We start from the raw sequence: 57,671 nt of genomic DNA, 5'->3' as shown, positions 1-57,671 counted from the left end.
ACCTGATGTGTGGAGATAATGATACACCGCTCATCGGAGAGTGCCGAGGAAATAACCTTTCTGAACTGAACCTTTGAGGGAATATCAAGTCCATTGGTTGGCTCATCCATGATCAAAAGGGAGGTATTTGTCGCCAGCCCGAAAGAAATCATCATTTTTTTCTGCTGCCCAAAAGAAAGCTTGCTTAGATTCTCGCCTCTGTCTACATCAAACTCTGACAACAGCTGGTAAAAATATGCACGATCAAAGGCAGGATAAAAGTGTGCCGTCCTTGCCACAAAGGATTCCGTACTCAGCGAGGGCATGTGCACCTCTTCGGGAATAAAAAAAAGCCCCTGAAGAAAGGAAGGTTGCCGCTTTGCTGCAATTTTACCGTTGACCATACATTTCCCCTCAAAAGGAAAGGCAAGACCTGCAATATTTTTGAGCAAGGTAGATTTCCCAGCACCATTTTTCCCCAAAAGCCCGTAAATGTGCCCTTTTTCAAGTTTAAGGTTCAATTTTTTAAGTAGTATGGATTTTTTAGAATATCCAAAACTCAGGTCAATGATCTCTATCATAATGAAAATATTTTTATCGTACCACTGTATCACTTATGTAACACAGTACAAAAGTAAACTTAAATCCGGTATTTCAAAATATTTTGTTTGAAATTTATTAGTGCCGACCAAAAATGATGTAGACAAATTTCAATTACCTTATTTATTCTTCATTAAACCTACTCTTTCAGCTCACAATTAAAAACAACATTATTTTTTTTATCTACTGGTAACCAGCATGATATATTCGCTTTAAAGTGTAAAATAAAAATAATTCATAATACATTGAACTTCTATGTATATTTGAAAAAACATTTTTATGCTATCAAAGGAACTAACTGCAGCATCATCTATACCCATAATCCTTTCAACCCTTATTGAAGGCGAGAGTTATGGCTATGAGATCATCAAAAAAATAAAAGAGGCCTCAAACGGAAAGATCCTATATTCCGATGGAACCCTGTATCCAGTACTGAGAAAGCTGGAGGACAAAGAGCTCATCCAGTCAGAATGGCGGATTGCCGAAAATCAAAAGAGACGACGGTACTATAACATTACAGATAAAGGAGTAACGCAGCTGAAGGAAGAGAAACTGAGCTGGGAATTTATGAACGGACTTTTAAATACATTATGGGCACCACTTCCGCTTACATCAGTTTAAAGGTTATAGAATGGCAGTCAAATCTGGCAAGGACATCACTTACTCCCGAAGACAGAGAAGAGCTGACCAGCCATCTTGATGATGTGATCACTGAGCTCACCGAACTGGGACTGAGCGATGAAGAGGTATGGGCCGTCGCAACAAAACGTCTCGGAGCTGTTTCTGCGATTGAGTCAGAATTTGAAAAGGTCAATCCAGACATTCCGTTCAGAAAAAATGGGCTTCTTATGGTTTATGGAGCTGTCATCATGTTATTGCTGCAGTCCTTTTTCATTCTGGCTCCGGCCTTTATGTTCAAAGCCTACCACCACCCTGATACTAGCGCTGTTCCGGGGCATGAAAGCATTTGGCCGATAATTTTTAACGGCCTGATCCTAATCCTGGTCTGCACTATAATGGCACTTATCTTCAAGGGAAGGACAATAGCCAAAACAATAAGTGCCACCCTGCTTAGACTGAATATATTCTCAGCATTTATTTCTGCCGCGATAATTATTGTTTCCGGTTTTTTTATCATCCAGCTGATTGGCTTCACTGCACTGGATCCCCTTCACACCGCTGCCCCAAAATTCAAGGCCCTCACCCAGATCTTTTATTTTGGCCTGACCGGGCTGATCGGATATTTTCTTTTGATCGGAAATAACCAGCGGATAAGGACATTAATGGTCTTCAACAGGAAGTTAAACTGGAAACCCTCACTACTGCTGGGAGCGGTTGCCTGCCTGGCCATTATCTTTAGCTACACCTACCCGGTCCCTTATCTACCGCTTTTTATCGGATGCCCGTTATTTGCCACTTTGGGGTGGATGATCAGCTTTTCTGATAAAAAAAGCATCAATCTGTTTTTTGGCCAGTTGCCGCTGTCGCTGTTCTGCATTTCGGAGCTTAATGGCCGTTACGCAAGTATGTTTTGCAGTTATTATCTTGTTACAGTTTCTTTCATGCTGATCGGGGCACTATATCAAAACGGGCGAAATTATCTCAGAAAGCTGCTTGTGAAGACTTGGTAATTCCATGATGGATAAAAGGAATAAACTCTTGGGATGGCTTTCAAGCCTAAAAAACAGGGATAGCGATCATAACGGAGAAATGTCGTTTTTTGATCACCTGGATATCCTGCGCAAACATCTGATCAGGTCTGCTTTCGCAATTACACTGACTACTGCCTGGGCGTTCACATATTACGATTTTGTTTTTGACAGGATAATCCTTGGCCCTAAAAAGGCAGATTTTCTAACCTACCGCTTGATGTGCTGGATCGGCCGGCACTTTAAGCTAGGCACCGATTATTGCCTCAGGGAGATCAGCTTCAAGATCATCAATACTGAAATGGCCGGGCAGTTTAACCTTCAGCTCAATTCATCGGTAATTATCGGGATTATACTTGGCTTCCCTTACCTTTTATTCGAAATATGGCTGTTCATCCGGCCTGCCCTTAATCTGAGAGAGAGAAAAGCGGCCAGCGGATTTGTGTTTTATGCCAGTCTGCTTTTTTTATTAGGCATCCTGTTTGGCTATTATATTATTGCCCCATATTCCATCCGTTTCCTGGTTGGTTTCCATGTGAGTGAAGTTATCGAGAACCAGATCACAATCGATTCCTATCTTTCTTCGATCGTCACACTGACGCTTGGAACGGGAATTATTTTTGAAATGCCCATCATTGTTCTCCTCCTTTCCAAACTGGGTCTGCTGACCCCAAAACTGATGCGCAGCTCCAGGAGATATGCCGTGGTGGTGATGCTCATCATTGCAGCAGTAGTTACCCCTACACCGGATATACAGACCATGCTGATCGTATTCCTTCCTTTGATGATCCTTTATGAGATCAGTATAATCGTAGCGGTGCATGTAACGCACAAAATGGCATCCCCCTAACAGGCAGGTAAATCTAATCCATTATAGCGTTTTATAAATTGATAGAGTTTTGGGACTAAATCAAAAAGCACTGCTGAGCGGCTTAACTGGTCCCAGGTGATCTCCCCTGCGGCTATGCCATTATGCACGAAATCGGCGAGTCTGGCTTTATAATTCGACCACAAAGTGAAAATTACGCTAATGGTATCCACTCCACTTCTTTGCAAACTGGACATATTCCTATCATTTCAGGATACATCCTAGCATTAGGCTAAAATAATCCAAATCCTAAATATTCAACCTCACGATTTTTTGGACATGCTTTTTCTGTTTTCAGAATTTTAAACCGTGAGGAATAGTTTCAGGGTCTATTTTGGAATTCAGAAGGATTGATTCGTCCTAAAATAGCCTGTCATTAAAACTATTATAGAAAACAATTAACTCATTTTGAATTCGTAAGTTGAAATAATGTGCAAGACTTATTTCGAAATTTTCAAATCCGCAATTCGCTTCAAATCTTCGATAAAAAAGTTCGTTAACGGTCTTGCCAGGCACTTAAGGAGACAACTCATTTTTGTTGCCTCCTTTTTTTATGCATATAAAATTCTGAAGCACAAATCGTTACAACATCAATAGATTATGTTCGACTTTTGCTCAAAAATTTAATGAACCATATTTAAAATCGGTTCAAAAAATATATGTAATAGGGTTTTTATATTGATTATACAGAGTTCGAATTCACCTTAGGGTTCTTGACATTTTTCATATCAATACCGCTGGGATGGTTTTTTGCCATTAGATAAAGAAAATCAAGTATTATGTACGCTTCCTCCTTAGAGGCATTGATTCCTCCTTTAGCCAAAATCGTAACCGCATGAGCTATTGAAACTCGTCGTTCTAAAATACTGTTCATTATAGTCGTAGCATTTTTTGATTTGGAACTAATATTTTCGACAATGCATCCTGCAGCATTAATAAAAGATTTCCAGTTTTGAAATCAATACTTTTAGGTGGGATAACTTTCGCGAGATACCTTTTGTCCGCCACCTCAAAACTTGAAAAACCACCAAAAATATCAACACATGATTTTCTTTGAATCTCCCGCTGTGGATTGATATTGTTAATCTTTTCCATATTTTCATCAATCTCTTTCATATTTTAACTACATTGGATCAAATTATCCCTGACATGACGCCTCTCCACAACCACATCAACGGTAATAGCATCATTATCTACCTTGACCGCTCCATCTATTCCAGTAATGTGATCCTAAAATGCCTTTATTGGTACGGGGATAAATTTCATACAGATTTCAGAAGCTTGGACAGTACGTACTACTGCGTCACCCTTAGCGTACTGGCCGCAGAAACTGAACAGACCGATCTGGAAGCCTACCAGTTAAAATTCGAACGGGACATCATAGATTATAGTCTACGGGATACCGTAACAAAAGAAACAGCCAATATCAGAGATTTGTTGATTGCCAAGGCCTTTTCCAACGGTGAATATGATGAGGAGCCCGCCGGAGAAGTATCAGACCCTGTAGGTTTTGATGTGCATGCGATCAATCCATACCAAAACTAAGCAAATGATTGTTTCCACGCTCTCCAGACCGAACAGAAAATTCAAGGACACGGATTACTTTTCTGTAAAAACAGAAACGTATTTCCTGATGCCCTTCCGCTTCCACAGGCTCAATTCCCAGCGCGAAGTGGTTGTAAACGAAGTGGGAGATCATCTTGTTTACCCTACCGGAACAGTAGCACGTATCATCGGACGGGAAATCGACAAACAATTGGATTCAGAACTTTATGCTGATCTTATCGCCGGCATGTTCATCTCAGAAAGCCCAATCCCCGCATTGATCGATGTCCTGGCTACCAGGTATCGAACAAAAAAGTCTTTTCTGGATGATTTCACCAACCTGCATATATTTGTCATTACACTGCGCTGCGAACATACCTGCCACTATTGTCAGGTATCCAGGGTAACAACAGATAAGGATGCCTTTGATATGTCCAAAAAACATATCGACCGTGGGATCGATCTGATGATGGAGTCCCCTAATCCTTTTGTAACCATGGAATTTCAGGGAGGTGAAGCACTTTTGGCTTTTGACAACATTAAATATGCCGTTGAAAGAACAAAAAGACTTGCAGTAAGCTACAACAAAAAGGTCACCTATGTGATCTGTACCAACCTTGCAGTAATCACAATGGAAATACTGGAATACTGCAAGGAAAACGGCATACTTCTTTCCACCTCACTGGACGGGCCAGGTTTTATACACAACCAGAACCGGAGGCGACCGGGGAACAACAGCTACGAACTGACGGTGGCAGGAATAGAGATGGCAAATAATGTGATCGAAAAAGATAGCATATCGGCCTTAATGACCGCAACAAACCTCTCACTTGCCCATCCAATAGAAATCGTGGAAGAATACAGGGCAAGGGGTTTTGACAGCATTTTTCTGCGCCCGATCTCACCGTACGGCTTTGCACTGAGCAACGAGCGAAAGAACAAATATGCAATGGATGATTTCCTCAGTTTTTACAAAACTGCACTACAGCACATTATTGCATACAACCTTAAGGGAGAATTTTTTAGAGAACAGTATGCCACGATCATACTCAAGAAGATACTTACGCCTTTTCCTGTAGGTTATGTAGACCTCAATTCTCCAGCAGGTGCTATCACCAATGTTATCCTTTTCAATTATGACGGAAACGTATACGCGACCGATGAAAGCCGGATGCTGGCAGAATCAGGCGACTATACCTTCAGGCTCGGCCACCTCGACAGCTCATCATATGAAGAAATCTTTTACGGCGAACGCGCTATGGAAATTGCTGAAGTGATGACAAATGAATCTCTGCCAGGCTGCTCCGAATGTGCCTTCCAGAGCTATTGCGGATCGGATCCAGTGCACAACCATGCCACCCAAGGGGACATCTGGGGCTACCGGCCGACCAGCACCTTCTGCCGCAAGAACATGGAGATCATCCGTTACCTCATCGAACTGATGGACGGGAGCGAAGAAATAACAAAAGTTTTTGAAAGCTGGATCAGATAATAAAGATATGATATTCAGGGCAAAAGGAAAAGCAATCGGCATTGATGATTTTGTGGTTGGAAAGATCACCAGGGATCCCTATAATCAAAATAACAAGCTCATCTATATCACCAGCATAGCAGGGCTACTCCCCACAGGAACACTGGCAACCATCACAACAGATCACCAAAAAACAATCTCACAGCACATCACCCCGCAGGTATATGGCTGTAACTCCCTTGACCATCTCGAAGAAGGGGACGTAGTGATGGCAGACAGCAATGGTGTTATCCGGACACTCTATCGGGTAAACTCCTACCACAACACCATCCTTTCCACCGAGAGGTGCAATAGCAACTGCCTGATGTGTTCCCAGCCACCAAGGGACAAAGACGATATTCCTGCACTTTATGAGATATATAAACGGGCTATCCCACTGATCCCAAAAGACTGTATGGAATTGACCATATCAGGAGGAGAACCGACACTCATGGGAGAACTCTTCTTCTCTCTGTTGGAGCTGATCACTATAGAACTGCCCGATACAGAAATCCATATCCTCACCAACGGCAGGACATTTGCCTGGAACCACATGGCACAGCGGCTCGCAAAAATACAGAACCACAGGATTATGCTCGGTATCCCGCTATATTCCGACTATGCGGATAGCCACGACTACATTGTACAGGCAAAAGATGCCTTTAACCAGACCATCCTGGGGTTACATAACCTTGCCCGGTACGGTATCAGGATAGAAATCCGTGTTGTATTGCACAAAGCATCCATACCAAGGCTTGCAAAACTATCGGCATACATTTACAAGAACCTGCCCTTTAGCGAACACATCACCTTTATGGGCCTTGAATTTACAGGTTATACCCCCTTCAACATCGAAAAACTCTGGATCGACCCTGTAGACTATACCACAGAACTGACCAAAGCTGTGGAGTATCTGTCCTACCGCAACATGAACGTATCCATATATAATACCCAGTTATGTACCATTCCCGAAAAGCTGTGGGCACACTGCCGCAAGTCCATTTCCGACTGGAAAAACGAATACCTGCCCGAATGCCAGGCATGCGAAAAACTCAACGACTGCGGGGGACTTTTCACCTGGAACCTAAAAAAACACAGCCGGGCAATCGCACCGATCATCAATCAAAAGATTAACGAAACACTGCCAGAAACATGTTAAAAAAGAAATCGGGCAGGCTGGAACACCTGCGTTTATCAGGAAAGATATTTTCGGTCGCGACCGCATCACTGGCCATGCTAACCAACAAAGCAGTAGCCACTGCAATACCACAGAGTCTTGACGAAGCGGTTGGCACAGAAAACACAACAAAGGCATTTCCCCCGCACAGGCTATGGAAACCCAAGTTGACCCTAAAACTGAACCCAAGCAACATTTCCCGGAGCCTACTGGCCTACCACAGCTCCCATTCCTCACACAGTTCGCACAGCTCACATTCCTCCCACTCATCCGGGGGATATTCCAGCCGCGGCGGCGGAGGAGGTAGTAGCGGAGGCAGCGGAGCAGTCGGGGTACTCATCGCCGGCGCAGTCGGATACGGGCTCTACCAGGCCGGAAAAAACAGTAATAAAAAGAAATAAGAGCAAGAAGCATTCAACCACAATACAAAACAGCGCTCATGAAAAAACTCAACATATACAAAAAAATACTCTCGGTGATCGCAGGTGCAACAGCAGCCCTGAACCCCACCTCCAGCCAGGCCCATATAACAACAGATCTGCCGGATCATCTTGCCCCGGATAACTTCACAGTTCCAAAAGCCAACAATATAAAACCCAGACTGACCCTGAAACTGAACATGGCCAGCCCCGAAAGTGGAAGGATCTTTATGCACACCTCCCATTCATCACACTCCTCACATTCATCCCATTCTTCGCATGCCTCCCATGCCTCGCACGGATCATCCTCCCCCGTGTACAGACAGAGCACGCCCGTATATGAAGAACCTGTTATCCCCATATCAGTCCCCGCCCCAACAGTACGCAGCTTATATACAACCACACGCAGCCGCTCAACAACAACAAGGACACCCAAAAGATATACCCCATCAGCCTACAGGACACGCAAGAAAAGCATCAAACGGGCACGGTCAACATTCACAGCAATCCCGGCATATGATTTAAATAACTACAGCTTCGATCCTGCGCCACTAACCCGTCGCGTATTAAAAAGAGGCTGCAAAGGCAGCGATGTAACAAAACTCCAGAAAATGCTCAAGGCCCAGGATTATTCGGTACCGATCAGCGGAATTTTTGGTTTCAGGACCGAACAGGCCGTCAGGACCTACCAGAAACTCCACTTTCTACAGCCCGACGGCATCGCCGGACTGGCAACACTCATTTCCATCGAAAGAGAAGATCTATAATATACCAAAATGAAATTGCTGAAACGCCTCTCCCTTATTATAATATACCCTATAACGATACTTATCCCTTCATCAACAACCCTGGACAGTAGATTGAAGAAGGGTGAGGTTCCAGTTTGCAAGGGTAACAGACATGGCGCTTAACGAAATTGAAATTACTTAGCTTATTTTCACTATTGAATTTCACTTTAAAGCGGGTAATGGCTAACGATATCCTGCGTTAAGAGTGCTTAGAAGTTATGCGTTTACAATGATAAGGGGTTTATTGGATGTATTTAGCATCTGATTCGGAAAAGCAAACAGCTTTCCCTGGACTTTTTCCATCAATATTGCACCTGACGAATTTAAATTAAAAAATTTTAGAAAAAACATTAACTACGCAGATGCTCTGCGCAGTTGGCTTATATCTTTGCATCATCAGCTTAGAAGGAGCAGATATATTTCAAAACTTCAGAATATGGATAAAGCAGGGGAATTGCACGAAAATGAATATCAGGCGGCTATGGACAAAGTATGGCTGGCTTTTGATAACGGCGAATTTGACCTCGTCGAGGAAATTTGTAATAAACTCATTGTCGACTTTCCTCTCAAGTCTTCCAGTTACAATGCCCTGGGGCATGTTTATAAGCAAAGGGGGCATTACCAAAAGGCAGCCGATGAACTATTGCTTGCGCTTGAAAAGGATATTGAATGCATCAATACAGGATATATTGCTTACTGGTTAGGAAAGATTTATGATATGGACAGCTTTATTCCTGACGAAGAAACTGAATATATTTACGATAAAGATAAATCTGAGTATTATTTTTCCCTTGCGCGGAAACAGAAAAGTTTTCCAGAGGAACTGCTTTTTGACTTGCGATACTCGCTCAAAGGGCAGGAAAAAATTGAACTGTTTCAACAAGGGATAGAAAAATTCCCCAATACCGTTGATTTTTATCTTCTACTGGCTGGGCACTATCAGGATGCAGGCATGTATGATCTGCATCGTGAAACCCTGGAACTTGCTATGGATAGGGGGATGGTTTCCCCTAGCCTATTTTTTAATATTGGCTTTCTTTATTACAGGCAAAGCGCATTCGAATCCGCCCTTATCAATTTTAAAAGGGCGATGAGCTTTGCTTGGGATGCGGGAAATAACTGGTATGCGATTCTGTACATGCTGGGCCGATCAGCAGTCCAATTAGGACTGACGGATGAGGCGGCAGGTTATTTTAAGGCCGCTTATGAAGGAAAAAAAGGTGACCCAGATTATTTATTTGGCTTTTTGGGCCTTTTGAACCTGTATGTAGACATCGAAGATTATGCAAAGATCGAAGATCTGATGGCAAACGTTGAAATATCCAAGGATCTAATCGAGAATGCAGAGCGTATTATGGGGGGACCGGTGTTTCTAGCTGATCATTTTGTGGATACCATTGAGCTGGAGAATCTGGATGAGATCTACTCTAAACTTATCAAATTAAGATTCCCAAAAGATAAAAGTATTGTAAACGGAAAGCTTTTTTTGATCAAATATACTCTTGCGGTGCTTAAGGAGAAACATAACGACCAATATAAATTTATTAAAGGGGCAAAGAATTCATTGAATATATACCACTATGATTTTTTGGATGATCTCTTAAATAATGCCTTATCCGGCATACTATATAATAAAACGAATACCCCTCTTGAAATAGACCGCTATTACTCTTATCTTATCGATGACCTGGGTAGTACTTACCGTCTAGCCGGGTGGATTGCTGTGCGCTTAAAAAAGATCTTTTTGATATTTTTCGAAAAAAAACAATATGATAGGGTAATAGCTTTGGCACGATATTTTAACTTGGAGCAGCTCACCGAGAATGATTGCCTTTTTAACCTTGCTTATAGTTATTCTGAAAAAGGAGAAAATCCAAAAGCGAAAGAGTTTTATGAGCATTATTTAAAGATGTCGGGTGAGAGCACAGCGGTACTAAATAATCTTGGCGTTTTATATGCCAAAGAAGATGACCATGCTACAGCAATCGTACTGTATCGAAGAGGGCTATTGATAGAGACCGAGCATCCCAATCTAATAAGCAATCTCGCCCGCGCTGAAAGGAATCTGAAGATCCAGCAAGAAAACCAACTGGCCGTAGAACTTTTAAAGTCTGAGAATGACTATGTGCGTGAAAAATTACTAAAGTTTATCCAGGGTGCCAAAATAGATGAGGCCTGTGATAATGGTGACATACCTGTTCCATTATTCAAGTTCCAAAAACTCGCCGGGGTGGATAAGGCAAGGGCGGAATCACTTGTTGAACAGTGGTTATCCAAGGGGTATCTGATCAATACCGGGGAAAGGGATGGTTACCGTGCTATTATTTACCGAATCAATCCCCTATTGGAAAAAGAGCTTATACGTATCAAAAAATACCATATCCCCAAAGCTTGGATAGATGGCTTTACCTCCATCTCTGTTGAGGTTTTGGAAAAAAAAGGTTTTTTTGATATTCTGCAGGCTATCGACAATATCCAGTCCAAGAAATATCGAGCGCTCTTTGAACGGGATTTTAAGGAGCTTTTCCATATCTATCTTTTGGATCATCTAAAGGCAAGTGTTATTCTTTCCGGGTCGCTAGTTGAGCTGGCTTTAACCTATTTCTGTGAAAGCAGAGGCACGATGTCATTATCGGTAAGGGATCCTAATGGCAAGGCAAAAAACAAGGCTTTGTATGATTGCGTATTAAGCGAACTTATCACCCACGTACAGTCTACTAAGGCTTTCGGTGGGGATTTCGGTCATCTGAGCAATTTATCTCGGATCTATAGGAATTTTGTACATCCTGGCAAAGAGCTCAAAGATCCCTTGGATCAGTCCAAGGCTGACCTTTGTTTTATCAGTACTGTGGAAATTTTAAAAAAGATTTTGATTTAATAATTCATGATTACTATAATTAAGTAATTGGCATAAATATTTTTTTAACGTTCAGACATTAATTAGATTAGCAGCAAATAAAACTAAATTAATAAGCTCATGAATAAACAAACTCTCCCATTAGATGGCACTCTCAACGATACCATGTTGACCAGCTTAATTCAAAACACTGTATTTGGGAATGACAGGGAATTTTATAACGATTCGGTAAGAAAAACCGTTTATACGAAATTGCTTGAGGCCACTGATGATTTCTTGGCGCTGATTAACAGCCATGCATTCTCTGATAATTATGATGAGAATGATCCATATGATGATTACGCCTTCCATGTGGTTACAGCCAGGGATAAATTTATAAAAACCTTTGATGACCTTATTCAGGGAAATTTGAATCAAAAAGATCTAGTTATCCATATAGTTGCATATTGGACATCTCTACTTAATAGATTGGAGAATTCAGCAGAACTGCTTTCCGATAAAACTTTTTATAACATTGTACTTGATATGAATCTGCAGATTCTAAAAAAGGCAAATGCTGACATAGATTCTATCTAAAAACAATTTGCTCTTTTTTTACCATTTCAAGTTGACTAAAGGTATTACGTGTGTCCTCAATGGTTTTTAATTCTGGTTTACTGTGGCAAGCAATAACAGTACAATGCCAAGATTATAGTCTCCAGGGTCTGTGTGGAGCACTGTCAATGCCCGAGAGATGTTCTTCTTTTCTATCGCTCCCATGGAAATGGAAAGCTAAGCTGAAGTATCGCGGTTGGACGTGCCCTGCATACTCATCATAAATACCTCGCGGGATCTGCCCGGCATGCGGTCTATGTTCTTTTTTGGCCATTTTGATAATTTACTGAACAGTAAACTGTGCTCCGCGGTAAGTTCTTCCCTATTGTCTCCTAAATTTTATGGTTCAGTCGGAAAAAATTCACTTTTTAAAACAAATTAATTAGCAAGTTATTTCGAAATTTTCAAATCCGCAATTCGCTTCAAATCTTCGATAAAAAAGTTCGTTAAAGATCTCGTTACGAGCACTTAATGAGACAAATCAGTTTTTATGCGGTTTGTCTCGTTTTTTTAAGCTGCCATCTGGCCCGATAAACTTAAACTCAAACTCTTCCAGCACCCTTCCACCCATGGAAACAAAGGTACCCCATAGTCCCCTCCAGTCTTCGGTGTCCTGCGCTTTTTCTGTATCCCATCTCACCAGTCCGTAAAGCCCATCAGGGGCGTCCTTTAACACCAGCCCATATTCTCCACTTAGCCAAACAATAAGCCCGGCAGGAACTCCTGGTTGCGTTTCCACCAGTCAGCCCTTTTAAAAACAGACCTGCCCAGTTCAAACCCTTGCCTTCCCATCAGCCTATCCCAATCGGCGTTTGGCGCAAACCATTCCCGTACCCTTGAAAAATCAGGATTGTTTGCTCCTTCAAGCTCACCCAGTTCTTCTGTAAACCAGTCCTTAAAAGCAATAAAATCAATACGGATATCGTCTGTATGCTCCAGAACAGCCTTTACCCTGTCCAGATCATCGAAAAGTGCAAATAATTCAAATGCCTTCCAATAGTCTACTTTGGATAAAACAGGTGTAGTTTTTTTCTTACCGAAGAGCCAATTGAACATGGAGTGTTAGTAGAATGAGCAGATAAAAGATCAATAAATATACATCAATTTGCATTCCATCCAATAAATAGTGTTTTACATTATGTGGCTTAATAAGCCCTAAGATTTTATGATATTTGTTAGATCAACATTATAGCAACTGTGAAAATCGCAAAATATTACCTGGCCGCTATATTCGCTTATGCGACCTGGGGCTTTTTTAGTTTAGTTTTAAAACCTTTGAGCGGATATTCTTCGGTAGATATTTTATTTTACCGCATTTTTAGCTGTGCCATATTGATGCTATTCATTACCGCCTTATTTAAACGTGCCGAATTGGTTAAAACCTTTTCTAACTTTAAAGCCTTACCTGCTAAGCAGAGACGAAATGTGCTTTTGCTGAATGTAGGCGGAAGTATCTTTTTAAATATCAACTGGTTTTCGTTTATTTATGTGCTTAACCATGTAAGCATTAAGGCTACCTCGCTTGCCTACCTGGTTTGCCCCATTATTACCACATTGCTTGCTTACTGGCTTTTGCACGAAAAGCTCAATAAAGTACAATGGGTGGCCGTTGCGTTAAGTATACTTGGGTGCTTAATGCTATCGTATGCCAATATTATGGATATGGTTTACGGCATTGTTATTGGGTTTACTTATGCGGCTTATCTGGTAAGTCAGCGTAAAAGTGTTGGGTTTGATAAATTTATCCTGCTCACGTTTCACATTTCGCTTTCTGCGATAATGCTGCTGCCTTTTTACCCTGCATACAGCGGACCTGTACCAGCAGCAACGCAATTTTGGTTACTGATAGAGGTTATAGCAGTTGGTTTTACCGTGATTCCACTCTTTTTGAATTTATATGCCTTAAAGGGCTTGAACTCATCAACAGTGGGTATGTTGCTTAACATTAACCCAATTATTGGATTTGCTATAGCAGTTTTGGTATTTCATGAGCCCATTACCCCATTACAAATGGCGGCATACAGTATCATTTTCGTATCGGTTGTTGTTTTTAATGTGCATTCCCTTTTTAAAAAAAAGCGAAGGAATCTGCCTGGTAGGGATAATCTGGATTCTGCCACAGAACCTGGTTACTTAAAAGAGTAAAAATAATGCAGCTTTTCATTATGAGCGCATAAATAGTCAGGCAATTAAACCTCAGCATTAACGTGGTGAAACCGTTGGTTACCGTGGAATAGTTACTGTTGCTTCTATTAAATTTTTAGATCAAATCTACCTTCAGTAGCATTTATGATTTCGCAGCCCTGTTTTTCAAGAACAAACTCAAAGGAACCAGTAATTACTTTCTCAGTCAGGTCCAATTTGGTAATTTTCAGGACACCTTTTGCAACAATTTGATGGGAGCTGTAAGTGCAACTTCCTGTTTTATAAAAGCTCACAAGAACTTTGTCTTTATCAATAGAATAGGTTCCTGTTTTACTGATATTGTAACTGGCGATCGCTACGCTTTGAAACTGGTCTCCATCCAGATACCGATGTGCAGTAATATTCAGGGTTCCACCATTGAAGTTTGCATCATACGTAATATTTAGCTTATCCTGGAGCAATGCCCCTTTTGGCAGCCATACCTTTCCATTGAGTACAAAGCCAAAGGTGTTAGCGCCCTTCTGGGTTAATGCAGGCAATTCCTCCTCTTTGGTTAATGATGTTTCCTTTTTGCATTTCACGCCGCTCATAGAAAGGCAGCAGACTGAAATGATCAGTAATGTGAGTTTGTTGATTTTCACGCGTTTTAGATGTGACATAAAAATAAACCAAAAAAGTTATGGATTGGATTTTTAACGTTAAGTTTTTGTTAAATCATTCCACTAATAGATACACATTATTCGGAATACTCTGCAGCAATGCTTGAAGTCCTTTTCTTATGCTGTAAATACACGATAAAACAAGAAAGCGGGAAAAACCAAAGGCTCTTCCCGCTCATCTAAATTAACGCTCTCGGAATATAAACGCCATCTCAGGCAATATATTTTGTGCGATTTAAAAAAATCAAACTAATCTATTTCCATCCAAGTCCCGGTGCAACGTGCTCCAGAATGGCAGATAGCACATGAATATTGTAATCTACGCCCAAGGTATTTGGAATGGTCAATAATACCGTATCCGCTTCCTGTATTGCCTCGTCGGCAGCCAATTCCTTTATCAGCTGATCTGGTTCTGCGGCATATCCCCGACCGAAAACCGCCCTTTGGGTTGGCTCGATATAGCCAAAACTATCCGCCCCTTTCCCCTGCTGCCCGAAATAATACCTGTCCTGATCGTTCATCAGCGCAAATATTGAACGGCTGACAGAAACCCTTGGCTCGCGATCATGTCCCGCTTTTCTCCAGGCTTCCTTGTACAGCCTGATCTGCTCGGCTTGCTGGATATGGAACGGCTTACCGTTTTCATCAAACTTCAAGGTAGAACTTTGTAGGTACATCCCGTTCTCTGCCGCCCAAACAGCAGTCGCATTGGAAGCGGCTCCCCACCAGATACGCTCACGCAGTCCCTCCGAATACGGTTCGAGCCTCAAAAGTCCAGGAGGATTAGGAAACATGGGATTGGGATTAGGCTGTGCAAATCCTTCGCCTTTCAATCTTTCCAAAAACTCCAAAGCCTTTTGCCTTCCCATATCAGTATCGTTCTCCCCATCCTTTGGTGCAAAACCGAAATACCGCCAGCCTTCGATCACCTGCTCGGGCGAACCCCTGCTGATGCCCAGTTGTAACCTGCCACCAGAGATCAGGTCGGCCGCGCCAGCATCCTCAACCATATATAAAGGGTTTTCATAGCGCATATCGATAACGCCCGTTCCGATTTCGATCTTAGAAGTTTTTGCGCCAATTGCCGAAAGCAGCGGAAAGGGCGATGCCAGTTGCCTTGCAAAATGGTGTACCCTGAAATACGCTCCGTCAAGGCCGATTTCTTCAGCCGCAACGGCAAGGTCGATAGATTGTAGCAAAGTATCACTAGCGGTACGCGCCAGATATGAGGGATGTTCCGACCAATGCCCGAACGATAAAAATCCGATTTTCTTCATTTCATTAATTGATAAATCCAAAGTTACCATTACTCCTATAACGCAAAGGTCATTGTGTAGTCATAACCTATACCACCCTTCAGCAAACAATAGCCTGAGCTAATTGTTCCAAAGTCAGTCATGTCAAGAAGAAAACAGATACGGTCAAAGGAGCAGTTCGCTGCTGCGCTCGAACTGGAAAGAGCGGGCGATAATGCTGCCGCACTAAAACTTTACCAGAAATCTGCAATGACAGATCCTGCTAATTCCCACGCCTGGAACAGGCAGATGGTGCTTTTGCGCAAAGCTAAATCAAAAGAAGCTGAGGTTAAGCTCATCAAACTGGCCATAGCCGAATACCAGAAATCTCAAGAAACCAAACAACAAGATTGGCTGAAAGAAAACCGGGCCAAGGCAGACAGCACCCGGGAACTGGCCCATGTACTCGGTCTTTTGGAACCAACAGGCTTTCCGAAAAGCGACGACACCATCATTGAGAAATGGCAGACCAGGCTGTACCTGCTTGAATACCGCATCAAAAATGCACGGAAGAAAAAAACCTCGTCCAAAAAGCCTGTAAACAAATCGTCAAAAAGTGCAGTTCCTGCGCCTACAAAGCTTAAGCAAAACGCCACTACTAAACCCAAGCCAGCAAAAAAGCAATAAGATTAATCCAATCTGAACAGGTTCTCATTACCCTTCACCTGTGATTGTCTGAACCTGATTTTTAGCAACTCAAATTCTCCAGGCATTGAAAGCACGCCCAGTTCGGGCAGATATTTACGCTCGCTACAAACCCTAACGTAACTGGGCAATATCCATATCTCAATCTTATAAAGGCAGCCCAAGCCTGCTTTTCCGGCAAATGCCCAGCAAATACTAATAGGTATCCCTAACGATCTGGCGCAGCATATTCAGGTTGGCATGGGCCTCTCCCATGGTGTTATTGAAGTACACGAACACCTTTTTGCCCTCCGAAAGCCACTCGGTCACATAGCTTGCATACTCATACAATACGTCGTCAGAATAGCTTCCCCTATAGTTTCCTCCCGGACCATGGAACCTGAGGTAGATAAAATCGGGATGGCTTTCTCGCACAGGAGAACTGGCAGGCGACTTATCGTGGACCACCATACCAAGCTCAAACTCTTCCAAAAGCTCATACACCTCATCTATATATAAAGAAGCATGCCGAAATTCCAAAGCGATCTTCCATTCGCCAAAAGGATCATTATCCCTAAGCACCGACATCAGAAAGCGCAGCTGCGCAAAATGAGAAATCCTTACGCTCGGGGGGAACTGTACCAAAAGACAACCCTTTTTCTCCTCAACATGCGAAATGACCGAAAAGAACCTGGACACGACCTCTGGATCAAAGGCCAAGTCCTTGTTATGGGTAATCTCCTTGAAAAGCTTAAAGGTAAAACGAAATTCCTCAGGCACATCCGCCGCCCACTTTTTCATCGTGGAAACCTGCGGCACCTTATAAAAGGAAGAATTGATCTCGATAGAATCCATCAGCGAGGCGTAATAGCACAGCCTGCTCTTTTCCTGGAATTCTTTCGGGTAGTGCAATTTATTGGGAACCGGTAACAGTAGCCCGCTGGTACCCGAGTAATACTTTTCAAAGGGGATGTCCATATTCTCCAAACAACTTGGACAGAAAATTGTTGAGTGGGGCCAGATCAGAAGAAAACAAATCCTGTCCGAATGCTATTTATCCCTCGCCTAAGCTAATCGTTTCAGCCCTGCCAAACGGAAAGCTACTAACGGAATAAATTGTGATTTCGCTAGTTTGCATCGCTGAAATTCTACCTTAGACTAAGCAAAGACTATGAGAAAACAGCCATATGTCCGTCAGAAGTAGCAATTTAAAACGGCCTCTAGCGATCTATATTTCCATCATAAAGTGCTGTTGATGTCGGTTTTTAAAACGCTTAACATTAATCGGTAGGATTACGATAATTCTGAAAGAAAAACAGGCAGATTTCTTTGGAAAATCTGCCTGTTTTAAATTTAGTAGCCAGGGTTTTGATATGCTTTCTTTGCCTCGTCAGACATTTGCATGCCATCTATCTGCCCTTGTGGAATTGGACGGAGATAAAGATTTGGTGTAATCGTTCTGGTAACCGTTACTGGTGTATGGTCGCCATATCCTGTACCACAAATACTGAAAGTAGTGGATAACTCTGCCCATTTTTGCGTTCTAATGAGGTCGAATCTCCTGTATCCTTCCGCATAATATTCACGCGATCGCTCTGCTAAAATATAATTGATATCAATTGTTGCTGGGGTTGCGGCAATCATGGCTGCACTATTGTCGGCTACTTTTGCCACATTGCCATTATTATCCCAACGCCATTTTCCGGCACGGGCCCTCACCACATTGATCAGTTCGCGTGCACTTTTACCTGCTTTGGGTGTAGCACCTTTTACAGCAGCTTCGGCAGCTACGAAGTAAAGTTCAGAAAACTTTGCAATAGGGTAAGGCCGGGTACTACCTGCATTTGGTTGACCTAAGCCTGTGCCATTATCTGTACGGTAAGGACCCAGTTTCCAAAGGCCCGGATAAACGATTCTGCTTATTCCCGATGGGGAAATTACATAATCTGCCCTTCCTGGCAATGTGCCGGCGCCAACATTACTTGTTCCGGCTCCACTTGGATAACTTACGGCGCTATTATCAGCATCCAGAAAGGTTAAAACGGCATTTCCGGGAACGATAGACAAGCCATTGGCATTAAGCAAAGAGGCAGGGGCAGATTCAGGAGGGTTATATCCTTTAGGCCAATTCCCACGATATACCGTTGTAAAGGTGCCATCATAACGTGAATCCAATGTTTTATCGGCAAAAGTATTTTTAAACACTTCAATAGGTGGAGCCATCCGGTTCCATGGCCTGCCAAGGTGTTGCTCTGCTTCACGCTGAACCGAACTAATTCCTCCGCTTCTGATATTGGTGTAATTCCAGGTCATCATCCAACCTGCAAAATTATCAGGCGCCCCACCGCTACCGAAAGTTAAACTACCGCCATTAAAACGTTCGCTCGTTTGGGTATGATCAGCATATAGCAGCATTTCTTTGTTACGGTCATTTGATCCTAAATTCACATCGTAATAGGTATCTACCAAACCGTAAGATCCAGGACTTTCGATAGCTGCAGTTGAAACATCATAAGCTTGCTGAAAATACCAGTTTGCGTCATGTCCGTCAGGATCAGTTCGGTTTGCTGCAGGATAGGTTGGGATATTGTTAGGGTTTTGCAACCACCACCCATAAGTTAGGTAAGCTTTTGCCAAATACAATCGTGCCAAAGTTTTTGTTACCCCTCCTGTAACGCGGGCAGCAACTGGTAAATCGACAACGGCAGTCAATAAATCAGGAAACACTGCCTTTGTATATACCTCGGGCACTGTATTGCGAACTGATGTTCTTACGGGACTGGTATTGAATTTAAGTGGTCCGGCACCCAAATCGAGTGGCACCCCACCAAAGGTTTGTACCAGCAAAAAATAATCAAAGGCGCGGAAGAATCTTGCTTCAGCAACCAATGAAGGGGCAATACCTGCAGCACTGGCATTCTCAATTACACCACTTGCTGTATTAATGTTCGGAAAGGCTTCTCCCCATAATACGCTACTGGGATAACTTGTAGAAAGGATTGACCCAACACCTGAGCAATCCATATCCTTAAAATTACCATCAGCATCTTTGCCCCAGGTAGCCTCATCGGTACCGGTAATGAGCGAATTATAATAATAGGCCTGCCCATACATGTTGCGGAGGTGACCGTACATTGCTGTAAGACCACCATTTACCCCTGTTACTGTTTTAAAGTAATCTGGTGTAAAGATACTGCGGGGCTCTTCTTCAAGAATTTTTTTACAGCCTGAGAAAACGACCATCCCAAGCCAAACGCTCAATGTTATATTTAAATGTATACGTTTCATATCGGTATATTAAAATGTTAAATTAAGACCAGCTACATAGTTACGGGTAGACGGTGTATTGGTACCAATCGTTAAAATTCTCCGCGGATAAACCGATGCTACCGCAGCGTTTTCATCGCCATATGAATTTGTTTCCGGATCCATGCCCGACTCGCGATGATATGGAGAGAACATCACAAAAGGATTTTGAACGGTTAAGTACATCCGGAGCTTTAATCTGGAATCTTTTAACAAACCTCGATTGAAATCATATCCTAAAGAGATGGTCCGGATTTTTAAGAAAGAAGCATCAAAATAACCTAATGTACTTCCATACTTAGGGTTATCACCACTTGCGATACCGCCAGGTTTTGGATACTTTGCGCCTGTATTTTCAGGTGTCCAATAATCAACTTTAACGTTATTTCTTCTACCAGATAAGAGATTCAGGTATCCGGAAGAACCATATAATGTACTAAGCAAAATCCCGCCGTCTTTAAATAATCCTACCACATTGAGGTCAAATCCTTTATAAGCAACTCTTGTATTGAATCCTCCTGATAATTTAGGATCCACATCCATGATCTGTCTATCTGCTGCGCCGATAGGTCGTGTTGGTTTGCCGGTCGCATCAAAATCGCCCGTGTATTTTACTTTAATCATCCCCACATTCCCGCCTGGCTCTAAAACATTCAGATATGGATCTCCGGCCTGCCATAAACCTACTTTTTCATAATCAAAAATGGCATTGATGTTATGGCCTACGAACCAAGCATTCCCTTCGTCTCTGGTTTGGCCTGATGCAAGGGCAACGAGTTTGTTTCGGTTTGCATAAAGATTAAATCCCACATCCCATGACCAGCCTCCCTTATCATTAAAAATATTACCGTTAACACTCAGTTCCCACCCTTTATTCTGTGTTTGTCCGATGTTTGCAGTATAACTGCCCACACCTGCGGTAGAGGGCAATGCAACGCCTAACAATATATCTTTGGTATTGGTTACATAATATTCAAATGTTCCTGTCAACCTGCTTTTTAGTAAGGAGAAATCAAGGCCATAGTTCCAGGTCTGTGAATATTCCCAGCCTAAACCCGGACTTGGCAACTGAGAAACATAATATCCAGTGGCATAGTTGTTATCGCCAAAATTGTAAGGGCGCGAATTTAGTAAACCAAGGGTTTGATATGGATTTACCGCCTGGTTTGATGTTTGACCGTAACCCACTCTAATCTTCAACCTGTCGATAGCGGTTATCCCTTTCATGAAATTCTCATTCATCAGGTTCCAACCCACAGAAACAGCCGGGTAAGTATTCCATTTATGCCCTGGCGCCAAGCGTGATGATGCATCAGATCTGATGGTTGCACTGATTAAATAGCGATTATCATAGGCATACATCACTCTTCCCATGTAAGACATCAATCCACTTAAGCTGTAGTTCCCGTTACCGATCGTTAATTCTCCATTGGCCTGGCCAAGATTGTAAAACTGAAAAGCATCAGACGGAATATCACGTGCTGACATGGATGAGGAATTGAACTTATTCTGTTCAGCAGAATATAAGGCCACTACATTGATATTGTGCTTTTCTGAGAAGGTTCTGTCATAAGTCAATAAATTCTCAAGTGTCCAATGGTAGGTTTGCGAATTGCTAACCCCGGCAGTAGAAACCGTAGTAGCGGTAGCACTTCCAATGCCAACACCTGTATAGTTACCATTGTTGCTCTGGATAAAATCAAGGCCGAGATTGGTACGGTATTTTAGTCCTTTTACCCATGGAATGTTAACCTCGCCATAAAATGAATTATAGGTAGCAAAGCCACGCGTTTCATTAAGCCATTTATCACTGAGATTCTTAGTGAGTTCGCGCGTGTAAATCCACGATTCATCCTGAGGCATTCTGATTGTTCTTTTTAGGCTGCCATCTGCATTGTAAGGATTTGCGATAGGCGAATTGCTCAGGATTCCATAAACGCCGAGCTGGTTGCCTTCACTTAAGTTGTAATTGTTATTGGTGGTAAATCCAATCCTTAAGAAACTGGCAATCTGTTGATCCATGGATGCTTTCATTGAATAGCGGGTGTACTGTTGGGTTGGGATCAGACTTTGATTCTGATAATAGCCACCCCCAAAACTGTAGCTGCCTGTAGTAGATCCACCAGATACACCAACATCATGACTGGTTACAACTGCCGATTTATTATAGAATAAATCTTGCCAATCGGTGTTTACGTCGTTTGCTTCATCTGGGCCATTGGTTGTAAATAATCCAGCTGCCTTGCGCAGGGCAACGAATTCTGGTCCATCCATCATTGGATATTTGGCAAAAAGGGTTTGTAAACCAGTATATGAATTATAGGATACTTTGGCAGGAGCTCCTTGTTGACCACGGTTAGTGGTGATCAATATCACTCCATTCGCTCCCCTTGAACCATAAATCGCTGTAGCAGAAGCATCTTTCAAAATATCTAAACTTTTAATGTCGTTGGGATTGATATCACCAATAGAGCCCGGAAATGGGATCCCATCAAGCACCACCAACGGATCATTACTGGCTGAAAGTGAACGCTGACCTCGGATCAGAATCTGCATGGTTGCACCAGGTTTGGTAGAAGTTTGTGAAATGTTTACTCCTGCTATTCGACCTTGGATAGCCTGTGCCACATTCGGTGCGGGTATTTCACGAACTTTATCGCCCGATATGTTTGCCACAGAACCAGTTACCGATTCTTTGCGCTGGGTTCCATAGCCCACCACTACAACTTGTTCAAGTTCAGCAGCGCTCGGGAGTAATGTCACATTGATTTCGGTTTGATTTCTGACCGGAACCTCGCGACTTGTAAATCCGATGTAAGAAAACACCAGAACCGAATTGCTTGTTGGAACCGCAATACTGAAGTTTCCTGTTCCCAGGGTTGTTGTACTGGTTGAGGTTCCCTTGATCAGAATACTTACCCCTGGAAGAGCATTTCCCTGATCATCCACAACACGCCCTTTTACCTGGGTTTGTGCATGTGCAGCAACCACAAAAAGTGCAAAAAAAGCAATCAGTGATAGTTTGGCTAAACATTTGGAAAGTCCTGCACCAGGCTTTACAAAAAACTGTAAAAATTCATTCCTCATAAAAATTTGGTTTATAATGGTTAAAGTTCATGCTTCACTCAGTAATGAGCCGACTGATTATCCATAAACTGGATAATGAGCATCTCTATCAAGAGTAGACGGGCATGATAGAAGTAAAGTTATTCGATGAGAAGAAAAGCATAAGTGTCAATTGTTCATAAATATGGAATAAATGTTCAAAGGAAGGAATCGACTAAAAATGATTATTAAACGAGGAAAAGATTTTCGACCACAAAATATAAAGCCATCTTATGCAATCGATTGTAAACTAACCAGATGCAATAAAAAAGCCACTTCACAATCTTTAACGACAACAAATATTGAGGGAAACCGCTTTGATTATTTATTTTTTCGAAGCTATAAAAAATTGTAGTACGACCTTTTCAAAAACTCGGAAATTACGAATGTTGTTGGTGCTATAAGTAAAGATGGCAACCCGTAGCTCAGGGGTGAATTACACTTAATTTTATATTTATAAGAATTTATTGTTGGTTAAATCATAATAGGATAACCAGGTAATACTTACCCGGGATCCAGAACAAGTTTGCGGCCCGATCTATCATTTGACAGCTGACAAGCGCTTGCCCTGAATCCGAGAAGTACGCTAAACCAAATTTAATTTCTTTTTCTCCATGCATTATTTTGACAGCAAAAAAAATGCTATTTGTGGATTATTTTCAGGTATTAGTTACTCAAAAACGGCTACGAAACCATCATTCTTTTTCAGGTCGATTTTCAATCCTCCAGAAGCTGGTATTTTTATTTCTTTAGCAACAAACCCGTTGTGGCTGTCGTTATCGTTTCCTGAAGAAATGAGTTTACCTGTTTTGTTTTTAATAAAAGTAAGATTTAACGTAAGGGATTTGTCGATTGCTTCTCCATTCAATCCTGTAACGTACCATTTGGAACCCGATTTTCTGGCTACAACATATAACTTGCCCGGGTATCCATCAATAAATTTTACATCATCCCATTGAGCAGGCAACGCTTTTAAGAAATCTTTAACCTCAACAGGCACATGGCTCATTCCATCCGGTGTTTCGGCATAGTGCTGTATGCCCGATAAAAAGGCCACTGATGTAGCCAGTTCGAATGCAGCGGTTGTTCGCCGTTCAATATTGGGGATTTTGTATAAACACATCGGTGTGAAATCCATCGGATCAAAGGCATTTCTGATCATGGCACTGTTAACCATGTGTTGAGGTGCTTTGTTGGCTGCATCTTGCCCAAATGTGATCATTTCGTATCCCAGTACGGCTTCTGCGGTCATTAAATTTGGATAAGTCCGTTGCAATCCCCTGGGCAGTGTAGCCCCATGAAAATTGACCAACAAATGGTGGGTGGCGGCATCGGTTAAAATATCATGGTAGTAAGCAATCATAGATTGTCCGTCGCCACCAAAAAAATCGATTTTGATGCCTTTAACGCCCATTTCTTCAAGCCTGCTAAACTCCTTCACCCGTTTCTCATGCGTCAGCAGCTTATCTCTCGGTGTAAATTTTACGGTATTCCAATCCCCTGCTGAGTTATACCAGAGCAACATGCCCACATTTTTTTTTCTTGCGTAGTCAACCAAAACCGCAACCGAATCATATCCAATGGTCTGATCCCAATTTGCATCGATCAAACAATACTGCCAGTTCATATCGGCAGCGTAATCAATATATTTTTTCTGGACTGGGTATATCGTTGCCTTATCCTTTTCCAACACCCAGCTCCATGCGGCTTTTCCAGGTTTTACGAACGATAAATCTTTTAATCTGGATGCAGGGGCAAGATCTGTACCGAGGGTCGATTCCATAATTGTAGCCAAATCGCCTATTGCAATGATCCGCCAGGGCGTAATCCATGGAAGCGTAGATTCGGGATAAAGGGCTCCTCCTTTTATTTTTTCAGCTTCTTGCGGAAAATTGATCCGATATTCGCCGTTCGGTGATAAACGTTGCAAAGAAGTTCCACAATAATTTCTCTCCAGTCCTGCTTCCGTAAGCATCACCCAGGTATCGCCTGTTTTAAATAAAGCCGGATATACCCACCCGTTAGCACTGGAAGATGGCGTGCCTACCGGGATAGCCATATTATAATATACCTCATAGGAAGGATTGGTATGTTCAAATCCCGTTTGTGCCTCGGCTTTGGCCTGTAACCAGGCCAAGGTACCTTCGGGAAAGTGAAAACTTGTCTGTTCTGACTGTATTTTTCTTAGCGATGGATCTTTTTCCAGAAATTCGTAACGAAAGGCGGCCCCATCATTAGAAACACGAAAAATAATATTCATTTTTTTGCCTGTTGGCGTTTTGGTCGATATCGCCAATTCATTTGCGGTATAGGTAATCGATTTCTTTTTTGCATTGCCCATTACATAGGTCTCTTTCAGTTTTCGCTCCGCAGTACCAACGACTTTTAATGACCTTGTAAAGTCTTCATCTTCCCGGATAATGCCCAGTTTGGAATTTTGTAAGACTGTTTTTTTACTCCTGGCAATGCTATAGGTTCCCTGAGCGGGATTGCAGGTGAGAACAATTTTCCCGTCAGGACTGGAAACATGATAGCTTACTGCTTCCTGCGCATAAATGCAGGTACTTACAAGGGTGAAAATGATAAATAAACGGATAAATTTCATGAGGTTCTAATTATTTGAGCAGCAGCGTATATAATCTGCCTGGTGTGGTTGATATATCGTAAACAAAAGTCTTTTTCAATGAATTAGCGGTCAAATGAGCTTCGGGCACTATAATAGGTTCCTGAGTTTCGGTAATGGAATAGAACATATTTGGATTAGTACCGACTGCATTTTTCAACTCAATAATGTCGCTTTTCATTTCATTGGGGACCCTTAACCGTAAATTTCCGCCAAGCGTTGATTTAATTACCGCTTTGATTACTTGCCCATTAGACCATTCGAGGCTGATTACCTCAAAACCTCCCCTGGCCCTTAAGCCTTTAATGAAACCTTTTTCCTTCCATACATCTGGCAAAGCGGGCAATAAATGTAATGCCTCATCGGCACTTTGCATCAGCATCTCGGTAATACCGGAGGTACAGCCAAAATTACCATCTATCTGAAAAGGTGGATGGGCATCAAAAAGATTATTGTATGTTCCACCACCGCCGGGATTAACGCCTAGTGGTGTGAGTTGGTTTTGAATCAGGCGATAAGCATGATTTCCATCCTGCATCCTTGCCCACCAATTTATTTTCCAGCCCATACTCCACCCGGTAGATACATCGCCTCTTTGAAGCAGGGTATTTTTTGCAGCGGCGTAAAGTAAGGGTGTACGGTAGGCAGAAATCTGGTTGGAGGGGAACAAACCATAAAGGTGCGAAACATGACGGTGTTTATCGTTTGGACTGTCTATATCATCCAGCCATTCCTGTAACTGGCCATGTTTGCCAATGTGCATAGGCGATAATTTATTGCGCATCTGCAATAAACTATCGGCAAAAACAGCATCAACTCCCAGTATTTTGGCAGCACGGATAGCGGTAGAAAACACATCGAAAACAATTTGATTATCCATGGTGGTGCCTGCATCAATAGAAGAGCCACCATGTGCCGCAGGTGCATTTTCAGGAGAAGTACCTGGATTAACCACCAAATACTTCAGTGTTGGGTGCGGCACCAGAAAATCTTTGTAAAAAGTTGCTGCATCTTTTAAAACAGGATAGATGCTTTTAAGGTATTTGCGGTCTCCTCCATAAAGGTAATGTTCCCAAAGATGCTGACTGGCCCAGCCACCGCCACCGTTCCAGATTCCCCAGAATGCACCATCCACTGGGCCGGTGCTTCTCCAGATATCGCTGTTGTGATGCGCCATCCAGCCCCTTGCGCCATACATGTTTTTAGCAGCGGCCTTGCCCGTTTCTGCCATTTCACCTACCATTTTAAGAAAGGGCTGGTGCAGCTCGGGCAAATTGGTCGGCTCTGCAGGCCAATAATTCATTTGAGCGTTAATATTAATGGTGTATTTACTGTCCCAGGGTGGGTAAAGCTTATCATTCCAGATGCCTTGCAAATTGGCAGGCTGACCATCGGGCTGAGAAGAACTGATTAACAGATAACGGCCAAACTGGTAATATAGATTAACAAACTGAAGATCTGTTGTATTCCTGAAATTCATGAGCCTTTTGTCTGTCGGTAAGTCCGTACCACCGCTCTCCCCTAAATCAAGCTGAACACGATTGAAGTATTTGTGATAGTTGGTGAGGTGGGTAGCCAGGATTTTATCATAAGATTTCGCCGAGGCCCGGTTCAGGTAAGCCAATGCCCGTTTAGCGGCATTGCCGCTGATGTCATTATAATGGTTAAAATTGGTAGCAATGGAGATGAAAATGGTTACCGCATTGGCATGCTCAACAACAATACTCGAATCGGTAGCTTTTAATGTGCCGCCTTCATTGCTGAATCTGCTGATTACGTTGTATTTTACAAGTCCTTTGACACCTTCATGATCGCTGGTCAAACCTTCCATTACCAGATCTTTAACAGCTGAGGTACTGATTGAAACCTTTTTATGCGGGGTGGTGTAATTTGCGGTAAAAGAAATGCTGCCGGCTTTATTGGCGGTAAGTTTCATGACCACTACGCGGTTGCCGTGCGCGGCAAAAGCAGTTCGGGTATAGGCTACATCGCCAATGTTATAGTTTGTTTTACTTATGGCATTTTCGATATCCAATTCTCTATAGTAGTTTTGATACTTTTCATGACCAGGAAAAACGAGTTGAAGATTACCTGCCGGTTGAAAGATCTGTCCGGATGATTTTTTCCCAAACATGATTTTATTGGCCAGATTTTCAGCTTCCTTGTGCTTCCCCTGAAAAATCAGTGCGCGGATTTCAGGTAAGTGGCTCAAAGTTTCGGGAACATCATTTTGATAGGGGCTACCACTCCACAGGCTATGTTCATTGAGTTTTATCACTTCTTTTGCCACGTTACCATAAATCATTGCCCCTAAAAAGCCATTACCAACAGGAAGTGCATTTTCCCAAACAGCACCTGCAGGTTCTTCGTACCAAAGCTTTAATTTTGATTTTACAGGCACTTGTGCAAATGCTAAAGTGCCTGTAAAAAGCAATAAAATTATCTTACTGAATCTTAGTACCATGTTATGGATGTTCATTGAAAAAGGGATCTAATTGTTAAATTTCTTAATCGTTATTTTGAAACTGTTGGTAGTACAACAATGCTATTAAATTAAGCGCTTTTTACCACAGATGCGCACAAATAACACGGATTTTCATATCTGCGTGCATCCCTTCTATCTGCGGTGAAATTATTTTCACTTGTGTCGATGGCTTAACTTAATGACATTAAGCATTACCATGCTTGATCTCGTTCATCTGGAATGGTTTTTCTTGATCCACAGGGCCATTCGACGTTCAGAACCATGTTTTTCATCCCTTAGTTATTTCTTTACCAACCTCACATAAAATACCCTTGCCGTTGATTTTCCATCTGAAGGTGAAAATTTAACAGAGATCCGTTTTTTGCCCTTTAGCATTTCTGCAGGGATTGGGTATTCCTGGTTGTAGAAGCCTGTTTTTTGTGGTCCCTGCCCCGCATCTACACCAACCAGTTTTTGATCATCAAGATAAATATCAAATTTATCACGGCCGCCACTTGTATGGTAACGAACATTTAGGGCCAGCTGATCTGCACCCTCGTTATTCATTTCGTAGCTAAAGAAACCATTTCCCGTTGCATTGCGCCAAAATTGATCCAGGTAAGATCCGGTGTGGGAATTATTGTTTTTCATCTGGTGATCTACCTCTGGCTGCTGTTCTCCTGGTGCAACAAAATCAACTGTACGGCTTTCCAGTGCAAGTTTTTCATTTTCTACACGGGTAGCAGAATCGAGGTAAGCGGCATACTGGCCAGGTGTGAGCGCCATCCAATACATCATGTAACGTGAATCGTGAATGCGGTAAAAAGGCTCCAAAGTAATTTTTTCAGGGTTTTCTATCCGCTCATTCACAAAAGAGAACTTCATCGACTGACCTTTTATTGGCTCGATTTTCTTGCCGATATCGTCAATGTGCTCATCAATAAGAATAGGTGCCTTATTAATGGGCAGTTTTTTGCCACTGGCGATATGCCCCCAACGGCTATTGCCTGCTACCAGTCCGTTAAGTGCTTCCGTTCCAGTTTTAGCACCCAGCAAAATCGGTCCGTGCATAATCGCCACATATTCAGGCAAATTGGGCATCCGTTCGATGGTGGTTTTCATGGGCAGGCTCAGCTCTACCACGTCTCCTTTTTTCCAGTTACGGCCAATTCCCAGATAAGCGTTCGGTAGCAACTTATAGTCGGCTTTTTTACCATTGATTTTCACTTCCATCATTTCCTTGCCGATCCATGATGGCTTTCTGATCATCAACATAAACCGGGCGTTACCATCTGCAACAATCAGCCTGGTTTTTTCCTCATCCGGAAAAGTAGTTTCCTGCTTTATTGTAATGTTTTTCTCTTTCCAATTGAGCTCAGAGGCAATAAACAGGTTAAGGTATAAAGTATCTTTTTGATGGGTGTAAATAAATTCGTTGTACTTGCTGTGGTTCTCCATACCACTGCCCACGCAACACCACATACCTTCATTCGGGGCCGAATATACGCGGTAATGCCGTGGCCGTGCAGGCGTAAAATAAACATAGCCACCATGTTCGGGATGCTGGGACGAAAGAATGTGGTTATACAGCGCTTTTTCGTAAAAGTCTACATATTTTGCATCGGGCTTTTCCCTGAAAAGTCCTTCGGTCAGTTTCAGCATATTGTAGGTGTTGCAGGTTTCTGGCCCTTCCACATCATCTACAAAATCAGCACTGGCAACAGCACTTGGAAAAAATTCCCTGCGACTGTTTCCGCCAAAGGCCAAAGATCTTTGGCCTGTTACTGTTTCCCAAAAAAACTGACCGGCCTGATCGTAATTCCGTTGATGGCTCAGCTCTCCGATCCGCTGGAAACCAACTGCTTTGGGCACCTGTGTATTGGCGTGTTTATTATCAAGGTTATCCTGCCCCTTAGCCATAGGCGTAAGCAATTGCTGATGAGAAAACCGCATCGCTGCGTTCAGGTATTTTTCATTGCCGGTAATCTGATAGGCATCAGCCAATACTTCATTCATCCCACCGTGTTCTGTGTCTAACATTTGCTGCATCTGTTGCTCATTAAGCTTCGAGGTAATGGCTATCGCCCAATCGCAGAATTTTAAAAATACCTCCTTCGCATCTTTACTTTCCCCATAAATCCAGGCGTCGCGCAAACCCGCAAAAGTTTTATGAACATTATACCAGGGCACCCAGGCAGATTGATAAGCTTTAAAGTTTCCTTCTTTAAGTTTCATCCAGATCTCCTTACTATTGGGAACACCCCCTGCATATCCTATTCCCCATTCTGGGTGTGAAGTGGTATTTTTATCCTGGCAGGCTTTCAATGTTGTTACGATTTTTTCCATCCTGCTTTTGCATTCTGGATTACCTGTTGAGGCATAATTAAGTGCAAGTGCACTCAGGTAATGTCCGGCGATATGCCCATCCAACCCTTCCCAGTTATCATAGCCTTTTTTATCTGTAGGAAGCGCTGCCTGCTTAAGGTAAGGATAAAGCAACCGATCTATATCATAAGCCAATAACGTTTTTATGTTAAGGTCTCTGGCGTGATCAAATGGTCCATTAAGCAGTTTCACCTGTTTTAAAGGAAAAGAATTGGCATAAAATCCCGCTTGCGCCCCAACATTTCCACAGAAGCCAATATTAAATAGGACAGAAATGCCTAGGCAAAGGAAATGCTTTTGCAAAAGATCGTATTTTGGGAATGTCAACATATAATTTACTCAGAAAGGTTTATTTAAATAAGGTAGAGGAAAATTGATAAAGGTTATTCCGCCAAACAGGCCAGGTATGCCCTCCCGGATATTCGTGGTAACTAAAATTGATATTCAACTCTTTAAACTTATCCATCATAATCTGGCAGTTATTATAGGCAATATCTTCTTTCCCGCCCATGGCAATCCACAATTGTTTTAGGTTGGCATTGATTTTTTCACGGTTGTTTTTCATCCCTGCATACTGAAGGTCGGCAATTGTGTTTTGACGTGGCACAACCCATCCTGAACTGAATACACCAAGGTATGCGAATTTATTGGTGTTGTTAATCCCGGTATAAAGCGTGTGCATCCCGCCCATCGATAAACCGGCCAATGCCCTGTTTTGCGCATCGGTTTTGGTGCGGTAAGTGTTTTCAACCAATGGAATAATCACTTCTTTCAATTCTGATTCGAAGGTTTTTAAGCTGGCCTCGCCAAAGGCGGCTCCACCTACATTTGCACTGGGCATTACAACAATCATCGGTTTGGCTTTCTGAGCAGCAATAAGATTGTCGAGAATCAGATCTGTTTTACCCTGGTTCGCCCAGCCGGTTTCATCTTCTCCCCCTCCATGGAGAATATAAAGTACCGGGTATTTTTCGTTTACCTGTGCATCATAAAATGGGGGTGTGTAAACATAAAGCTGCCTCCATGACCTGGTTACTTTTGAATAATATTTTTTGATCCGGAGCTCGCCATGCGGAACATCCTTCAACGCATAATAGTCGCCTTTTGAAAAAGGGATTTCAATTCCACTGGCCATGCGCCCCATGCCGAAATAAGACTTACTAGCCGGATCTGCTACAGGAAGGCCATCAATGATGAGCGAATAATAATGAAATCCTTCACCCAAAGAATCGGTTGTAACAGTCCATCTGCCCTTTTCGTTTTTGACCATATCATACTTTCGGCCAAGATCTACCTGAACACTGTGCGCGTTGGGCGCTGAAAGATTGAAAACAACTTTATGGTCATCGGTGATCTGTGGATAGCCGCCAGCGCCAATATTAGTTGAGGCCGGTGCTCCTGCTACCGGATATTTTGAAAAAGTGGTGGTATCAACTGGTTTAAATAGCAATTGCGAAAACATATATAACCCATTCTTCCAAACTTTAAAATCGTGAAAACCAGGCTCGATAAAATAGATATGTGGCACCTTGTTTTTAGTCAGATAATCGTGCGTGCGCTTACTATTGATAATGAGGTTATCACTAGCCCCACAGGAGATAAATAACAATTTGAGCATGGTTGATGCCTTTTTTGGATCAGGCACAAGCACTTCTGGCATTTTGGTATTTGGTGCTGAAGAAAAGCCAGCTATCCAGGCAAACTTATTCAGATTTCCCAGTCCAAAATTCAAAGCCTGTCCTCCCCCCATTGATAAGCCTGCAATCGCCCGGTGTTCGCGGTCTTTATACACGCTAAACTTCCTTTCCACAAAAGGAATAAGATCATTAATTAAATCCTTTTCAAAAGTAGCAAAGGCCTGCACCTTATCCTTGTCCATAATGTTACCGATGGCGCGGTCATCTTTCATGGCTCTACCGTTCGGCATAATTACCACCATAGGTGCCAACTTACCGGCGGCATAAAGATTATCCAGAATCACCTGGGGATTCCCCCCATTAAGCCATTCTTTTTCATCGCCTCCGATACCATGCAAAAGATATAAAACCGGATATTTTAATTGTTTACTGTAACCTGGCGGCGTATATACCAATGCTTTACGCTTATTGCCAACAGTTTTTGATGAATAGACCAAAGTATCGATTTTTCCATGCGGAATTGCAGGCTGAATGACATCAAAGCCTTCAGGGCCACTGGAAACGATCTGCTGAGCAAAACCATCAAGGGTATAAACACTTAAACTGATAAAAAGCACTGTTATTTTTACGAAGAGGGATTTATTTGTTTTTTTCATATCTGGTTAGGTTAAGGCTATGTTATTGGCTGTTTATCTGTTTTTTACCGGGCTAACACCAGTAGTGGTTTCTACAATTTTCTGTATGGTGCCATCCTCATTATAGTGCATATCATCAACACAGATAGACCTTCTATAACTACCACCCGTAGGCAAGGAGCCATTGTGGTAAAAAAAGTAAGATCTGCCCTTAAAATCGATAACACCAGGGTGAGTAGTAAAACTGTTGGGAACATTTCCCTGGATAATACCTTTGTATACCCAAGGCCCCTGTGGCCCCTTGGCCATACAGTATTCGATCATTTCGGGTTTGGTTCCCGCGCCCGCATAGATTAAATAATAGTTGTCTTTTCTTTTGTAAACCCAAGGGCCTTCAATGTAGTTTTTGATGTCGAGTACCTGGATTTCTCCGTCCATCTCGATCATATTTTTTTTTAGCTTGACACTTTTACAACTTCCGTTGCCCCAAAACAGATAAGCCTGCCCATCATCATCGATAAAAACAGTGGGATCAATGTCATCCCAGCCATGCTTTTTATCGGTAGTCATCTCATTGGTTACCAAAGCCTTGCCAATTGCATCTTTAAATGGCCCAACAGGGCTATCAGAAACCGCCACGCCGATCGCCATCCCTCCTTTACTCTCCTTATTTTTTTGGTGGCCTGTTGATACATACCAATAAAACTTGCCATCCCTGTAAATACACTGGGCGGCGTACGCATCTCCGCCAGCCCATGAAAAGGCCTTTGGCGAAAGCAGCATGCCGTGATCTTCCCAGTCGACCATGTTTTTCGACGAGAACACATGCCAGTCGGGCATTTTATAATTGGTATCTTTCACTGTTGCGGTATCATGCCCAACATACAGATAAACTTTATTTTTATATACCAGTGGTGCCGGATCAGCAGTAAACATGTGTTTGATAATTGGGTTTTGCGCCTGCGATTTAAAATGCACCGCAAAAACCAGCGTTGATAACAATAGGAAGAGGGCTTTAAATTTCATTATTATTTTTATTTGGTCAGTAATCAGTTTTGTTTGACGATGATGTTTTCACCTTGATGGTACACTATCTGGCTTTTATTTACCATTCCTCATATATTTGGTTTAGCGAAGCTACCGCATCTGTTGTTTTTTTGTAGGAAGATTTGATTATTATTATACAAAATATGTTCATCGGTTGTATTTTTATCCTATTTTTAAGATAAAAGGGCTAAATTTTAACAGTCTGTAAGGAACGGTGATGCCAAAGTATTCTCCAGGTTATATAAATTAGGATTGATCAGGTTACTGCCCAGCATACGCACATATTTGGGGTTAAATGTATGTTCAACTTTCTTTTACCAAACGGTCTTCTACTTTTCTTTTAACACTAATGTATTCGGAAGGCTGCATATTAAATTTTGCTTTAAATGACTTGGCAAAATAATTAGGCGTAGCAAATCCAACCATGTAAGCAATTTGCGAAACATTCAAATCACTTTTTTCCAATAAAACAGCCGCCTTATCAAGTTTAACCGACCGGATATATTCAATTGGCGAAAGCCCTGTTAATTCGAGTATTTTATGATACAGTGAACCTCTGCTCATACCTACATGTTTGCTTAGGTCTTCTACCGATAGTTTAGGGTTGTTTAAATTATCATCAATATAAACTGCCACTTTCTTGAACAGACGGTCGCTGTGTGATTCGATTGTTACCGCTGCTGCCTCCACCTTGATCTGTTTACTATAAGTGTCTTTGAGTCTTTTGTTGAGGGAAAGCAGGTTTTTAATCTTTGCATTTAAGATCTCGAAGTTGAACGGCTTGGTGAGATAATCGTTTGCACCAGTTTCCAGGCCTTTTATCTGTTCCTCTTCCCCGGTTAAAGCGGTTAGCAATATGATTGGAATGTGGTTGGTCCGTTTGTCTGATTTAACTTTTTTACACAGTTCTATCCCGCTCATATAAGGCATGTTGATATCGCTTACAATGATCTGAGGATGGTTCGACAGCGTTTTTTGCCACCCTTCTTGTCCGTTGCTGGCCTCGTGTATCCTGTAGAAAGGCTGCAGTCCATCTTTAAGATAGGCACGAAAATCCTCATTGTCCTCCACTAATAGAATAGAAGGGATATCTGTATCCCGATCCGGGCGGGATGTGACGGTGTTCAACTCCGGTGCACCTTTATCTCCAGCATCCGAAAAATCGATCATCAATTCGGCTGCAGACCAAACATTTGAGAACGGGATTTCGATGGTAAAAACACTTCCCTGACCAACTATACTCCGTACAGCGATTTTTCCGCCATGTAGTTTCACAAATTCCTGTGCAATTGAAAGGCCTATGCCACTTCCCTGATTCAAGATGGGCGCTATTCCATCTGCCTGGAAAAAGCGTTGAAAGATTCTTTCCTGATCCGTTTCTGAAATGCCTATGCCCGAATCGACAACTGTAATAATCAGCGTAGCTGCATGTGCTGCGCCGGGCAGTGTAACCTGCTCCAGTTCAACTGAAATCCTTCCACCAACCGGGGTAAATTTGAATGCATTGGATAAAAGATTAAACAGCACCCTTTCGATCTTATCATGATCAAAAGGCGCATTAAAATAGCTCAATTGACTTTTGAACACCAACTGTATCTGCTTGCGTTCGCTCAGATCGTTGAATGATTCAAGAACCTCTTTAATGAAAGAAACGATATCTGTTTCAACAGCATTTAAGGTCAGTTCGCGGTCCTCGATTTTTCTGAAATCCAGGATCTGGTTAACCAGGTTTAACAACCGCCTTGTATTGCGCTTGATCATCAATAAGGGATTGGCAACGTGCTGATCAGTCTGTTCGGCAATCAGCTTATCTACAGGCCCCATGATGAGTGAAAGCGGGGTCCTGAACTCATGACTGAGATTTGTCAGAAACTTGATTTTGAGTTTATCCAAGGCCCTTAACTGTTCGGCTTCTTTATTGTGCTGCGCTAAACGCTGCTCTGCCTTCATTTTTTCCTGAACAAGGGCAAACTTTCTTTTGAGTTTCTGGATCCCCAGATGCCGTATATAGAAAAGCGTACCAACAATGCTGAGGATATAAAAAATATAGGCATATGTGGTTTTCCAGAGCGGAGGGCTAACATCAATTGCGATGGAAGTTTCTGAGGCATTCCAGATGCCATTACTGTTGTTTGCTTTAACATGAAAGACATATTCTCCTGGATCAAGATTGGTATAGGACACAGATTTTGTCGAGCCGGCCTTTATCCAATCCTTGTCAAACCCTTCTAATTTATAGAAATACTGATTATCCTCAGGGACGGTGTAATTGATGCTGACATAGCTGAGCGTGAAACTCTGTTTAAAGTCCAGGTGAATATTTTTGGCAATAGATATATGCTCCTGGATCGGACTGGCCTTGCCGGGCAGCACCGATAAGTTTGAAACCTTGAGATCCGTAAAGATCACCGAGGGAACACTTCTGTTTTTTTTAAAGAACTTCGGGTTAAAATAATTGAAACCAGCGGCCCCTCCAAAATAGATCTCCCCTCCGGCAGTTCGCATCCCCGCACCACGGATAAAATTGTTGTTCTGAACACCATTATAAACCGTGTAGTTTGTAAATACTTTTGTCCTGGGATCAAAACTGCTGATGCCTTTATTGGTACTTACCCAGATCAGCCCCTTTAAGTCTTCAACTATAGCATATACTGTAGCGTTGTTTAATCCATTTTTTTCAGAGAAGTTGACAAACCTGTTCTTTTTACGATCATAGCGGCTCAGCCCCCCACTGAAAGTTCCGACCCATAAATTGCCTGACCGGTCTTTTAATATCGACAGCGTGAGATCATTCGGCAGGTTATTGTTTTTTTTGTTCAGAACCGAAAATTTATGGGTAAACTGATCAAGTATAGATATTCCCGACCCGTAAGTGCCGATCCACATATGATTTTGATCATCTTCTTCTATGAACCTGATGAAATTATTCCCTGGAAAATCCACCTCATTGGCCGCCTGGGGGTTCTTGCAGTATTTTAAAACCACTTTAGCATTCGGGGTCATCAGGTTCACTCCTCCTCCATTGGTTCCTACCCAGATTTTACCTGTCCTGTCTTCTTTTAAACAAAAAACGTCGTTCGAATTCAGCCCATCGGCTTTGGTGGAGCGTTTAATCTGCAATAGCTTATCCGTTAATAGATCCATAGATACCAAGCCATTTGAATAGGTTCCCATGAGCAGTTTTTTTTCTTTGGTGATGGCCATGGCTATTATGGAAATATTGTTCATTGCACTTCCATCAGGCAATCTGGCATTGAACCTTTTTATCAGCTCGGTACGCGGATTGAAAAGATTTAGCCCACCACCATCTGTGCCCACAAATATTTCATCTCTGTACTGCGCGAAAGAAGTGATTACAGATGCACTCAAACCATTGGGATCGAAAACATTGCTTTGCTTTAGATTAAAAAGATTCAGATTGGAATCATATTTACTTATTCCGCCATGAAACGGGCCTAGCCAGTAGATCCCGTCATTAATATAAATACTGCTGATCGATTTGCCCGTGAGCGAGTAGGAATCTCTGTAGTTTGGTCTGTAGGATGTAATAGCGGCACTCTTGAGATCAATAATTTTCAGTCCATCATCAGTACCTGCCCATAATTGATTGTTTTTATCTATTGCCAGACTGATCACCCGGCTACTGGCAAGTGCATTGAGGTCGTTGGCGCTGTAGATAAAAGCACTGAATCCACTCTGGTCAGGCAATTTCCTGCATATTCCCCGCGCGGTACCAAACCAGATATTTCCTGATTTATCCTCACAGATCGTGTTGATCTCGTTACTGATCGGAGTGGACGCATCAGAGGGGCTGTGGCGGTAAACCTTGAAAGCCTTTTCTTTCCTGTCATAAAGATACACCCCATTATTTGATCCGATCCACAATCTGTTCTTACTATCTTCTAACAGACAGTTAAAAGATAATTGAGCTGAAGATTTTCTGTTTGGGCTTTGCCTGATGTGATTAGTGATCTTATTTGTTTTTGGATCCAGCTCATCAAGCCCATTATAAGTTGCTACCCAAACATGGCCTAAATGGTCTGCAGTCACAGCATGAATGAGATCGCTGCTAAGCCCGCCCTCTACATTGGCAGGATAGGTGATGAAGGAATTGTTTTTACGGTCAAATAAACTCAAAGACCCAAGAGAGCTCCCAACCCATAGGTTACCCGAACTGTCCTCATGTAAAGCCCTGATATCATTGGACCGCAGGCTTGTCGGATCATTTTCATTAAACTTATAAACGGTGAAGTTGCTGCCGTCGTATTTATTCAGTCCGTCCTCTGTGCCAAACCACATAAAACCAAAGTGGTCTTTTATTATCGCATTAACTGTGTTGGATGATAGGCCATCTTTTATCTGCAGTGATGTGAAATTTATTTTTTGCTGTTGCGCGTAGTCTTTTACTGGGAAAATCAGAAGTGAGAGCGCAAAGCACAGGAATATTTTATTAAAAGCAGATTTAAAAATCATGGGTTTATTTTTTGATCTGAGTAGTAATACTGATATTGGGCCTGGACAGGCCCGTTTACACTGCCGTCTAGAAAACTAAAATCCCACGTAACCAAACTGGCTGGCCCGCTGCAGCACATGGAAAATATTTTAACCGGGTGAAGATATGACAACAGGGAAATTTTGATCACCCTGCAAGTAAAGCTATGGCCCATATTATCTATTTGTTTATCAGTTAGGTAGGTAGCACCCAGAACTGAACATATCTGGTATTTAATCAGCGCACATGGTTTTCGCCCATGGTTTCCGAATTCAAGCTAAAATAACCTGATTATCTGATGAGCGTTAAGTCAATTGTGAAAATTACAGCAATAAATGTTCAATATTCCACAATGTTCGTCCTAATTTATCAGATGAAATAAAAATTTAAAGGGGCCAAACAACCAGATCGAAACATTTGTCATAGGTTTTTATCCAAATGTACACCTCCCGAAGTCAAACTATTTGGAACTTGCAAAAGTTAAGAAAACCAAATATATGAGACGATTATTCTTTTTAACCATATTTACCACGTTAGTTCTTCTACACATTACCAGTCCAATTCAGGCACAGGAATATCCATTTGAAGATTACAAATTACCTTTTGATAAAAGGGTTGATGATTTGGTGTCCAGATTAACACTTGAGGAAAAAGTTTTTCAGATGCTTAATTCAGCACCTGCCATTCCAAGATTAAAAATTCCGGCTTACGATTGGTGGAATGAAACACTGCACGGGGTTGCCAGAACGCCGTTTAAGGTTACCGTATATCCGCAGGCCATTGCAATGGCAGCCATGTTCGATCCTGCAGCACTGGCTAAAATGGCAGACTATTCTGCTTTAGAAGGGCGGGCAATTTACAACAAGGCGGTTGCGCTTGGCCGTACGAATGAACGCTATCTGGGATTGACTTATTGGACACCCAATATCAATATCTTTAGAGACCCGAGATGGGGACGCGGTCAGGAAACCTATGGAGAGGATCCTTATTTAACTGCTACACTTGGAGATGCATTTGTGAGGGGTTTGCAAGGCGATGACCCAAAGTACCTGAAAGCGGCTGCTTGTGCGAAGCATTATGCTGTACATAGCGGACCAGAGCCGCTACGCCACGTATTCAATGCAGATGTTAGTGCCTTCGATCTTTGGGACACTTATTTGCCAGCTTTTGAAAAACTGGTTACGAAATCGGAAGTTGCCGGAGTGATGTGTGCTTATAACGCATTTCAAGGCCAACCATGTTGTGGCAGCGATCTTTTAATGACCGACATTTTAAGAAAAAAATGGGGGTTTAAGGGCTATGTTACTTCAGATTGCTGGGCCATTGATGATTTCTTTAAAAATCACAAAACCCACAAAGACGCAGCAAGTGCTTCGGCTGATGCCGTTTTTCATGGAACCGATCTAGACTGTGGAACTGATGCTTATAAAGCTTTACTTACTGCGGTTAAAAACGGGATTATAACAGAAAAAGATATTGACGTATCGGTAAAAAGACTGTTCATGATCCGGTTCAGGCTTGGTATGTTCGATCCGCCTTCGATGGTGAAATACGCCAATGCACCAATAACAGTTTTAGAAAACAGTGCCCACAAAGCACATGCACTTAAAATGGCAAGGGCATCGATGGTTTTGTTAAAAAACGAATCCAACACACTCCCGTTGAAAAAGAATCTTAAGAAACTTGTGGTGCTTGGTCCGAATGCCAATAATGACATTTCGGTGCTTGGAAATTACAATGGTATCCCCTCAACCATTACAACGGTTCTTCAGGGCATAAAAGATAAATTGGGAAATCAAACAGAGGTGATATATGAGCAGGCCATTTCGTTTGCGAGCGATACGATTCTACATTATCGAAATTTAGAGAACCAATTAACTGCAGAAGGCCACAAGGGTTTCAAGGCCGAATATTACAAGGGTATAGAACTGCAGGGAGCACCCTTTTTAACGCGGTTCGAAGAATCAATAAACCACAACTGGCAAGAGGGCGAGCAAATTGGGGAAGGTTTGGCGGCAAACCATTTTTCGGCCCGGTTTAGCACAGTATTTAAAGCTTTAAAGTCAGAAGAAATTACCTTTGAAGTAGATGGGGATGATGGCTACCGTTTAAAGGTGAATGGGCAAAAAGTTTTAGATGCCTGGTCTAAAAACAGGTGGGGCGCTAAAACGTATAAAATTCCTGTTTCGAAAGATTCTACGTACAAAATTGAAATGGAATACTGGCAAGGTGAGGGTGGAGCAAAGGTCCGCTTTGCGGGAGGTACCTTTGGGCGCACAGATTTTACCGAGTTGGTTGCACGCCATCGCGATGCAGATGCATTTATATTCGTGGGCGGCATTTCTCCGCAACTTGAAGGCGAAGAAATGAAAGTAAATGTACCTGGTTTTAATGGTGGCGACAGAACCTCTATTATGCTTCCCCAAGCGCAAACCTCACTGATGAAAGCTTTAAAATCGAGCGGCAAGCCAGTTGTTTTTGTGATGATGACAGGGAGCGCCATCGCCATTCCATGGGAAGCCGAAAACATACCTGCTATTGTTAATGCCTGGTACGGCGGCCAATCGGCAGGAACTGCAGTAGCTGATTTGTTGTTCGGTGATTACAGCCCTTCAGGAAGACTTCCGGTAACCTTTTATAAGAGCGATGAGGATCTAAAAGATTTTAATGATTATAATATGGAAAATCGGACCTACAGGTATTTCAAAGGCAAACCTCTTTTCGGATTTGGATATGGATTAAGCTATTCTACATTCAATTATCACAACTTTATCTTACCTTCAAAGCTTAAATCAGGCAAAGGAACAAGTTTGTCTGTAAAGATTACTAATACCGGTAAAATGCAGAGCGACGAGGTTGCCCAGTTGTATGTGATGCATAACAATTTAAAAATCAAATCAGCAAAAAAAGCCCTTAAGGGATATCAAAGAGTTAGCCTGGCACCTGGTGAAAGCAAACTTGTTCATTTTAAATTATCACCTGATGAACTTAGTTATATTGATGATAAGGGAACAAAAAGACCACTAAAAGGCGAGATCACATTATCGATTGGTGGAAGCCAGCCCGATGAGAAACTGAAAACAAGCGGTAATATTGTAACCCGAAAACTAATAATCAACTAGATGAAAAAGATTAGCCTGCTATTGATTATCATTACAGCTACCAGCCATTTTCTGAAGGCTGAAGATGGACACCAACTTTGGCTCCGCCATACCGCTACAAAGCAGGTAAAGGTGGTATCGCCAAGAAAGTCGCCGGTATTAACCATTGCTGTACAAGAAATTAAGAACGGTTGGCTGGGAAAAGATGGCGCAGAACTAAAATTTGATTTTGTTAAAGATGGCTCGATTACAAATGACGGATTTCGTTTGGAAGGTGATAAAATTGTCGCTAAAACGGATCTGGGGATCCTCTATGGAAGCTACGAGCTCCTTAGAAGGCAGTATTTAGGAAAGTCTGATCAAAATTATTCATCCAATCCCTCCTATTCAAGAAGAATCCTTAACCATTGGGATAATCTGGATGGTTCTGTAGAACGCGGGTATGCTGGAGGTTCAATATTTTGGAGACAGGGCGATTCTTCGCTTCAACTTAGTGAGGCAGATATCGCGTTGTACAAAGAATACGCAAGAGCCAATGCCTCCATAGGCATAAATGGCACAGTACTCAATAATGTAAACGCTTCGGCAAAAATCCTCACCACGGCCTATCTTCAAAAGGTTCAGGCTATTGCCACAGTATTGCGCCCGTATGGCTTAAAGGTTTATTTATCGGTCAACTTTTCCTCACCCGTTACAGTTGGGAAACTTAAAACCGCCGATCCTCTTGTTCCTGCCGTTAGGCAATGGTGGGCAGCTAAGGCCAAAGAAATTTATTCACTGATTCCTGATTTTGGAGGATTCCTTGTAAAAGCCAATAGCGAAGGGCAACCTGGCCCTCAAAATTTCGAAAGGACACACGTTGATGGCGCCAATATGATGGCTGATGCGCTCTCCCCTTTTGGAGGGATTGTCATGTGGCGTGCCTTTGTATATCAACCAAGCAATGAAGACCGTACGAAACAAGCCTATAATGAGTTTTTAAAATTTGATGGTAAATTCAAGAAAAATGTAATTATCCAGATCAAAAACGGACCACTTGATTTTCAGCCCCGAGAGCCATTCAGTCCCTTATTCGGCGCCATGATTAAAACCCCTGTAATGCCAGAGTTTCAGATCACGCAGGAGTATCTGGGATGGTCGAATCACCTGGTTTTCTTGTCTACCCTTTGGGAAGAATGTTTACAACGCGATACCTACCGAAACGGTAAGGGCAGCACTGTAGCGGCCTGTACAGATGGGACATTGGATAAACGCACCTTCAGTGCAATTGCAGGGGTATCCAATATTGGCCTGGAGCGGAATTGGACCGGGCATATTTTTGCACAGGCCAATTGGTATGCTTTCGGCAGACTTGCCTGGGATAACAAGCTTAAGAGTGAAGACATTGCGGATGAATGGATTAGGCAAACTTTTTTAAGTCCTACGGAAAAGAAAATGGAGGAAAATCTGGTAAAGCCGATAAAAGAGATGATGATGCAGAGCAGAGAAGCAGCTGTGGATTACATGATGCCTTTAGGATTACACCACATTTTTGCCGAAGGCCATCATTACGGGCCCGCCCCATGGTTCGCGAATAAAGCCATCAGGGCCGACTGGACCTCAGTATATTACCACAATGCAGACCTTTTAGGAGTAGGCTTTAACAGAAGCAGCACAGGCAGCAATGCCGTTGAGCAGTACCATGAACCGCTCCGATCTACATTTAACAGCCTGGAAAGTTGCCCGGAAGAATACTTATTGTGGTTTCACCATGTGCCATGGACTTATAAACTTAAAAATGGAAACGACCTTTGGACATCGCTTTGTTATCGTTACGATTCGGGTTTGCAACGTGTTCGTGCGTTCCAGCGCATCTGGGACAGTACCAAAGGCTTGGTTGATGATGATCGGTTCAAATCCGTGCAATCCAAACTCAAGATCCAAAGCCGTGATGCACAGGTTTGGAAGGATGCCTGTTTGTTATATTTTCAGCAGTTTAGCAAACGAGAAATTCCCTATGATTTGGAACGCCCAATATATGAACTGGATACTTTGAAAAAGCTGACCAAAAGTAAGGACTATGAATAGTCTGTTTTCCGCATCTAGCACAAGTCTTAGCGCTCCGGCACAAGCAACGGCTTGACTTGTGCTTTTCGTTAAATTAATACATTAATCCTTTAAGACACAAGTCAGCCAGCCCTCTAACCCAAACACTAAGACTTGCGCCAGTGAGGGTTTGTTTCCGACCTAGAAGAATCACATTGCGGGTACAGCTCCGATTTGAGTCAGTAAAGCAAGCAGATCAGGTTGTCCTACTTCTTCTATGATCTGGTTGTCAGACAAACGGTAAAAATTTATTGCTGCAACTGCAATAGGTTTTTCAGTTGCGGGTACGCCAAAGAAAGTTCCTTTATGAGTTCCTTTCATGGTAAACCTAACCGCTACCCTATCATTCTCAGTGATCATCTCTTCAATATTCCACTGAATATCCGGAAAGCCGCTGCGCATCATTCCAATAATCGTTAAATAACCTTTAGGCCCTTGTAGCGGGTCAGCTTGAAAAGGCACATGGAACTTTGCTGCCGGACTTATTAATTGTTGTGCTAAATTTTCGTCAGCAGTATTAATGAACTGTAAAAATTGATCAAAAAATTCTTTTGTTGCTCCCATTTTCTATTTTTTTATAGCTTGTAATATCGACTTATTTATAATGCAAAGGTGAACCACAATTGTCTTTCTAGCCAATAAACAAGCTTAAGAAATAGTCTTAATGTAGCTTAAGGGTAGATGTTATTTTAATGATATATTTTTTCTGATCTTGCTGAGAAATTCAGGTGTGATGCCCAGATAGGAAGCGATCTGCGTATTGGGTAATCTTGAAGCCAGCGCTGCATATTGTGCCAGGAAATCCAGATAGCGTTGCGATGCATTTGAACTGAAATTTTGTAACAAGCGGTTTTGAAGTTCAATGAACTTTTCCTCCACGATCACACGAAAGTTTCTGTCAAACTTTGGCGAATTTACATAAAGATAAAGCAAGTCCTGATGCTCAATCTGTAGAATAGTGGAAGGTTCAATTGCTTCTATAAAAAGCTTGCTTGGTTTTCCCGAATAAAAACTTCCAAGGTCGGCAACCCAATCATTCTCTGCTGCAAACCCCAGATTATGCTCCGTCCCTTTTTCATCGATGCCATACATTTTAAAGCAGCCTTTCTCCACAAACGTATAATGTTTGCAAACAAAGCCTTCCTGCAAGATCATTTGCCTCCGTTTTATTTTTCTGTGTGTCGTTCTTTCGGCAAGCAAGTTTATTTCCCCGGAATTTAAAGGAAGGTATTTTTTAAAATATTCGATTAATGGCAGTATCGTCAACTTTTTTAATATTAGTTAAGATGAATATTTAAATGAATCATCGTTTTACAAATATGATAAAAGTGTAAGTAATTAGATTACTGTTTAAAAGAAAAGTATACCTATAAAAAAGGTAACTCTCAAAGCTGGTGCGAGCTTGTAGCCCGTATCCAAATTAACTTAAATTATATCCCAAGCTGGTGCGAGCTTGTAGCTCGTATCCAAATTAAGTTAAATTATATCAATCTCTAACACACGCCTTTTCCCAAGCTGATGCGAGCTTGTGGCTCGTATCCAAATTAACTTAAATTATATCAATTTCTACCCCCCTTTCTCCAGAAAAATCTATTGCACTACTATACTTCCAATGGTAGTCTTCTGTTACAAAGCCTGCCTCAACCGGATTATTATGTCTCAAAAATTAGGAAAGTTTAGGATTGCGATTTTCTAAATTTCAGAACTATGTTTTTTTTATATTGGTACGAGTTAAAAACTCGCACCAGCATAATTTATCTAATTGCAATATGTTCGGACTAGCAGGGGATTGGGACTTTCTAAATTTTAGAACTATGGCTTTTTATATTGGTACGAGTTAAAAACTCGCACCAGCACAAGTTATAGAAGCTCCGTTAATGGTTAACCATCTTCATTGCGCCTTCACTATAACGCTCGCCAGTTATAGGGTATCGTTTGATCAGTTCATCAACCGCTGTAAGATCATCACCTGTCAGCTCAACTTCAATCGCACCTACATTGTCTTCCAGGTATTTTCTTTTTTTCGTGCCTGGAATCGGGATAATATCCTCGCCCTGCGCCAGCACCCATGCCAGGGCAAGCTGTGCAGGTGTGCAGCCCTTGGTACCTGCCAGTGCCGCAAATTCAGCTATGAGCCTATTGTTACCGGTAATATTTTCCTGCTGGTAACGTGGCAGGGTTCTTCTAAAATCATCGTCAGCCAAGGTGTTTACGTCAAGTGCATTGGTAACCAGTCCCCGCGCCAACGGAGAATAAGGCACAAGTGAAATACCAAGCTCACGGGTAGTCTGCAATATCCCATTTTCCACATCCCTTGTAAGCAAAGAGTACTCACTTTGCAGCGCAGCAATCGGATGCTCGGCATGTGCTTTGCGTAAAGAAGCGACAGAAGCCTCACTCAGTCCAAGATAGCGTACCTTTCCTTCTCTTACCAGATCGGCCATAGCGCCAACAGTTTCTTCAATCGGAATGTTCGGGTCAACCCGATGGGCATAATAGAGGTCTATGGTATCGATTTTCAATCGTTTCAGGCTCTGTTCAACAGCAACTCTCATCCAGGCCGGAGAACCATCAAAATAAGTTCCCGTTGCGCTGCTGGGGCCCGCAATTCCATCTTTAAAACGGAATCCAAATTTAGTTGCAATAAATACCTTATTCCGGTTAGGCACTAGTACCTTAGAAATGAGTTCTTCATTCGCTCCGTTTGCATACATGTCGGCCGTATCCCAAAAATTGATCCCAAGATCAAGTGCTTTTTCAAGCGTCGCTAAACTTTCTTTGTCGTCTGTAGGGCCATACGCAAAACTCATGCCCATGCAGCCTAAGCCAAGTGCAGACAGTTTTTCGCTGGTTGTTCCTAAATTTCTATATTTCATTTTGATCAGATTTTGTTCCTTCAAATGTAGATAAGAAAGCAAAACCGCGACTTATAAGCATCAAACAGATCGTTATAATATTCAAACAGTTTCTCTCAGTTTAGTCGGTGCTGAGCCGGTGTGTTTTTTAAAGAATAGTGTAAAATATGAAGGGTATTCAAAGCCCAGGCTGTAGGCCACATCACCGATATTCCAGTCGGTATGCTGCAATAGTGCCTTAGCCTCTTTAACGATCCGGGCAGCGATATGAGCGCTTGTGGTCTTACCGGTTACCTCTTTTACAGAACGGTTGAGGTGATTGATGTGTACGGATAAAGCATCGGCATAATCGGCAGGGTTTTTCAGTTTGAGTATAAGCGCAGGAGAATCAATTGGAAACTGTCTTTCCAGCAGTTCAAGAAATAAGGCAGAAACCCTTGAAGAGGCATTGGCATAGGTATGAAAATTTGTGGCCGGATTATTTTTCATCGCCTCATGAATCAACAGGTGCAAATAGCTACGCAATACATCGTACTTGTGCGGATAAGTAGAGTGCATTTCTGCCTGCATCTTTTGGAATATAGCCGAAAATTCGCGCAATTGAACTTCATCCGGAAAGAACACCGGATTACAGCCGACCTTAAACAAAGGCGAATCGCGCAGGTTATTTACCCGTTCACTATGCTGAATAAAATCTTCGGTAAAAAGACAATACCAGCCCGACTGCTGATCTGACTCTGCTTCCCAGGAATAAGGCACAATAGGGTTTGAAAATAGTAGTGCAGGTCGGTCAATCTGTATCCACTTATCTGCATAGTAGATCTTTCCCTTACCAATGATAAGTGAAACCTTATAAAAATCGCGGCGACTGTATGGACTTACCACGGCGCAGTTCTCTCTTGTGAATACGTTGATGTGGCCGATGCCAGCATTATCAAGTGGAACATCGATGGGCGCATGGTCTGGCAGCCTGTTGTAAAAATCGATAACGGTCTCTGCTTGTTTCATACTGTAAATTTATAAAAATCAAATAATATACTTGCATAAACCAAATTGATTGATCCCGACCACCAATTCCAGAAACCCCTGAAACAAACTGCTTATCAGCATTAATTAACAATCTGTTTTGATGAAGAGCGATCCATAGACTGTATTTTCACAACCCATCATCCAAAGCCCTTACCAAACCCAAAGTATCTTCCAATAGTCTGTATTTAATGATCCCTCAACAATGGTTATTTCGGTGAAAAACAGCGATTTATAAACTTTGTTTGTTTTCACCATCCGAGTTTCAAAATTCCCCGAACTAATTACTACATTTCCAACGACTGCTATATGATCAATCATTGCAGAAACGGCTTCTGTATTTTGCCATAACAGTTCAAAAAATTCCCTTACCTGATCACAGGTATTGCGAGTTCCTAACCAGGGCGCGATTGTTTCGTCTCCAGGAATATACCAATCAAGCTCTTCTGGGAACATTGCTATTATCTTTTCGATATTACGTTCACCTAATGCAGAATAATAGCTCAAGACTACATCGATGGGGCTGTAAGATTCAGTTGCTTTCATCTATTTTTAGTATTACAAGATCACAGGCCGGACAGTGCGAAATAGTCTGTCCGGCATTTATTTTGCTTAGTTTGTCCAGAAGCCATCCTCCTGCACCTGGTCAGCAGAAAAAATCTCTACATTACAGATTTTACCATGCTCAACCGTGTAAATATCTATATTGTAAACGTCGAGTTTTTCTCCAGAGGGTTTCTCTGCCATCCAATGCAACAGGCATGCAACGCGGTTACCGTTTAAGCTAATTGATTGGTAGTCATATAACTGTAGTGTGTTACCGGAAATCTCGAACATCTTACCTACCATTTCGAATACCTCCTGCTGTGAACGCTTTAGGCCTGAGATCTCGTTGCTGCCAGGCTGCGACCAATTTACCTCGGGAGACAACAGTTGGCCAATTTTTTCAAGATCGACCGCTTTAACTGAGGCCAAAAATTCTATCACTGTTTGTTTTGATTGATTTTCCATAATATTTTCTATTTAGTATCTGAACCAAAGGTCGCAGGTTCAACTGAAGTTAAGATTACCATTAAACGACATTAAGCTATCTTTTTCCGTCAAATTATTTTTATTCCTTTCTATATTGATATTTTAGCTTCAAGTATTTAGCTACTATGGAAGACCAGATTAAAAATTTCATATCAAAACTGATTGGTTATGCAGTTCAAAGAGACATATCGGCAGAAAAATTGCTCCGCGCCTCAAACATTACCATAGACGAACTGACAGCATCAAAAAATCCGCTTACAGCTAAACAGATCGATGATGTCTGGTTTAATGCTGTATCTGTGACCAGAGACAACTTGTTCGGTCTTCATTTTGGGGAATCCTTACAGCTACAGGCATTGGGAATTGTAGGAGAAATAATAAAAACGAGCAGTACAGTGGGTGAAGCGGTAACTAATGCTGCCCCGTTGGCTCAAATCATCTCGGCATCGGTAGAACTTAGAATTTTCAGAGATGACCATCATTTTTCGATAACATTTGTACCGGCCAACCGGGATTGGGCTCAAGATATAACTGAAATACAAACTGTTGACCTTTTAATGGTTCTGGTTATACACGAACTTGACGGGTTATTGTTTAAAAAGCTCTATCCAAGTTCGGTGAGCTTCGCCAGATCGCTGGATAACCTAGAGGAATATGAGCGTGTACTTCGTTGTAGGCCTGAAATAAATGCAAAAACCACTCAAATTTCATTTGATATTGCCTACTGGAATGAAAGAATTATAAGATCAAAACACGAGCATCAGCAAGTTCTGCTTTTGGAAGAAGGCCTCTGGCAAAATACGCATGTATCTGACCAGGCATTAAAAAAGCGTATTTACAATTACATATGGTCAAACTCTTATCTAAAAATGGTTACCCTGAAAGATATTGCATGTAACTTTAACCTCAGTCCGCGCACACTCCAGCGTAAATTAAAAAATGAGGAGATCAATTTTCAGCAGCTAGCTGATGAAGCCCGTAAAAACCTTGCTTTAATGTATTTGAAAGATGATGCTCTTCAGATAAAAGAAATATCTACCATGCTTGGCTACAATGAAGTAAGCGCATTTATACGTGCATTTAAACGATGGACGGGAGCGGCTCCTACTGATTATCAAAAAAATTGTACCTCTCCTAGTAGAAAAATTCACACTATTTTTTAACGGCTATTATCGTTGTTATACTATTGTACAATTGAGACGGCTGCAAGTAAACCTATGGCGATAATCGGCCTGGCAAACTATAAAAAGCATAATTTAGGAGTCGCCGATGGAATGGCTGGTTACTGGTATCCTAAATGATAATATTCCCTGTGTAGCTACTCATTGCAATAGACTGCCTGTCATCCGAAATAAATGAAATCCAGGTATGCAGTTCATTATCTTTTTCAAATGCGGGGATTTCAATTGTCTCCATGCCATCAAGTCTTCTTGCGCCACTGAGTTTAAAATAAGTCCGCTGTGCTTTAACATTATAAGCAATTACCATCACCTGATCTGTTTCCCTAATCGAGTTATTAGCTGTATTATTTTTCCAGCTGAAATGAAGGCCCACATCGTCTTTAACTACGTTGGACTTTTCTGCACCCAATAAACCTCCAAAGGTTAGACATACCTTTGCACAATCAATTTCGCCTTTTGCGTCCAATGCGTTGAGCATATTGTACGACTTGGCTGCATTATGCGTAGTCATCATCCTCAATTTAGATTCGAGATTGTACCCTACCCTAATGAATGTAATTAAGGGCTTAAGGAAATGCTGCATCCTGGTAAAACCAAACCTGCAACGCTTTTGTTGGGCTGTTCCTTTCTTGTTTTTTGCACTGGATTTAGGTGAAGCTTTCATCACCCATTGTCCATTTAGCTGATAGCCTATTACGCTCCCAACTTTCCCGGTGAAACACCGTTGATTCCTTGTTTAAATATTGCCATAATTTTAAAAATTATGGGATGATTAACACTAAGATAAAAAAGAATTGTAATCAATATACTATTTCAGCAAATTTAACAGGGGTTTAAAACATAGTTAGTTCGGGTATAATTGTCACAACTCTGTTTTAAGTCCGAACCAACTCCGAACCAATGCCATCCTAATCCTTAGTTTTTCCGAACTGAATATATATGCTAAAATAATCTTGCAAATCTAATTTCCTCTTCTCAAACTTACTTTGCGTTTATTTCTTTTTCCCATTTTTATTCCGGATATCACTCAGTCTTACTTCTAAAGCACCACCTTTGCAAGCATGTTCTGTTGAAATCGAAAATTGTTCAGCAATACTCCATTAATTCAACGGATTGAATATATATTCTGAGTACAGAACACACCTCAGCCTCATTTCCCCCCAATAGCGCAACTCGTTTTGGATGAACATTTGGGTAAGAATATTGATTTTCAATGGCAGCGTATTTCGAGTAATGTTCCGATTCATCGATAAGCTTTAACAAAGCAATTCAAATCGAATTTAACTTTATGAACAGTCTCCTTTTTTCTTAGGTTAAAAATCTACATGATAATCTTTGGAGAACGGTTTTGCTGCCCAGGCTTTTTTCGATGTCCACTCTGCCGAAGGTGCTGCCCAAAATTCGTCGGTAGCTGGTAAACCCAAAGGAAGAAACGATAATGTAGCCATGTACAAACTACCCGTAGAGGTATAATAATCTGCTATTTCCGGATCATGTCCGCAAAAACCAAGCTGTAACCATCCTTTTGCATCAAAAGTTCCAGGGATATCATACATATTCTTTTTTACTTTAGTTAAGGCAGAACGCACTTGAGCGGGCTGAATAGTGGCTGGTAACTTATGCATTAAGGCAATTTGACTTAAAGCCTGAAAAGCACCTGTTCTATAGGTAATCGAACGCCCAATTGGTGGATAGGTTCCTTCTGGAGAAATCATGCGCTCTTGCCCCACTACGTAACGCTGCATCCTTTTTACGGCAAGATCATACCGTTCTTTTTTAATTAGCTTTTTATCAAGCATAACAGCTAGCGTATCCACCATCATCGGGTGGATTACAAAAGAGTTGTAATAATCAAAAGCCATGTTTACGCCATCCCCATACCAACCATCTCCTTTATACCATGCGTTTAAGGTATCTACCCCCTCATTTAAGCGGCTTTCATCGTGTGGTTCGCCAATCGATAATAAAAAGGCTTCGGTAATAGAACCAAATAACAGCCAGTTATTTTTAAAGGGCTTTCTGTTCCTCAATGATTTAAACGAAGCAATAATTTCGCGTTTTGTTTCGGGCTTTAACGGCTCCCATAGGGCTTTAGGTGCCCTTAAAAAAGTTTGTGCCAGGTAGGCTGAATCAACAATCGGCTGATAATCCTTGGTAAAATTTAGTTTATCAGGACTATTTACTGCAAAACAGCTATCCAATCCCTGAATGGCCTGTAATTTCAGCTTGTTTCTTAAAACACCTTCGGTTGTAGCATCATCAGGTAACGAAAGCCAGGGTGCAATTCCGGCATAAGTACGGCCAACAGCTTCCAAATACGATACAGCAGGTGTTCTGGAGTCGAATTTCGGTGCCGTAACTACTGGCATATTTTTAATCAGTGTTCCATTGGCTAAATTGGAAACAACGGGGCTGGCAATTTTATACAGCAGTTTATACCAATATTCTCTGTCGTTTTTTGGTTGAGCGCTTGTACTGTTATTAGTTTTTGTATCGGCTAAAATTTCGTTAGGATTAAACAGCCCAAATACGCCGGTTAATGACAACGCACCTATAAATTTTCTTCTTTCCATTTTATGTGTTATAAATACCAGTTTTTGTAGCGCATTAGCGCCTCGAGATAGTAATAATCGGCGTAGCTTAGCGGAACGTCGACTTCAGATTTAAGGGGTAATGCCCCAGTACTGTGCATTAGTAAAAAACCACCATTTTCACCGAGCTTTGCAGTATATGCATCAGATGAGAGTGAAATGATCATTTTTTTTGCTGTGCCTACATATAATTTTCGCTCGCTTTTTGTTGCATACTGTCCTAATTCTAACAAACCAGAGGCAATAACCGCAGCGGCAGAAGCATCACGATAAGTATCTGGAATGTTCGGTGCATTAAAGTCCCAGTATGGAATCTGATCGGCAGGCATATTTGGGTGGTTGATAATAAACCTGGCGATGTTTTTTGCCAGATTGAGATAATGTTTGTTTTTGGTAAAACGGTACATCATGGTATAACCGTATAATCCCCAACCCTGGCCTCGGCTCCAGGCCGATTCGTCAGATGCGCCCTGGGCCGTACCTCTTTTAAGTACTTTGCCAGTCGTCATATCGTAATCTACTACATGGTAGGAACTATAGTTCGATCTGAAATGGTTTTTAAGCGAAGTATCGGCATGGCTGATGGCAATTTTCTTGTATTTCGAATCGCCACCATGATCAGACACCCATGCCAACAACTCCAGATTCATCATATTATCAATAATGACAGGGCCTTTCCATTGTTTACTGCTGTTCCAAGATTGAATTACGCTAGCAGCGGGGCGGTAGCGCGTGGCAAGCGAAGCTGCAGCTGTATCGATGGTTGGTTTATATCGCGCATTACCTGTAATGCGGTAGGCATTGCCGAAACTACAGAACATCATAAAACCTAAATCATGGTTTCCGGTATAATGTTTCTCCTTCTCTAGTACGGCAAGGCGTTTTTCTGCCTCTTTTAAGGTACCTATATCTTTGGTGTATTCGTAAATGTAAAGTAGCGAACCTGGATAAAAACCACTGCACCACCATTTGGTATCGCTCGTTTCCAGTTTATTATTTTTTGCATAATAGGTTTTAGGCATGCGGTCTGCCGGTGTGTTTTTGGCCAGTAACTGATATTGTTTCTGTGCAAATTCAAATTGCCTGTCGAGCAGATTTTTCATTGCTTCTTTTTCATCAGCTGCCTTTTGTGCATGAGCAATAACTACTGTAGCCAGAAAACATATGGCGAACAATAATTTCTTACATGGGTTAGGTAAACTTGTATAATTCATTTTGTGTTAAGCCTTAACACAGGCTTTTGATCTTGGTTGCGGCAAATTTGTGCTTTTACAAGTTTAAAAGAGGTGAAAATCGGAAATGATATGGTAGAAAATCGGAAATCAACTACCTTTTTGGGGCTAATTTTACATCAATCGATTTTACTGGCCGTGTTTTATGCAGTTGACCGTTTCTTTTGAAAAATAATACCCAATGAGTGGCTATAGGATTTTGAAATTTGTAAAAACGACTGCCTCCCATTAGAAAACGGCCTTTCTTACAATTTCATCGGTCGTTAATCAATGTATATTGATTAACGGTACTGGATTTCATTATACTTATCTTATTGAAAATCAATTGATTTTTAACTCGGCATAATGTTTAATAAACCAGCTTAATGCCGGGTTTTTATTTGATTCTTTATAAGCGAGTACCACCTCTGTGTTGACCGGAATAGCATCAAATTCAATAAAAGATACTTTCAACTGTGCATATTGTTTTTTTAACGACAATGGCAAAATAGATACCCCCAGGCCTGCTTCTACCAATTGTAATATGGAGTGTACATTGTTGGCCTCGTGGGTAATATCGGGACTAAAGCCCATCCGCTGGCAAATTTCCATAAGTTTCTGGTTATACTGAGGCGCAAAATCTTTATTAAAGAATATAAACGGGCTTTTTCTCAAAAAATCAGCAAGTCCGTTTTTCGCATCAATTTTTTGGTCTGTTAAAGGAATAACCACTACAAATGGATCAAAAAACAAAGATTCTACTTTCAATTTTTCTGATAGAACCGGTGCTCTTAAAATCCCCACATCTAAACCACCATGTTCCAGCTCTTTAATTTGAGCAAGTGTGGGCACTTCGAATAAACTCGTCTTCAAATAAGGGAATTCCTGGTGCATCAATTTTAAAATTTCTGCCAGTTGCGATTGGTAAACCGAACTGATGTAGCCAATCTTTAATTCGCCGCTAACGCCTTCATGAATTTTACGAACCACTTCTTTACTCTCTTCTAGTTTGGCAAACATGGTGTCTACTTCAGCCTTAAAGTACTTTCCGGCATTTGTTAATGCAACCCGCTTATTACTCCTGGTAAACAATTGTACTTCGAGTTCTTCTTCCAGTTCTTTAATCTGCCTGCTCAAAGGAGGCTGCGAGATAAAAAGTTTTGTTGCTGCTTTAGTAAAATGAAGTTCTTCTGCAACAGTTTTAAAATACAACAAATGTCTGAGCTCCATATCTATAATACTTAATAGGTATCGTTTTATGCTAAAATTGATATTTTACAAATATGATCAACAGCACTAACTTTACAAAAAAAATTAAAGCAATGAATAAAGATTATTCGCATAAGGCAACAAATGAAGAAATTAAAACCAGGTTTGATAATGATGTAGAACGTTTCTCGAACTTAGAGAGTGGACAACAAACCACCATCGATGCGCCACTTACCATGGAGCTTTGCACCGGAGCGGCCAAATATATTAATCCAAATGCAAAAGAACTGTTGGATATTGGATGTGGCGCGGGGAATTACACGTTAAAAATGCTCAGTAAAATCCCAAACCTTAACTGTACACTTAACGACTTAAGTTTACCGATGCTGGAACGGGCAAGCGATAGGGTATCGGTACAAACTACCGGAACAGTAACCGTTATACAAGACGATATGCGGAACCTTAATTTACCCGATAATCATTTCGATATTATACTTGCTGCTGCAACATTTCATCATTTGCGCACTGATGCCGATTGGGAACTTGTTTTTACAAAAGTTTACCAGGCGCTAAAACCTGGAGGTAGTGTCTGGATTTCAGATCTCATTGCGCACGATTCAGTTTTGATCGATAACCTTTTTAAAGATCAATACGGGGCCTACCTGGAAACACTTGGCGGTGAAACATATAAGCAAAAGGTATTTGATTATATTGAATATGAAGATACCCCACGTTCTTTAAACTATCAATTGGCATTATTGCAAAAAGTTGGTTTCAGTGTTACCGAGATCCTGCATAAAAACTCTTATTTTGCAGCATTTGGAGCAATAAAATAAACAAAAAGAGGTTGTATCACAAATATAGATTTGTCATCTTGCCCAAAGGACTCCTGTGGAGAGCTTGTCGAAGGACCTGTTTAAATACTCTTTGAGGTGTTTCGACAGGCTCAACATGACACCTTCTGGGCTGAAATCGCCTTTATGATACGCCATCTTTTATTTTCAGCTTAAAAATTTAATATATCTCTTGATTCTTATTATTAATCAAATAAGTGGCTTTTCCGTTTTTGGCGTCAATGGGTTTACCATTCTGAAGGTAAATTAAGCCATTTCTATATACAGCCAAACTGGATTTTCCTCCAGCTAAGTAGTTGCCTGGAACAGGAATATCTCCTTCTTGTTCAAATATGCGATAGATAAGTCCACTTTGAAAATTAATCTCAAGTTAACAATAGTAGCTTTAAGTTTGTTCCTAAAATTCGAAAAGGCGATGACAAACCCCATAACACTCTTAAAAAGAACAACTTATTACAGCATTTATCTTATCATTCTATTTTTAGCCATTCTGCCATCCTGCAAAAAGGGCAGTAAAAATCCCGATTATCCAATTGGAAGCAACGAGAACATCAACACCTGGATACTCGATAGCCTTAAACGCTACTATTACTGGAATGAGCAATTGCCCGCCTATCCTAATCTCAGTTTATCACCAAAAGATTTTTTTAATTCCATCCGCAATGTATCCGATCGTTTTTCCTATATCAACATCCCTAACGACCAAAGTACCACAATACCGAGCAATAGAAATTTTGGCTTTGATTATGCAACGGTAAGCGACCAAAACAGCGCAAAGGTTATCGGGATCGTTAAAGTTGTATTAAAGGATTCTCCTGCTTCTAGAGCAGGTTTAAAACGCGGAGATTACATCAGTAAAATTAACGGCAAAACTTTAACTGCTACCAATGCACAGGCTTTACAAACCGAAATCTTAAACAGCGACCGTTTTTCTATAGGTTTAGCTGAATTGAACAACAATACCTGGACAGATACCCGCACTGTTGACTTAAGCAAAGGTGTAATACTCGATCAACGGGAGATTAGCAAGGTTATAGAAAGCGACGGAAAAAAAATCGGTTACCTCTATTTTCTGGATTTTAATGGGGGTTTGGCTAGCTCACTCACTCCTGTTTTCAGTAACTTTAAAGCAGAAGGCGTATCAGAACTGATCCTCGACCTCCGTTATAACGCTGGTGGTCAGGTAGCAGAGGCAGCTGGACTATGTACCATGATCGCTAAAAATATATCGTTCGATAAACCTTTCATTACCTACAGGGGCAATAAAAATGGAGGAGCCAAAACAGAATCTATTGGTACTGCAGCTACTTTTGATGGTACTGTAAATTTTAACACCATCTTGCAACAAAACCTTAGTCTAAACCGGGTTTATATTTTATCAACAGCCGCTACAGCATCTGCATCAGAAGTAATGATCAATAACCTTAAACCTTTTATTCAGGTGGTGTTAATTGGCGAAAAAACAAGGGGAAAAGATGAAGCATCATTCAGGATATTTGATGCCAGAATTCCGAAACAGGTGAACTGGGAGATGCACCCGATTGTTTATAAACTTTTTAATGCAAATGGCAGCGGTGGGTATAGTGCCGGAATCAACCCCGATATCGCAATCAATGAAATGAGTATTTTGCCTTTGCTTCAACTGGGTGATGTTGCAGATCCTATGGTAAAAGCAGCAATCGCTGCGATAACTGGCAAAGCCATCAAAACATCGATTGCTATAAATAATGCGGTTTCCGAGCGCTTTCGTGCTGATCATATTTTAATGGATTCGAGGGCAGAATCTGCCCAACAGAGTATCGTAACTACGCACCGATTAAAGTGATAGAAAAGGTTTTCATTGTGTTAACATTAACTTTAAACGCGACCGCTAACTTGCCTCCCATAACCGCTACTTATGGAACAGTTGGAAGATTTTAAAAACGCAAAACTCCTGAATGCAGTAAAAACCGGCAATTCAGTTGCATTTAATGAAATTTACCACCAGTACCGCAAAAAAATATATGGTTATGCCTACCATTTTACACGGGACAAAGAAGAAGCTGAAGAACTTACGCAGGATGTTTTTGTAAGGCTTTGGGAGAACAGATCGAAGATAGATCCGCAAAAGAATTTCGATGCCT

General features: G+C 41.6%; 42 protein-coding genes and 1 pseudogene (2 of these 43 running past the window's edge). 17 read left to right on the top strand and 26 right to left on the bottom strand.

Going from position 1 to position 57,671, the window contains the following annotated elements:
* Positions 1–560 carry the 5' portion of an ABC transporter ATP-binding protein gene (locus LQ201_RS19805; RefSeq protein ID WP_230145025.1) on the bottom strand. Its footprint begins 271 nt before the window's first position, so only the first 560 of its 831 coding nucleotides appear in the window; its start codon is at positions 558–560; its stop codon lies off the left edge, out of view.
* A 298-nt stretch (positions 561–858) separates the two neighbouring features.
* Between LQ201_RS19805 and LQ201_RS19800 the strand changes: the two genes are divergently transcribed.
* Genes LQ201_RS19800 through tatC form a run of 3 tightly spaced genes read left to right on the top strand, consistent with a single transcriptional unit; the run spans position 859 to position 3,078 of the window.
* Complete coding sequence (locus LQ201_RS19800; RefSeq protein WP_230145024.1) at positions 859–1,200, top strand: PadR family transcriptional regulator; 342 nt, start codon at positions 859–861, stop codon at positions 1,198–1,200.
* Positions 1,170–2,210: a hypothetical protein gene (locus LQ201_RS19795; RefSeq protein WP_230145023.1), complete on the top strand. Its 1,041-nt coding sequence runs from the start codon at positions 1,170–1,172 to the stop codon at positions 2,208–2,210. Before LQ201_RS19800 ends, LQ201_RS19795 begins: the two co-directional genes overlap by 31 nt.
* Positions 2,211–2,214: 4 nt before the next feature.
* Positions 2,215–3,078: a twin-arginine translocase subunit TatC gene (tatC, locus tag LQ201_RS19790; protein ID WP_230145022.1), complete on the top strand. Its 864-nt coding sequence runs from the start codon at positions 2,215–2,217 to the stop codon at positions 3,076–3,078.
* On the opposite strand, the gene LQ201_RS19785 is transcribed toward tatC, so the two are convergent.
* Positions 3,075–3,293, bottom strand: coding sequence for a hypothetical protein (locus LQ201_RS19785; RefSeq protein ID WP_230145021.1), 219 nt, complete (start codon positions 3,291–3,293; stop codon positions 3,075–3,077). The two genes, tatC and LQ201_RS19785, sit on opposite strands and share 4 nt — an antisense overlap.
* 676 nt (positions 3,294–3,969) lie before the next feature.
* Positions 3,970–4,212 carry a hypothetical protein gene (locus LQ201_RS19780; protein WP_230145020.1) on the bottom strand — a complete coding sequence of 81 codons (243 nt, stop codon included), beginning with the start codon at positions 4,210–4,212 and terminating at the stop codon, positions 3,970–3,972.
* A gap of 33 nt (positions 4,213–4,245) precedes the next feature.
* Between LQ201_RS19780 and hxsD the strand changes: the two genes are divergently transcribed.
* From hxsD to LQ201_RS19750, 6 genes are all read left to right on the top strand, one after another.
* Positions 4,246–4,641: a His-Xaa-Ser system protein HxsD gene (gene hxsD, locus LQ201_RS19775; RefSeq protein WP_230145019.1), complete on the top strand. Its 396-nt coding sequence runs from the start codon at positions 4,246–4,248 to the stop codon at positions 4,639–4,641.
* A 4-nt stretch (positions 4,642–4,645) separates the two neighbouring features.
* Positions 4,646–6,133 carry a His-Xaa-Ser system radical SAM maturase HxsB gene (gene hxsB, locus LQ201_RS19770; RefSeq protein WP_230145018.1) on the top strand — a complete coding sequence of 496 codons (1,488 nt, stop codon included), beginning with the start codon at positions 4,646–4,648 and terminating at the stop codon, positions 6,131–6,133.
* Positions 6,114–7,310 carry a His-Xaa-Ser system radical SAM maturase HxsC gene (hxsC, locus tag LQ201_RS19765; RefSeq protein ID WP_230145017.1) on the top strand — a complete coding sequence of 399 codons (1,197 nt, stop codon included), beginning with the start codon at positions 6,114–6,116 and terminating at the stop codon, positions 7,308–7,310. Before hxsB ends, hxsC begins: the two co-directional genes overlap by 20 nt.
* Before the next feature lie 457 nt (positions 7,311–7,767).
* Positions 7,768–8,514 (top strand): peptidoglycan-binding protein, encoded by a 747-nt coding sequence (locus LQ201_RS19760; protein WP_230145016.1) that lies wholly within the window; start codon positions 7,768–7,770, stop codon positions 8,512–8,514.
* Between the two features lie 457 nt (positions 8,515–8,971).
* Complete coding sequence (locus LQ201_RS19755; protein ID WP_230145015.1) at positions 8,972–11,413, top strand: tetratricopeptide repeat protein; 2,442 nt, start codon at positions 8,972–8,974, stop codon at positions 11,411–11,413.
* A gap of 99 nt (positions 11,414–11,512) precedes the next feature.
* Positions 11,513–11,968, top strand: a complete 456-nt coding sequence (locus LQ201_RS19750) for a hypothetical protein (protein WP_230145014.1) — start codon at positions 11,513–11,515, stop codon at positions 11,966–11,968.
* Positions 11,969–12,467: 499 nt separating this feature from the next.
* On the opposite strand, the gene LQ201_RS19745 is transcribed toward LQ201_RS19750, so the two are convergent.
* The gene (locus LQ201_RS19745) at positions 12,468–12,725 is read right to left on the bottom strand and encodes a hypothetical protein (RefSeq protein WP_230145013.1); all 258 of its coding nucleotides are present in this window, start codon (positions 12,723–12,725) and stop codon (positions 12,468–12,470) included.
* Positions 12,680–13,042 carry a hypothetical protein gene (locus LQ201_RS19740; protein WP_230145012.1) on the bottom strand — a complete coding sequence of 121 codons (363 nt, stop codon included), beginning with the start codon at positions 13,040–13,042 and terminating at the stop codon, positions 12,680–12,682. Before LQ201_RS19740 ends, LQ201_RS19745 begins: the two co-directional genes overlap by 46 nt.
* 141 nt (positions 13,043–13,183) lie before the next feature.
* On the opposite strand from LQ201_RS19740, the gene LQ201_RS19735 reads away from it, so the two are divergent.
* Positions 13,184–14,131: an EamA family transporter gene (locus tag LQ201_RS19735; RefSeq protein ID WP_230145011.1), complete on the top strand. Its 948-nt coding sequence runs from the start codon at positions 13,184–13,186 to the stop codon at positions 14,129–14,131.
* A 107-nt stretch (positions 14,132–14,238) separates the two neighbouring features.
* Here LQ201_RS19735 and LQ201_RS19730 read toward each other — a convergent pair whose 3' ends face one another.
* Positions 14,239–14,772: a DUF6252 family protein gene (locus LQ201_RS19730; RefSeq protein ID WP_230146676.1), complete on the bottom strand. Its 534-nt coding sequence runs from the start codon at positions 14,770–14,772 to the stop codon at positions 14,239–14,241.
* A gap of 272 nt (positions 14,773–15,044) precedes the next feature.
* A complete protein-coding gene (locus tag LQ201_RS19725; RefSeq protein WP_230145009.1) occupies positions 15,045–16,067 on the bottom strand; it encodes an LLM class flavin-dependent oxidoreductase in 1,023 nt (340 codons plus the stop codon).
* Between the two features lie 120 nt (positions 16,068–16,187).
* Here LQ201_RS19725 and LQ201_RS19720 point away from each other — a divergent pair, with 120 nt between their 5' ends.
* Complete coding sequence (locus tag LQ201_RS19720) at positions 16,188–16,712, top strand: hypothetical protein (RefSeq protein ID WP_230145008.1); 525 nt, start codon at positions 16,188–16,190, stop codon at positions 16,710–16,712.
* 213 nt (positions 16,713–16,925) lie between these two features.
* On the opposite strand, the gene LQ201_RS19715 is transcribed toward LQ201_RS19720, so the two are convergent.
* From LQ201_RS19715 to LQ201_RS19675, 9 genes are all read right to left on the bottom strand, one after another.
* On the bottom strand, positions 16,926–17,687 hold the full coding sequence (locus tag LQ201_RS19715; protein ID WP_230145007.1) for a DUF72 domain-containing protein: 762 nt from the start codon (positions 17,685–17,687) through the stop codon (positions 16,926–16,928).
* Positions 17,688–18,062: 375 nt separating this feature from the next.
* The gene (locus LQ201_RS19710) at positions 18,063–19,997 is read right to left on the bottom strand and encodes a RagB/SusD family nutrient uptake outer membrane protein (protein ID WP_230145006.1); all 1,935 of its coding nucleotides are present in this window, start codon (positions 19,995–19,997) and stop codon (positions 18,063–18,065) included.
* 9 nt (positions 19,998–20,006) lie between these two features.
* On the bottom strand, positions 20,007–23,102 hold the full coding sequence (locus LQ201_RS19705; protein WP_230145005.1) for a TonB-dependent receptor: 3,096 nt from the start codon (positions 23,100–23,102) through the stop codon (positions 20,007–20,009).
* Positions 23,103–23,790: 688 nt separating this feature from the next.
* Entirely contained in the window at positions 23,791–25,725 is a 1,935-nt protein-coding gene (locus LQ201_RS19700) for a glycoside hydrolase family 97 protein (RefSeq protein WP_230145004.1), read from the bottom strand.
* Positions 25,726–25,735: 10 nt separating this feature from the next.
* Positions 25,736–28,207 carry a glycoside hydrolase N-terminal domain-containing protein gene (locus LQ201_RS19695; protein ID WP_230145003.1) on the bottom strand — a complete coding sequence of 824 codons (2,472 nt, stop codon included), beginning with the start codon at positions 28,205–28,207 and terminating at the stop codon, positions 25,736–25,738.
* 300 nt (positions 28,208–28,507) lie between these two features.
* Entirely contained in the window at positions 28,508–30,895 is a 2,388-nt protein-coding gene (locus LQ201_RS19690; protein ID WP_230146675.1) for a glycoside hydrolase family 127 protein, read from the bottom strand.
* 46 nt (positions 30,896–30,941) lie between these two features.
* Positions 30,942–32,885, bottom strand: coding sequence for an alpha/beta hydrolase-fold protein (locus tag LQ201_RS19685; protein ID WP_230145001.1), 1,944 nt, complete (start codon positions 32,883–32,885; stop codon positions 30,942–30,944).
* A gap of 33 nt (positions 32,886–32,918) precedes the next feature.
* Complete coding sequence (locus LQ201_RS19680; protein WP_230145000.1) at positions 32,919–33,890, bottom strand: glycoside hydrolase family 43 protein; 972 nt, start codon at positions 33,888–33,890, stop codon at positions 32,919–32,921.
* A 324-nt stretch (positions 33,891–34,214) separates the two neighbouring features.
* The gene (locus tag LQ201_RS19675) at positions 34,215–38,384 is read right to left on the bottom strand and encodes a hybrid sensor histidine kinase/response regulator transcription factor (protein ID WP_230144999.1); all 4,170 of its coding nucleotides are present in this window, start codon (positions 38,382–38,384) and stop codon (positions 34,215–34,217) included.
* Positions 38,385–38,900: 516 nt separating this feature from the next.
* Here LQ201_RS19675 and LQ201_RS19670 point away from each other — a divergent pair.
* Positions 38,901–41,525, top strand: a complete 2,625-nt coding sequence (locus tag LQ201_RS19670) for a glycoside hydrolase family 3 C-terminal domain-containing protein (protein WP_230144998.1) — start codon at positions 38,901–38,903, stop codon at positions 41,523–41,525.
* Complete coding sequence (locus LQ201_RS19665) at positions 41,526–43,571, top strand: alpha-glucuronidase (protein WP_230144997.1); 2,046 nt, start codon at positions 41,526–41,528, stop codon at positions 43,569–43,571.
* 168 nt (positions 43,572–43,739) lie between these two features.
* Here LQ201_RS19665 and LQ201_RS19660 read toward each other — a convergent pair whose 3' ends face one another.
* The 6 genes from LQ201_RS19660 to LQ201_RS19635 all read right to left on the bottom strand — a co-directional run bounded on the left by LQ201_RS19660 (position 43,740) and on the right by LQ201_RS19635 (position 48,481).
* Entirely contained in the window at positions 43,740–44,153 is a 414-nt protein-coding gene (locus tag LQ201_RS19660; protein ID WP_230144996.1) for an ester cyclase, read from the bottom strand.
* A 120-nt stretch (positions 44,154–44,273) separates the two neighbouring features.
* The gene (locus LQ201_RS19655; RefSeq protein WP_371823062.1) at positions 44,274–44,789 is read right to left on the bottom strand and encodes a Crp/Fnr family transcriptional regulator; all 516 of its coding nucleotides are present in this window, start codon (positions 44,787–44,789) and stop codon (positions 44,274–44,276) included.
* A 674-nt stretch (positions 44,790–45,463) separates the two neighbouring features.
* Positions 45,464–46,465, bottom strand: a complete 1,002-nt coding sequence (locus LQ201_RS19650; RefSeq protein WP_230144994.1) for an aldo/keto reductase — start codon at positions 46,463–46,465, stop codon at positions 45,464–45,466.
* A gap of 81 nt (positions 46,466–46,546) precedes the next feature.
* On the bottom strand, positions 46,547–47,452 hold the full coding sequence (locus tag LQ201_RS19645; RefSeq protein WP_230144993.1) for an AraC family transcriptional regulator: 906 nt from the start codon (positions 47,450–47,452) through the stop codon (positions 46,547–46,549).
* Positions 47,453–47,623: 171 nt separating this feature from the next.
* Entirely contained in the window at positions 47,624–48,016 is a 393-nt protein-coding gene (locus LQ201_RS19640; protein ID WP_230144992.1) for a nuclear transport factor 2 family protein, read from the bottom strand.
* 66 nt (positions 48,017–48,082) lie between these two features.
* On the bottom strand, positions 48,083–48,481 hold the full coding sequence (locus LQ201_RS19635; RefSeq protein WP_230144991.1) for a nuclear transport factor 2 family protein: 399 nt from the start codon (positions 48,479–48,481) through the stop codon (positions 48,083–48,085).
* A gap of 146 nt (positions 48,482–48,627) precedes the next feature.
* On the opposite strand from LQ201_RS19635, the gene LQ201_RS19630 reads away from it, so the two are divergent.
* The gene (locus tag LQ201_RS19630) at positions 48,628–49,665 is read left to right on the top strand and encodes an AraC family transcriptional regulator (protein ID WP_230144990.1); all 1,038 of its coding nucleotides are present in this window, start codon (positions 48,628–48,630) and stop codon (positions 49,663–49,665) included.
* Positions 49,666–49,795: 130 nt separating this feature from the next.
* Here the strand turns inward: LQ201_RS19630 and LQ201_RS19625 are convergent.
* From LQ201_RS19625 to LQ201_RS19610, 4 genes and pseudogenes are all read right to left on the bottom strand, one after another.
* Positions 49,796–50,386, bottom strand: a pseudogene (locus tag LQ201_RS19625) (DUF6266 family protein); the annotation flags it as partial.
* Positions 50,387–50,996: 610 nt separating this feature from the next.
* Positions 50,997–52,256, bottom strand: a complete 1,260-nt coding sequence (locus LQ201_RS19620; RefSeq protein WP_230144988.1) for a DUF2264 domain-containing protein — start codon at positions 52,254–52,256, stop codon at positions 50,997–50,999.
* 8 nt (positions 52,257–52,264) lie between these two features.
* Positions 52,265–53,488, bottom strand: coding sequence for a glycoside hydrolase family 88 protein (locus LQ201_RS19615; RefSeq protein WP_230144987.1), 1,224 nt, complete (start codon positions 53,486–53,488; stop codon positions 52,265–52,267).
* 339 nt (positions 53,489–53,827) lie between these two features.
* Positions 53,828–54,715 carry a LysR family transcriptional regulator gene (locus LQ201_RS19610; protein ID WP_230144986.1) on the bottom strand — a complete coding sequence of 296 codons (888 nt, stop codon included), beginning with the start codon at positions 54,713–54,715 and terminating at the stop codon, positions 53,828–53,830.
* Positions 54,716–54,807: 92 nt separating this feature from the next.
* On the opposite strand from LQ201_RS19610, the gene LQ201_RS19605 reads away from it, so the two are divergent.
* From LQ201_RS19605 to LQ201_RS19595, 3 genes are all read left to right on the top strand, one after another.
* Complete coding sequence (locus LQ201_RS19605; RefSeq protein WP_230144985.1) at positions 54,808–55,530, top strand: class I SAM-dependent methyltransferase; 723 nt, start codon at positions 54,808–54,810, stop codon at positions 55,528–55,530.
* Positions 55,531–55,963: 433 nt separating this feature from the next.
* Positions 55,964–57,373: a S41 family peptidase gene (locus tag LQ201_RS19600; protein ID WP_230144984.1), complete on the top strand. Its 1,410-nt coding sequence runs from the start codon at positions 55,964–55,966 to the stop codon at positions 57,371–57,373.
* 72 nt (positions 57,374–57,445) lie between these two features.
* Positions 57,446–57,671 carry the 5' portion of an RNA polymerase sigma-70 factor gene (locus tag LQ201_RS19595; protein ID WP_230144983.1) on the top strand. It continues 365 nt past the right edge of the window, so only the first 226 of its 591 coding nucleotides appear in the window; its start codon is at positions 57,446–57,448; its stop codon lies off the right edge, out of view.

The organism is Pedobacter sp. Bi126, from assembly GCF_918698245.1.
Taxonomy (GTDB): domain Bacteria; phylum Bacteroidota; class Bacteroidia; order Sphingobacteriales; family Sphingobacteriaceae; genus Pedobacter.
This window is presented reverse-complemented; position numbering and strand designations above follow the sequence as displayed.

Coding starts and splice junctions, on each gene's coding strand:
- LQ201_RS19610 (WP_230144986.1), bottom strand. CDS start 54,715: ATGGAGCTCAGACATTTGTTGTATTTTAAAACTGTTGCAGAAGAACTT.
- LQ201_RS19800 (WP_230145024.1), top strand. CDS start 859: ATGCTATCAAAGGAACTAACTGCAGCATCATCTATACCCATAATCCTT.
- LQ201_RS19710 (WP_230145006.1), bottom strand. CDS start 19,997: ATGAAACGTATACATTTAAATATAACATTGAGCGTTTGGCTTGGGATG.
- hxsD (WP_230145019.1), top strand. CDS start 4,246: ATGACGCCTCTCCACAACCACATCAACGGTAATAGCATCATTATCTAC.
- LQ201_RS19640 (WP_230144992.1), bottom strand. CDS start 48,016: ATGAAAGCAACTGAATCTTACAGCCCCATCGATGTAGTCTTGAGCTAT.
- LQ201_RS19685 (WP_230145001.1), bottom strand. CDS start 32,885: ATGAAAAAAACAAATAAATCCCTCTTCGTAAAAATAACAGTGCTTTTT.
- LQ201_RS19620 (WP_230144988.1), bottom strand. CDS start 52,256: ATGGAAAGAAGAAAATTTATAGGTGCGTTGTCATTAACCGGCGTATTT.
- LQ201_RS19670 (WP_230144998.1), top strand. CDS start 38,901: ATGAGACGATTATTCTTTTTAACCATATTTACCACGTTAGTTCTTCTA.
- LQ201_RS19650 (WP_230144994.1), bottom strand. CDS start 46,465: ATGAAATATAGAAATTTAGGAACAACCAGCGAAAAACTGTCTGCACTT.
- LQ201_RS19645 (WP_230144993.1), bottom strand. CDS start 47,452: ATGAAACAAGCAGAGACCGTTATCGATTTTTACAACAGGCTGCCAGAC.
- LQ201_RS19630 (WP_230144990.1), top strand. CDS start 48,628: ATGGAAGACCAGATTAAAAATTTCATATCAAAACTGATTGGTTATGCA.
- LQ201_RS19680 (WP_230145000.1), bottom strand. CDS start 33,890: ATGAAATTTAAAGCCCTCTTCCTATTGTTATCAACGCTGGTTTTTGCG.
- LQ201_RS19715 (WP_230145007.1), bottom strand. CDS start 17,687: ATGGACATCCCCTTTGAAAAGTATTACTCGGGTACCAGCGGGCTACTG.
- LQ201_RS19635 (WP_230144991.1), bottom strand. CDS start 48,481: ATGGAAAATCAATCAAAACAAACAGTGATAGAATTTTTGGCCTCAGTT.
- LQ201_RS19720 (WP_230145008.1), top strand. CDS start 16,188: ATGTCAAGAAGAAAACAGATACGGTCAAAGGAGCAGTTCGCTGCTGCG.
- LQ201_RS19795 (WP_230145023.1), top strand. CDS start 1,170: ATGGGCACCACTTCCGCTTACATCAGTTTAAAGGTTATAGAATGGCAG.
- LQ201_RS19675 (WP_230144999.1), bottom strand. CDS start 38,384: ATGATTTTTAAATCTGCTTTTAATAAAATATTCCTGTGCTTTGCGCTC.
- LQ201_RS19760 (WP_230145016.1), top strand. CDS start 7,768: ATGAAAAAACTCAACATATACAAAAAAATACTCTCGGTGATCGCAGGT.
- LQ201_RS19705 (WP_230145005.1), bottom strand. CDS start 23,102: ATGAGGAATGAATTTTTACAGTTTTTTGTAAAGCCTGGTGCAGGACTT.
- LQ201_RS19740 (WP_230145012.1), bottom strand. CDS start 13,042: ATGTTCAATTGGCTCTTCGGTAAGAAAAAAACTACACCTGTTTTATCC.
- LQ201_RS19695 (WP_230145003.1), bottom strand. CDS start 28,207: ATGGTACTAAGATTCAGTAAGATAATTTTATTGCTTTTTACAGGCACT.
- LQ201_RS19780 (WP_230145020.1), bottom strand. CDS start 4,212: ATGAAAGAGATTGATGAAAATATGGAAAAGATTAACAATATCAATCCA.
- LQ201_RS19755 (WP_230145015.1), top strand. CDS start 8,972: ATGGATAAAGCAGGGGAATTGCACGAAAATGAATATCAGGCGGCTATG.
- hxsB (WP_230145018.1), top strand. CDS start 4,646: ATGATTGTTTCCACGCTCTCCAGACCGAACAGAAAATTCAAGGACACG.
- LQ201_RS19605 (WP_230144985.1), top strand. CDS start 54,808: ATGAATAAAGATTATTCGCATAAGGCAACAAATGAAGAAATTAAAACC.
- LQ201_RS19785 (WP_230145021.1), bottom strand. CDS start 3,293: ATGTCCAGTTTGCAAAGAAGTGGAGTGGATACCATTAGCGTAATTTTC.
- LQ201_RS19665 (WP_230144997.1), top strand. CDS start 41,526: ATGAAAAAGATTAGCCTGCTATTGATTATCATTACAGCTACCAGCCAT.
- tatC (WP_230145022.1), top strand. CDS start 2,215: ATGATGGATAAAAGGAATAAACTCTTGGGATGGCTTTCAAGCCTAAAA.
- LQ201_RS19725 (WP_230145009.1), bottom strand. CDS start 16,067: ATGAAGAAAATCGGATTTTTATCGTTCGGGCATTGGTCGGAACATCCC.
- LQ201_RS19700 (WP_230145004.1), bottom strand. CDS start 25,725: ATGAAATTTATCCGTTTATTTATCATTTTCACCCTTGTAAGTACCTGC.
- LQ201_RS19660 (WP_230144996.1), bottom strand. CDS start 44,153: ATGGGAGCAACAAAAGAATTTTTTGATCAATTTTTACAGTTCATTAAT.
- LQ201_RS19600 (WP_230144984.1), top strand. CDS start 55,964: ATGACAAACCCCATAACACTCTTAAAAAGAACAACTTATTACAGCATT.
- LQ201_RS19750 (WP_230145014.1), top strand. CDS start 11,513: ATGAATAAACAAACTCTCCCATTAGATGGCACTCTCAACGATACCATG.
- LQ201_RS19615 (WP_230144987.1), bottom strand. CDS start 53,488: ATGAATTATACAAGTTTACCTAACCCATGTAAGAAATTATTGTTCGCC.